Origin of the sequence: Pseudomonas sp. 18058 (assembly GCF_902706155.1) — a bacterium.
GTDB lineage: Bacteria > Pseudomonadota > Gammaproteobacteria > Pseudomonadales > Pseudomonadaceae > Aquipseudomonas > Aquipseudomonas rustica.
The window spans coordinates 57,672-113,463 of record NZ_CACSJY010000007.1; the positions used below are offsets into that span (position 1 = coordinate 57,672).

The following is a 55,792-nucleotide window of genomic DNA, read 5'->3' on the forward strand; positions in this document are numbered from 1 at the left end:
AACGGGGCCAGTAGAAAACTCTCAAAACACCACAAATCCATCGTGAGAGGGGGCTTGCTCCCGAAAGCGGTCGATCATTCAACAATGATGTCGCCTGACACCACGCCTTCGCGAGCAAGCCCGCTCCCACACTGGATCGCATAGGTCTGATAGATCAAAAGATCGCAGCCTTCGGCAGCTCCTACAGGGGGGCTGTGTGGTCACCCCTTCTGTTCTGGGGGTTTGGGTGACATTCGGGTGACATTTGCGGGTTTAAAATTCAGGGCATTCAGGCGTATAACCGTTACAGACTTTCAAATTGGTACGCGGGGTAGCGACATGAGCACAGCAAACATCCTTGGCAATCTGTTCCCTTCTGTCAGCGACATCCCGGAAAAATATCGCCTCGACGGCCAGATTGAGCAACGCGAATATCTGGTCGACGGCCAGTTGCGCCGCTGGGACGGCCCGCTCGCCACGGTGCGCAGCCCGGTGTATCTGCACGGTGACAATGGCGACGAACAAGTCATCCTCGGCAGCACGCCGTTGCTCGATGCCGAAACCGCCCTCACCGCCCTCGACGCCGCCGTGCGTGCCTACGATCGTGGCCAGGGCCTGTGGCCGACCATGCGCGTGGCCGAACGCATTCAGCATGTCGAAGCCTTCCTCGGGCGCATGCGCCAACAGCGCGACGCCGTGGTGAAACTGCTGATGTGGGAAATCGGCAAGAACCTCAAGGATTCGGAAAAAGAGTTCGACCGTACTTGCGATTACATCGTCGACACCATCAACGCGCTCAAGGAACTCGACCGCCGCTCCAGCCGTTTCGAGCTGGAACAGGACACCCTCGGCCAGATCCGCCGCGTACCACTCGGCGTCGCGCTGTGCATGGGCCCTTACAACTATCCGCTGAACGAGACTTTCACCACGCTGATCCCGGCGCTGATCATGGGCAACACCGTGGTGTTCAAACCGGCCAAGCTCGGCGTCCTGCTGATCCGCCCTCTGCTTGAAGCCTTCCGCGACAGCTTCCCGACCGGCGTGATCAACGTGATCTACGGCAGTGGCCGCGAAACTGTCAGCGCGCTGATGGCCAGCGGCAAGATCGATATTTTCGCCTTCATCGGCACCAACAAAGCCGCCAGCGACCTGAAAAAACTCCACCCAAAACCACACCGCTTGCGCGCCGCCCTGGGTCTGGACGCGAAGAACCCGGGCATCGTCTTGCCGGAGGTCGATCTGGACAATGCCGTCAGCGAAGCCGTCACCGGTTCGCTGTCGTTCAACGGCCAGCGCTGCACCGCACTGAAAATCCTCTTCGTCCATGAAGACGTGGTCGACAGCTTTATCGAAAAATTCAACGCCAAACTGGCCACGCTGAAACCGGGCATGCCGTGGGACAGCGGTGTGTCGCTGACGCCGTTGCCGGAGGCAGGCAAGGTCGATTATCTGCACGCTCTGGTGGCCGACGCGCAGAGCAAAGGCGCGCAAGTGGTCAACCCCAATGGCGGCGAATCCCGCGAGTCGTTCTTTTACCCGGCGGTGCTGTACCCGGTGAACCCGCAGATGCGCGTTTATCAGGAAGAGCAGTTCGGCCCGGTGGTGCCGATCGTGCCGTACCGTCACCTCGATACGGTGATCGATTACGTGCTGGAGTCGGATTTCGGCCAGCAGTTGAGCATCTTCGGCACCAACCCGGTGGCGGTCGGCCGACTGGTCGACACCTTTGCCAATCAGGTCGGGCGGATCAACCTCAACGCGCAATGCCAGCGTGGCCCGGACACTTATCCGTTCAACGGGCGCAAAAACTCCGCTGAAGGGACGTTGTCGGTGCACGACGCCTTGCGGGTGTTTTCGATCCGCACGCTGGTGGCGACCAAGTTCCAGGACAGCAACAAGGATCTGATCAGCGAAATCATTCGTGGGCGCGATTCGAGCTTCCTGACCACGGACTACATCTTCTAAGCGGATTGGGAAGTCATCAGCTTCTCGTCTAAATCCACAAAGCCCCCGGCATTTCAGTGTCTACACTGATTCCAGCGCTGCGCTGGATGCCGGGAGCTGGACATGCTTGATTACGTCGCGTTGGGTCTGTTGGTGTTTGTCGGTCTCGTGCTGTTCTACGGGATCATCGTGCTGCATGACATTCCGTACGAAATTGCCGTTCACCGTAATCACCCGCATCAGGATGCGATCCATGCCACGGGCTGGGTCAGCCTGTTCACCCTGCATGCGCTGTGGCCGTTTCTGTGGATCTGGGCGATGGCGTATCGCGAGGATCGCGGTTGGGGTTTCGGCGACGGCAAACCGGTGCAGAACCATGTGCTGCGGCTGGAACAGCAAGTCATAGAGCTGCAAGGTCGCATTGAGCGACTTGAGGCGCAGTCACCGCGCTCTGATAAAGAGGGGAACTGAGCATGGACCTGCTGCTCATCCTCACGTACGCCGCATTCTGTGTCGCGCTGTTCAAGATCTTCCGCATCCCGCTGAATAAATGGACGGTGCCCACCGCCGTTCTGGGCGGAATCCTGATCATCGGTGCGCTGATTTTCACCATGAACTACAACCACCCCTACTCCGAGGTGGCGCGTTCCTACTTCGTCTCTGTGCCAGTGATTCCCATCGTCAGCGGCCAGGTGATCGAAGTACCGGTGCACGGCAACGAGCCGCTGGAAAAAGGCGATGTGCTGTTTCGCATCGATCCGACGCCGTTTGAAAACCGGGTCAAATCGCTGAAGGCGCAACTGGTCGCGGCCAAGGGCGATCGTTATCGCATCACCGAATTGATCCGCCGTAACTTCGGCACTCAGCGCGAACTGGATGCCGCCATCTCACGCACCGATGACCTGCAGGCGCAACTCGACAACGCCCAGTTCGAGCTGGACAACACCACCGTTCGCGCGCCGAGCAAAGGTTTCGTCACCCACGTTTCGTTGCGTCCGGGGATGATGGCGAGCAAGTTGCCGCTGCGCCCGTCCATGGTATTTATCCCCGAAGAAGGCCAGTATTTTGCTGCGTGGATGCGTCAGAACAGCCTGCTGCGTCTGACCGTCGGCGACGAGGCAGAAGTCGCCTTCGACGGCATTCCCGGCAAGGTCTTCGAAGGTCGGGTGAAAAGCGTCATCGGCGTGATTGCCGAAGGACAGATTCAACCGTCCGGCACGTTGATCGGCTACACCGGTTCACCGCCGGCCGGGCGAGTGCCGGTGATCATTGAGATCACCGATCCGGACTACGCCCAGTACGCCAAACAGATGCCCGGCGGCGCTTACGGTCAGGCGGCGCTGTACAGTCAGCACTTTCATCACATCGGCGCGATGCGCAAAATTCTCCTGCGCATGGCGGCCTGGATGAATTACATTTTCCCTTTCCATTGATCTGAAAAACACTGACGAGAGGTTCGCACTGAGTACTCACAGCACCCATCGACTGCCACCGCTATTGCGCCGAATCCTGCGACCGTTGCTCGATCCGTACCGGCGCTACCGCCACGCCCGACTGATCCACGCCGTGCGGGTGGCCCTCGGTTTGCTGGCGACGATTCTGCTGACCACCGGCATCAATCTGCCCCACGGCGAGTGGGCTTCGGTGACCATGCTGGTGGTAATTGGCGGCTTGCAGCACCACGGCAACATCGGCAAAAAAGCCGCCGAACGCGCCACCGGCACGTTGATCGGCGCCGCCGTAGGCTTGGTTCTCGTGGCGCAACAGGCGTGGCTCGGCATGCCGTGGCTGACGTACTTTGCGATGGCGGTGGTCTGCGGATTCTTCTCCTATCACGCCATCGGCAAGGGGGGTTACACCGCTCTGCTCTCGGCGATCACTGTGTTTATCGTCGCCGGGCATGGTGACAACCCGATCACCGACGGCTTGTGGCGGGGCGTCGATATTCTGATCGGTATCGCCCTCGCCCTGGCCTTTTCCTTCGCGCTGCCGCTGTACGCCGTGTACTCGTGGCGCTACAACCTCGCCGATGCGCTGCGCGATTGCGCCACTGTGTATGGACGGATCATCAGCGGCCAACCGGTCAGCGCCGATGAGCATCTGAAACTGATGGGCCGTTTGGGCACGGTGATGGTGCAACTGCGCTCGCTGATGCCGTCGGTGTCCAAGGAAGTGAAGATTTCCATGACCGAACTGGATGCGATCCAGCGCAACCTGCGCATGTGCATCAGCACCCTGGAAATCCTCGGCAACACCCGCCCGGACGCTAACGACCCCGAGGCCATGGCGCATCTGCAATCAGCGCTGAAGGCTGAACACCGGCAGATTCGGGTGCAATTGATCGGCATGGCGCGGGCGTTGAAAACCGGCGCAAGCCAACGTCTCGATCGACCTGTGGAGTTGCCGGACGCCGGCCTGGACGCACCGGTTTACAGCGCGCTGGACGGTTATCGCTTATTGACCCGACAGCTCGCCGCGAATATCGGCGACATGCGTCAGCGGCTAGCGAAAACCGCGCCGCGCTGGAACATCTGACGCGCGGCGAATTTTCCCATGTAACAACGCAGACATGATCACTACAATGCGCCATCGCAAAGTACGTGAATGGATGCGCACATGCAGTTCAGGGAAAACATCAATGCTTTGAGGGCACTCGCCGTTTTGTCGGTGGTGCTCTTTCACTTCAACGTCCTCGGTTTCGATGGCGGCTTTGCCGGGGTCGACGTGTTTTTCGTGATCTCCGGTTTCCTCATGACCGGGATCATCTTCAGCGGTCTGCAACAACAAAAGTTTTCCCTGCTCGGCTTCTACGCCTCAAGGGCCCGGCGGATCATTCCGGCGCTGGCGACACTGTGCGTGGCGCTGTTGATTTTCGGTTACGTGTATTTGCCGCTAGATGACTTCCGCGAATCTATCCGCACGATCAAAAGCAGCCTCCTGTTCAGCTCGAATTTCCTGTTCGCCAAGGACGGCAATTACTTCGACGCACCGCTGCACGAGAACTGGCTGCTGCACACGTGGTCGCTCTCAGTCGAATGGCAGTTCTACATGCTCTACCCCGTGCTGGTGATGGGGCTGTACAAATTCTTCGGTTCGCAAAAGACCCGCTATGCGCTGCTCGCACTGGCCGTGGTTTCGCTCGCCGCATCCGTGGTTGTGACAGAAAAAAATCCAACCTTTGCCTTCTATATGCTGCCCACCCGCGCGTGGGAAATGATTGCCGGCGGACTGGTCTTTCTGTTTCCGCTGCGGCTCAGCCAGCGTAATGGCTTGCTCAGCGAAGCGCTTGGCTTGATCGCGATTTTGATCAGCGTTCTGGGCTTTTCCGAAAACGATCTCTGGCCAGGTTATCTGGCGCTGCTGCCGGTGCTGGGGACGATGCTGGTGATTTACGGCAACACGCATTCGCTGTTCAGCCGCAACAAGGCGCTGCAATTTACCGGAAGCATTTCCTACTCCGTTTACCTCTGGCACTGGCCGCTGGTGGTGCTGCTGTATCTGTGCGGTTTGCTCAGCAGTTGGCCGCATGTGCTGGGCGGCATTGTTCTGTCGTTCGTGCTCGGTGCGCTGTCCTTCCGATACGTGGAATCGAAAACCCGCAAGATCACCACGCCGCCGCGCACGCTGTTCAAGTTCGCCGCGCTGACGGTGGCGGTCATTGTCGTGGCGTCGGTGACCTCGTCGCTAGTGAAGAAGTATCCCGCTGCGCGGTTTGCATTCGTCGACCTCGGACAACCGCAATACGCCAGCAAACTCTACCCAAAAGCGTGCTACGCCAACGCCTACGACGCGGCGGACTGCAAACTGGGCACCGGGGATGTTTCGGTGATTCTGTTCGGCGACAGCCATGCCGAATCGACCGCCGCTGCGGTGCAGATAAACAATCCGCACGCCGCGCTATCGTGGTCACGCGGTGGCTGTCCTCAACTGCAGAACTTCGAAATGCACGACAAGGATCTGCAAGCCAAGTGCCAAGCCTTCAACCATGAAAAGCTGCAGATCTTGAAGGATTCATACAAGGGCGTTCCGGTGGTGCTGTTCAGTCGGGCCGCGCTGTACTCCGATCCCGGCCGGGGCAACAGCTATCGCATTCACTTCCCTGACAGCCCCAAAGGTGAATCGGCCTTCATCGACGAATACGTGGCCGAGTACAGCAAAACTGTGTGTGAGATCGCGCAAAACCATCCGGTGTATATCGTCCGGCCGATCCCGGAAATGCCCTTCAGCGTATATAAAGGACTGAACCTCAATCAGCGGATTTTCCAGCAGACCGCCGATATCTCAGTACCTTTGGTCGACTATCAAAAACGCAACAGGATCGCCAATTTCACCATCGAAGCCGCTGCCAAACAGTGCAACGCGACGGTGATCGACCCAACGCCATCGCTATGCCCCGACGGCAATTGCATGGGTTCGCTGAATGGCGAGCCGCTGTACTTTGATGACAATCATCTGGTCGATGCCGGCAATCAGCTGTTGAAAGGCGCGTTCAAAGATTTGATCAAAGCCATCTAAGGGCGTGCAGCGACACCGGCTCTGGGCTTGAAACCCCAGCCCTGCTGCATGCCCGCTGCCGCCAGCAGAATCGCCGCCACGCCCAGCCATTGCAGCGGTTGCAGTCGATGACCGAAGGCGAACCAATCGACGAAAATCGCCGCAATCGGATAGATGAACGACAGCGCACCGGTCAGTGCGGTCGGCAGTTTCTGGATCGCGCCGTAGAGCAACACGTACATCAGGCCGGTGTGGACGATGCCCAGCGTGATCAGGCTGGCCCACGCACTCGGCGCTTGCGGCAGCGCGGAGAAATGCGCGAATGGTGCGAGCAACAGTACGCCGGTGCAGACCTGGATCAGCGCGATCAAGTGCGGCGGTGTGCCGGTCAAACGCTTGATGATCAGCGCGGCTATCGCATAGAGAAACGCCGCGCCCAGCGCCAGGGCAATACCCATCAGGTAATCGTTTCCGCTCTCGCCCTGCGTACCGTGGGCGCTGACAATCGCCAGCATCCCCATAAATGAAATCGCCAGCCAGAACAGCTTCTGCAGGGTGATTTTTTCACCGAGAAACAGCGCCGCCAAACCCACCAGCATGAACGGCTGCACGTTGTACACCGCCGTGCCGATGGCAATTGAGGCTTTCGAATACGAGGCGAACAACAGCAGCCAGTTGCCAACAATCGCCACACCGCTGAGCACCGCCAGCAAGAATGTGGTGCGAGTGAGGATGCCCGGGCGCAGAAAGCCGAACGCAGCGCAAATCAGCAACAAGGTGCCAGCGCCGAACACGCAGCGCCAGAACACCACGTCCAGCACCGGTTGCCCGGAGACCAACACGAACCAGCCGATGGTTCCTGATATCAGCATGGCGGCGGTCATTTCAAATGAGCCGCGGCGGGTTGTTGTGTCCATCGTTTATCTCCTGTCTTTGTGACAAAAGTATGCCAAGCGGACAGCGGCTCTCTCCAGAGCAAAAGACAGGCTAAACTGCGAATCTGCCTTTTTTATCGCAGGTGATTTTCTGAAATCGCCTAATCCGGGAGGAGCTACATGACTGACGATATCGACCAGATTCTGATTAGCGCATTGATGGAAGACTCGCGCCGCTCGCTCAAGGCATTGGCGCAGTTCAGCGGATTGTCGTCACCCAGCGTGGCCGAGCGCTTGAAGCGTCTGGAAGAACGCGGCGTACTCAAGGGCTACACCGTCGAGATCGATCCGAAATGCTTCGGCTATCAACTGCAAGCCATCGTCCGCGTGCGGCCGTTGCCGGGGCAGTTGCAGGAAGTCGAGCGGCAAATCATGTCGATCCCCGAATTCACCGAATGCGACAAGGTGACGGGCGAAGACTGCTTTATCGCCCGCCTGCACGTGCGCTCGATGGAACAACTGGACACCCTCCTCGACCGCCTCAATACGCTGGCGGAAACCAACACCGCGATCGTCAAGAAGACCCCGGTCAAGCGCCGTCTGCCACCGATGGCGTGAGTGCTTTTCCAACAGGTTCGGCGTAGATTGAGTTTTTTCCGGCGAAGGATTGGCGGTAATGAAAACTCAGGTCATGTTGATTGCAGCGGTGATGCTCAGTGGTTGCGGGACGGTGCAAACGGTCGTGCGCAGCGATCAAGCCGCGGCCAAGAGCCTCACGGACGAAAAAACCTACTGCGGTGCGGTGCCCCGAATCTACAGCGGCGTGACCTACGACTTCTGCCTGATGCACGCGGAAGTGAAGGACGGTGTCGACACCTTCGACTACAACAATGCCAACCCCGGCGTGCTGATCGATGCAGCGGCGTCCGGCGTCCTCGATACGCTGTTGCTGCCTTACACCATCTATAAACAGCACACAGACGGCAGCATCATTATCAATTGATACCGTAAGCTTTCCTGCAGACAACAAAAAACCCGCCGAGGCGGGTTTTTCGTTTTCTATCGACAGCGATCAGTCGTCGCGGCTCATGATGCCGAAGATCTGCAACAAGCTGATGAACAGGTTGTAGATCGATACATACAGGCTGATGGTCGCCATGATGTAGTTACGCTCGCCGCCATGGATGATGGCGCTGGTCTGGAACAGAATGCAGACCGACGAGAACAGCACGAAACCTGCGCTGATCGCCAGTTGCAGGCCGCTGATCTGGAAGAAGAAGCTAGCCAGCGTTGCGCCCAGCAGGACGAAGAAACCAGCGGTGATGAAGCCACCGAGGAAGCTCATGTCTTTACGGGTGATCAGCACGTAAGCCGACAGACCACCGAAGACCAGTGCAGTCATGGCAAATGCCGAGCTGACCACTTCAGCGCCGCCCTGCATGCCCAGGTAACGGTTGAGGATCGGGCCGAGCAGGAAACCCATGAAACCGGTCAAGGCAAACGCCGACACCAGGCCCCACGCGGAGTCGCGGAGTTTGTTAGTGAGGAAGAACAGCCCGTAGAAGCCGATCAGCACCACGAAAATGTTCGGGTAGCCAACGCGCATCTGCTGCGCAACGAAAGCCATCACGCCGCTGAATGCGAGGGTCAGAGCCAGTAGGCCGTAAGTGTTGCGCAGGACGCGGCTAACCTCTAGCTGCTCAGCCTGCACGCCGTTATTAACTGCGTAATCCTGTTCGCGCATGGCGACACTCCTGTTGGTTTGAAACGTTCAGTCGCAAAGATCATAACAGACGCTCTGTAACAAGCCATGCAGAGAGTTTGACAGTGTGTTTCATTCAGGTATTATGGCGCCCGCAACGCAACGGAGGTGTGGCCGAGTGGTTTAAGGCAACGGTCTTGAAAACCGTCGACTGTAACAGGTCCATGAGTTCGAATCCCATCGCCTCCGCCATATTTGGTACCGACAAAGCCCTGATTATTCAGGGCTTTGTCGTTTCTGGCGTCTGAGAATTGCGCGCATTGCCTCACCTGCCGCGTGATGGCCGCAGGTGAGGCATGCACCCGCACGGCACGGTAAAACCGTTGCGTTAAAACACGCTCCCCAAGACTTCCTGATTGATTGCCTCCAGCGAAAACAAACGCTGAACGCAGGCATTTACCTGAGGCCTATCGCCTGAGTAGAATGCGAGTAATTATCAATCATGTACTTTCCGGGATGCCGATGAGCAGCGACGACACACTAGGCACTGCAGATCTAGCGCTGCTCTATCGCACCCACCACTCGTGGTTACATGGCTGGTTGAGCCGACGCATTGGTTGTCGCGATAACGCCGCAGACCTGGCGCAAGACACCTTTGTGCGTCTGCTCAAATCCCGGCAATCAAGCCCCTTGCGCGAACCCCGTGCTTATCTGAGCAGCATTGCCCGCGGGCTGATGATTGATCAGTATCGTCGTCGCGAACTCGAACGTGCTTACCTGGAAAGCGTCGCGTTGCTGCCTCAACACGAGGTGCCCTCGGAAGAAAGCCGACTGCTCATTCTGGATTCGCTCGAGCGAATCGACCGCATGCTCGACATGCTCAAACCGCGAGTTCGCCAGGCGTTTTTATTTGCCCGGCTCGACGGTTTGACCTGTGCGCAAATAGCCGAAAAACTCGGCGTTTCCCGGGCGACGGTGGAGCGCGACCTGGCCACCGCCCTGCAACACTGCTATCGGTTGCGTTATGTCGAGGCATGAGTCGCAGGCGCTGGATCCGGCCGTTGTAGACCAGGCCATCCACTGGCAGGTGCGCCTTCGCTTCAACAAGGCAGATGAGCAAACGCAGCGCACTTTTGAGCTTTGGCTGCAGCAGCGTCCGGAGCATCGATTGGCGTGGCAGCGTGTGGAATCGCTTGGAGATGAGTTCGCGAGCATGCCGCCGCAATTGGCCCGACAAACCCTTGATGGTTCCCGCCATGGCCTGCGCCGACGGGAAAGCCTGAAGCTGTTAGGCCTTTTGGCCACGGTTGGCGCCGCCGCCTGGCTCGGCCGGGATTACACACCCGTACCGGCCATGCTTGCGCAGCAACGCAGCAGCACCGGCGAGCAGCGCCGCGTGCAACTCGATGACGGCAGCCTTGTCCAGCTCAATAGCGACAGCGCTGTCGACAGTGATTTCGACGCCCAGCGACGTCTGCTCATTCTGCGGCGTGGTGAGGTCATCGTGAATGTCGGCGCGGATGAACACGCGGCGCACGCGCGTCCCTTTTGGGTACAAACACGCGACGGAATCATACGCGCGCAAAGTCCCCGCTTCCTGGCGCGGGAACGTGACGACGGCACCTTGCTCGCGGTTCAGGGAGGCACCGTCACGGTATTTCCTGGCGCCAGTCAAACCCTGGCCGCCAGCAGTAGCCGCAGTGCCCAGACCGCCAATCAGCTGCTGTTTACATCAAGTGGCGCCCGTGAGTACAGGGACAATGGCCTGGATGTCTGGGGCTGGAATGACGGGGTGATCAGCGCACGCAATATGCGCCTTGGCGATTTTGTCGCGGAGTTGTCGCGCTACCGCCCCGGCGTATTGCGCTGCGCCAAAGAGGTTGCCGACCTTCGGGTTTCCGGCACTTTTCAGCTCGCCGACAACGATCAGGTACTGACATTGGTCGCACAGTCGCTGCATTTGCGCGTTGATTATCGGACGCGTTATTGGGTGACGTTGACCGCTGCCAGTTGAATAAACTTCTTTTGTCTTATTTAGCAAAAATAATGAGGTAGTTTCTCATTCTCGTTCGACTTGTAAGGAAGGCCGACTTACAGGCCAATCTGTCGATACCCTTCCTTGGAGCGAGAAAATGAGTTCGTCCGCGGTCACACAGCGCCATCCACTGAGCCACGCCGTACACGGTGTGATTCTGGGTTTGATGGTCAGCAGCTACGCCCTGCCGTCGCTGGCGCAATCTTCGAGCGCCGAACAGCGCAAACAGGTTCAGCAGTGGAATATCGCTGCCGGCCCATTGGCGCCGGCGCTTGACCGCTTTGCGCGCGAGGCTGGCATCAGTCTTTCCTACGATGCCTCGAGCGTTGCGAATCGCACAACGGCAGGCGTGAACGGCACGCTGGATACGTCGACCGCACTGTCGACGTTGTTGCAGGGAAGCGAATTGCAGATCGAGCAGCAAGGCCCGACCGCTTACCTGCTGACACCTCAACCAGCGCCTGCCGGCCCACTTGAACTCGACGCAACGGGTATCGAGGACTACCGCCTCGCCCCCCTCATCATTAATGCCAAGGTCAGGGTCAGTGCCGACGACGACGCCAACTCGGTGGTCGCCAAGGAACTCTGGGTTGGCGGCAAAGTGGCCACCAGCATTCTCAATACACCGGCATCGGTATCGGTGGTCACCAACAAGGAAATGGAACAGCGCAGCGTCAGCACCACGGAAGAGGCGCTGCAATACACGCCGGGCGTAATCACTGACTTCTACGGTACGGATGACCGTAACGACTATTTCCAGATCCGCGGATTCCAGGCGACCACCTACCGTGACGGCTTGACCCTGAGTTCGATGCGCGGCGTGCGCGAAGATCCATTCGCTTATGAGCGCATCGAAATTCTGCGCGGCGCCAACTCCACCCTGTTCGGCCCGGCCGATCCCGGAGGCTCGGTAAACTTCGTGACCAAACAGCCGCGCTTCGAGCAGTTCGGCCAAGGCTATGTGACCTACGGCTCCTTTGACCATGTCGAGACAGGCATCGATGTCGGCGATGCGCTGAACGACGAGAAGACCCTGGCTGGCCGCTTTACTGCCAAAGGCCAGAACAGCGACCGCGAGTACGATCACTCGCAGGACGACAACCAGTTGTTTATGGGTGGCCTCACCTGGGCACCGACGGATTTCACGTCGGCGACGATGATTCTCGACTACCTGAAAACAGAAAGTTCGCCCAACAGTGGCGGCTATCCGCTGGACAAGGAATACGACCGCAGCAAGTTCTATGGCGAGCCCAGCTACAACTTTCACGATGTCGAGCGCACCAGCCTCAGCGGTAACATCACCCATGACTTCGACAATGGCTTCGTGCTGCGCAGCAACCTGCGTTACAGCAAGTTGACCGATGATTTTGGCTACGTTTACCTCAGCGACAGCGCCGCGCGAGTCGGTACTACCGTTGACCGCTATCAGTTTGGAACGGACACCGAAGCCGACCAGTTCAACGGCAATCTGATGCTGCAATACGATGCCCGTTTCGAGAACATCGACAGCAGCAGTCTGGTCGGCGTGGAGTACCTCGATTCGACCACCAAGGAAAGCTCGGTCTACGCCCCGACGACCTCGATTGACATTGCAAACCCCGTGTTTACTGGCGTTTCACGCTCAATCGCGCCGTATGCCGTGAACAAGCGAGACGCGACCACCAAAGCCGTATTCCTGCAGCAGAACCTGTCGTTCTACGAGCGTTTCATCGTCACCGGGGGCGTGCGCAACGACTCGATGGATCTGACCAGCAAAGGTCTGGAATCCACTGAGAAAGACACCTTCTCCGAAACCTCTTACCGAGGTGCATTGACCTACATCGTCAACGATGAGGTGTCGACCTATGTGAGCATGGTGGAGTCCGTCTCGCCGCCGCAGGTTGGCGTCACACCGCAGACCGGCAGGCAGTACGAAATAGGCGTGAAGTATGCGCCGATGGGGATGGACGCCCTGTTCTCCGCAGCTGTTTATGACCTGACCCAGGAAAACGTCACCATCGCCGTGGTGCTGCCGAGCGGCATCATTGAGCAACAGACAGTGGGCGAATCGCGTGCGCGCGGTCTCGACCTGGAGGCCAAGGCGCAGGTGACGCAGAACCTCAGCCTGATCGGTGGTTATTCCTATATGGAGTCCGAGGTACAGCGCGGTTCGTTGTATGACGGCAGCTCCCTGAAGGGCAATGAATTCGCCACGGCACCCAAGCATTCCGCTTCGCTCTGGAGTTATTACGACGTCCCCGCCACGGATGTCAGCGTTGGCTTGGGTGCGCGCTACGTCGGCTCGTATTACTTCGACGCCGCCAACTCAGGCAAAAGCGATGGCACCACGCTGTTCGACGCCGCGTTCAACTACAAAATCGCCAAGGGCACCGACCTTGCGGTGAACCTCAGCAACCTGCTGGATGAGCAGCACGTGGTCGGTTCCGGCACCGCGAACTTCTACAACCCGGGCCGTGAGATTACCGCCAAAGTGAGTTACAAGTGGTAAGCCGGTAGGCAGGCCTTCTCGCACATTGGAAGCGGTACCCGCTGTACGGCGGGTACCGTCAACCTCGATACACACTAGCTTGATGACCTGCATGATAATCCTCACCCGCCACCGCGCGCAGATAGGCTTCGTCTGCGTCCCTTCGCAGGTCGCACCATTCGGTCAGCGTTAACATGCCCAACCGATCCATCTCGTCGGACTGGCGCAACAGTTCGTCGTGCCAGGCATCGGGGCAGTCCATGCGCAGTGCTCGATTTTCCGACATCCGATGCCAGGCATCCAAGGCAAGCAGTCTTGCTTCTTGCTCAGTCGTCAGCTGATTTCTGAAAACATTCATCACATCCACCCCCGAACATTTCCCGGTTGAGCAGGCTGTTTTGAAATAGGTTCAAAAGGGCTGACGAAGCACCGTCTTGCGCAAAGTTCGAATCACTCGTGATGGCGCCTGACTGCCCTCTCGTTAGGGTTGGGTCAGCGCCGCTGCACTTGCTTTCGAGCGCCAGGTAAACGCCAGCACCATCAGCAGGCCCAGACTCGCCATCGCTGCACCGGCCAGGGAGATCGCCGGATAACCCAGCCCGGCATTGATCACCGCGCCGCCCAGCGCCGCACCAATCGCGTTACCAAAATTGAAGGCACCGATGTTGACCGCCGAGGCCAGATTGGGCGCGTCTTTGGCCGCTTCCATGACGCGCATCTGCAGCGGTGGTACCAGGGCGAAGCTGGCGATACCCCAGATCAAAATGGCCACAGCAGCCGGCAAAGGCCAGCGCATCAGGACAGTGAACGCCAGCAAGATCACAATCAGCACGCTCAGCGAAACGATCAGGGTGCGATCGATTGAACGATCCGCAGCCTTGCCGCCCCACATGTTGCCCAGCGTCAGGCCCACACCAAACAGCACCAGCATGGCGGTGATGAAAGCGGAGGACGCGTGGGTCTCGCTGCTGAGGATCGGTGCAATGTAGGTAAAGACAGTGAACATCGCACTTGAGCCGACGACGGTCAGGGCCAACGCGCCCAACACCGGGCCTCGGCCCAGCACGCGTATTTCGGCCAGTACGCCCACGCTTTGCGGTGCGCGCAGATTGGGCAGCGCGAACCACAACGCCGCCATCGTCACCACGCCAAGGCCGGTAATCCCCCAAAATGCAGTGCGCCAGCCGAACAACTCGCCAAACCACGCGGCCAGCGGCACACCGCCGATGGTCGCGAGAGTCAGGCCCATGAACATTGCCGCGACCGCCCCGGCGCGTTTCTCCGGCGCGACCACGCTGGCAGCGACGACGGAGCCAACGCCAAAGAACGCCCCGTGATTCAGTGAGGTCACCACCCGGGCGATCATGAGGCTGTAATAGTCGGTCGCCAGCGCTGACATCAGATTACCCAAGGTAAAAATCGCCATAAGACCGATCAGCAACGTTCGCCGCGGAATTTTGCCGGTGGTGAGGATCATCAACGGCGCGCCGAGCAGTACGCCCAACGCGTAAGCACTGACCAGCAGGCCTGCGGCGGGAATTGACACGCCGAGATCCGCAGCAATGCCCGGCAGCATGCCCATCGGGGCGAACTCGGTAACGCCGATGCCAAAGGCACCAATGGCGAGTGCAACAAGAGGTGGATTGATACGCATGGAAAGGCTCCTTATCTATGCCGCCAATGCTACGATCCAAGCGTTTGAGGCGGTAGATAGCGATTTCGGCAATCACCTTTGCGTAAGAGGCACAAATGGACGTCAATGGCAGGTCAGGTGAAATGAGCGTGTTCGTCACGGTGGCGCAGGAAGGCAGCCTTTCGGCGGCGGCGCGCGCATTGGGGCTCACGCCCTCGGCGGTCAGCCGGATCATCGCGCGCGCCGAACAGCGTCTGGGCACGCGCCTGCTGTTGCGAACCACGCGAGCGATTACGTTTACCGCCGAGGGCGAGGCATTCTTGCGGGGTGCCCGACGTATTCTGGCGGACATGGACGAGGTTGAAGACGCCATCGCCGATCAAGGCGTACCCAAGGGCCGATTGCGCGTCAGCGCGGCGCTTGGCCATGGTCGGCTGGCCATCGTGCCGTTGGTGGCCGCGTTCAGCGCGCAGTACCCGAATATCGTCGTCGACCTCACGCTCGGCGACGAAGTGGTCGACATTCTCGCTGGCCAGGCCGACGTGGCGGTGCGCTTTGGCCATCTGCCCGACAGCCCGCTCACCGCGCGCAGGATCGGCACAACCGGCCAAGTGGTGGTCGCATCGCCCGCCTATCTGCAGCGCCACGGCACCCCTCAAGAACCGCAAGACTTGCTCCGTCACAACTGCCTGCGCTTCAACTTTCGCCGTGCCGAACCCAACTGGCCATTTATGCGCGACGGCCGCGAGTTTTCCTTGAAAGTCAGTGGCAACATCGAATGCAGCAGTGGCGAAGCACTGGCACAACTCGCCCGAGTCGGTGCCGGCATTGCGCGCATCGGCGAGTTCAGCGTCAGCGAGGATCTGCAGCGCGGCGACCTCATACCGCTACTGGAAACCTGGAACCCCGGCGATCAGGAACCGATTCATGCGGTGTTCGTCGGTGGCTCGACAATGCCGGCGCGAGTGCGCTTGTTCGTCGACTTTTTGCTGGAGCATCACCGGATGTAGGCAGTGGCCATCGTTCGATGCTCAGGCGGCGGATCTGCCGTAACTCACCTGCGTCCTAACGTCGCAGCAAACAGCTATTGGCAAATCCTGCACAAGCCTTAGAATCCCGCGCTCTCAAACAGTCACCCAAGTCGGTGGCTGAAAGCTTCGCTGTTAAAAATCACGTACCAGAATGGCTGGCCACACTTGCTCAAGTGCGGCCGATTGAACTGCCCTGCCCGTTCGGCGGGCGCTTGCACAACACACTTCGGTTTGGCATTGCCCTGCGCAGAGACGCACGTTCCGCTGCCCGATCCCTTGAGGTTTCTATGTCTCCGCGTTTGCTGGCCATGGCGCTGGCGCCCCTGCTCGGGCTGTTCATTATTGCCTTGGGCAACGGATTTCTGTCTTCCCTGACCACCCTTCGCCTGGACGCCGCCGGTGCGTCGGCGACGATGATCGGTGTCGTGTCATCGGCCTATTTCATCGGTCTGACCTTGGGCGCCTTGTTCAACGACCGCCTGATTCTGCGCATCGGCCATATCCGTGCCTACGGCAGCTTTGCCTCTCTGATCGCCGTGACCATCCTCATGCAGGGTTTGTTTTATGACACGTGTGGCTGGTTCGCCCTGCGCCTGATCAATGGCTGGGCCACAGTCGGCGTGTTTCTGGTGATCGAGAGTTGGCTGCTGCTGGCGGGTGACGCGAAGATTCGCGGACGCTTGCTCGCGCTGTACATGATCGTCTTGTACGGCGCCGGTGTGCTGGGTCAGGCAACGCTGGGCAAGATCACGGGTTTGAGCGACAGCGCACCGTTCATGGTTGCCGGCATGCTCGCATCGCTGTCGGTGCTGCCGATCGTGATCCTGCCGCGCGTGTCGCCCCTGCTCGATCAGGTCGAGCCGCTCAAGCCACGGCAACTGCTGGGCGTGACGCCGACCGGGCTGGTCGGGTGTTTCGGCTCGGGCGTGAGCATCGCGGCGATTTACACGTTGCTGCCGCTGTACCTGCAACGCATGGGTCTGAACGTGGGGGAAGTCGGCAGCATGATGGCCTGGACGATCCTTGGCGCCATGCTTCTGCAATACCCGGTCGGACGCTGGTCTGACCGTCAGGATCGCCTTCAGGTGCTGACCCTTCTGACGGTGGCGTGCACGGTGTTGTCGCTGGTGATCGTGTGGCTGCCGTTGTCGTCGACGATGCTCGCGGTGATGCTGTTTTTACTCGGCGGCGGCGTGTTTGCGCTGTATCCGGTTGCCGTCAGTCATGCTGCCGACCGCGCCCCGGCGGAAGCGTTGGTGCCGATGATTCAGGGTTTGCTACTGATCAACTCTTTGGGCTCGGCGATCAGTCCGATGATGATCTCGCCGGTGATGAACTCGTTCGGCGCAAACGGTCTGTTCTGGGTCTTCGCTCTGGTCAATCTGTGCATGGTCACGTTCTTTTTCTGGCGGCGCGGCAAACGCCCGGTTCCGGCCAACCCCGCGCCTTTCGCAGCCGCAGCGACTTTCTCGCCGACAGGCGCGGAATTGCGCGTGACCGAAGATTTGCGCCAAGCGGTGCAAGAGCACCCGCCCATGGTCGATGCATTGAGCGGCGAGCCGGCGCCGCAGTGCGAAACGCGCTGAGTCCCACGCCAGTGCGGACGCTGGCGGCCCGCGCCTAAGCATCAATCCCCCAGATCATCCCAATAAGGCGGAGTGCCGATCGCTTTGATGAAGTACTCCCACACCACGCGAACCTTCTGGGAGCGCATGCGATTCTCCGGGGACAGCAGATGGATCGGGCTAGGCGTTGGCTCCACCGATCCTTGCCAATCCGGTAACAGCCGAATGAGCTGCTGGCTCACGAAACTCTCGCGGCTAAACAGCCAGGACGGAAAGAACACGATCCCCCTGCCCGCCAGCGCCGCTTCCACCAAGACCTGACCATTGTTACTTCGAAGCGGCCCCTGCACGTCGATGATGTCGGCCTTGTCGCTGCCAGGCTTTGTGAAATACCAGCGCTGCGCCCCGCCCGTGCCCTTGTAAACCAGACAGGCGTGATGCCGCAGATCCTCTGGCGACGCGGGTTTGCCGTGCTTCGCGATGTACTGCGTACTGGCGCAAAGGACGTATTGCTGATCGCAGATTTTGCGGCCGATCAACCCGGAGTCGCTCAGGTGTCCGACCCGGAAGATGATGTCGACGCCCTCCTGCACCGGGTCGATAAAGGCATCGGTGACGGTCAGCTCGACCGTCAATTCGGGATACAGGTCATACAGACCGTTCAACAGTTTGACGATGTGCAGGCTGCCGAACGCGACCGGTGCGTTAATCCGTACCAGTCCACGAACCTCGCCACCCTTGCCGGTGATTTCCTCATCAGCGGCATCGAGCAGTTCGAGCACTTCGCGGATTTGCTGGTAGTAGCGCTCGCCCGCGTCCGTCAGTTTCACCGCACGGGTGTTTCGATACAGAAGTTGCTGACCGACCTCTCGCTCCAACGCCGCGATGAAGCGAGAAACGGAGGACGCCGGTACGCGAAAGTGCCGAGCCGTCGCCGAGAAACTTCCAGTCACGGCGACCATGGCAAAGTACCGGTGCGCTTTGAGGTGCATAAAAAGTCCGATCATCAAGAACAGTTGATGGGCACTACAGCAGAACTTCGTCTGCTTGTCCCGCCGCGAGATCCTTTCAGGCCTGTTCGCACCGGACACGAAAAAGCAGCCGCCCCGAATTACGGTAGCGGCTGCCAATGTGTCAGCGGCTACTTAGCCTTTATAAGGCGGGTAATCGACATAACCCTCGGCGCCACCGCCATAGAAGGTTTCGCGCTTGGCCTCGCTCAGCGGCCAGTCGTTCTGCAGCCGCGCCACCAGATCAGGGTTGCTGATGTAAGCGGTGCCGAACGCGGCGAGGTCGATGATGCCGTCATTAATCAAGTCATCCGCACGCTGGCGCGACATGCCGCCCGCCAGAATCAACGCGGTGTCAGGCAGTTTCGACTGAATGGTCGACAGCAAATCGAGGAATGTTTCCTTCGGCCCGCCACCACCGCCCTCGGTACCCGGAGCCGGAAACCCGGACTGATCCATCACATGAACGTAGGCCAATTGCCGCGCGCCAATCTCGGCTGCCAACGCGGTGTAGGTTTCATCGATCTGCTCATACAACGGCATGTCGAACAGCTGACCATATGGCGAAATACGGATGCCCACCCGAGCCGCGCCAATGCGTGCGACCACGGCATCGATCACTTCCAGGGTGAAGCGCAGACGGTTCTCCAGGCGATCCGCCGAATACTGATCGGTTCGATCATTGACCAGCGGGTTCATGAACTGCTCGAACAGATAGCCATTGGCACCGTGAATTTCCACGCCATCAAAACCCGCCTCGATCGCGTTGTGCGCAGCCTGGGCGAACTCACCGATGATCCGCGCCACCTCGGCGGTTTCCAGTTGGCGTGGCGCCGGTGGCTGTACCAGCGCCGGCTTGCCGTCAGCGTCGTAACCAAACGCAGTCGCGCCGACTGCTTGCTTCGACGTGGCGCTCACTGGCAGTTTTCCACCTTCCTGGATCGACGGGTGCGAGACGCGACCGACATGCCAGAGCTGCGCAAACATCTTGCCGCCCACCGCATGCACCGAGTCGGTGGTGAGGCGCCATCCGGCGATCTGCTCGGCAGTGAAGATACCGGGGTTGAACAGATAGCCCTGCCCCTCACGGGAAATCGGCGTGCCTTCGCTGACGATCAACCCGGCGGTAGCGCGTTGTGCGTAATACAACGCGATGCGTTCATCGGCAGCATCATGGGGTGCGCGCGAGCGGGTCAGCGGCGCCATGACAATACGGTTTTTCAGCGTGGTGTCGCCCAGCGCGAATTCGTTGAAGAGTTTGGACATTGGAGTTTCCGAAGTAGATCGAATGTGGCGACGATCAGCGGGAGCGACAGGTTGACGGTGCGAACTGTCTCGAACTCGCGCCAAAGGCCCTGAGTTGCAACGATGGATCGATGCTAACTTCTGAGCCTGACGGCAACAATCCGCCGAAATCGCAAATGACTATTGCTTTTTCAGCAACGGGATTCGGCTTTTCTCTTCGGAATTTCTGGAGGGTTGTTGCTGGTGCGAGAGCGATAAAGCAAATGGGCGGCTACTTGAGCCGCCCATTTGAGGGTCACGCCTGAATCCATTTCAGGAAAGGCCTAGTTCTTCAACGCAACCTGTTTGGCCTCGATTTTCAGATCACTGAGGCGCTTGAGCATGGCGATGATGTTGACGCGAGCAGAGCCTTCATTCGCCAGGCGCAGACGTTTGACGCCGATAACGGAATCACCGAAACCCGCGGTAAAAGGCGTACGGATGATTTCACGCAGAACAACCTTGTTGGTCGCGGCTTCCACCAACGTGTATTCCACCTCGCTGGTGACCTCGAAATTCAGCCCGAACAGCGGCTGGTCAACGCGCAACAAATTCGCCCGCAGGGCATAAGCAGCGGATTCGCTGCCCAGCAAATCAGCGTTTGCGAGCGATTGCTTGAGCGCAGCGCCAAAGTCAGGGCTGTCGATTTCCGAAGTCCACAGAGGATTGGTTTTATCCCCGCCATTCACTTCCGAAACCCGTACGTTATTTTTCAGCTGTGCGTCATAGGTGCTTGCCTTATCTTGATCGGCCGCGACCGTCATGCCGGAAATTTGAGCGGACGTGGCACAGCCAGTGCAGAGGGCGATCAGGGCAGAAGCTAAAAGCAGGCGCAGATAAGTCATTCGAAAATCCTTGAGAGTGTAAAATCCAACGATGTCGCGAATGCTAGCACTTAGCCACTTTTTCAGCCACCTAGCGGTTCCTAGGTTCCTGGCAACTGATTGAAAAACTTGTCCTGCTTGTATCGCAATGGTTGGATAGGCCGGCAGGACGAGGAAACATGTTTGTCGTCGCCGCTCTATTCAGCGGCTGGACTCAGTGAACAGGTTGATGAATGTCGAAGAAAACGCCAGAAAACAAAGAAGCCGCCACCGCTACAGAGATCGAGCGATCGATTCAGGCCTTGAACAAAATGGCTGAACGGCTCTGGGGCGATGGTCGCGAAGCTGAGGCCAAAGCCCTGCTTGACGCTTTGGATGCGCTTAACCGCGCACTCGACCGGATCCGCATTGGCGAGAGTCGGCGGGTGATTACGCTGCATTGAAGATTGGCCGACGCTGGCTGCTTACATGCAGCGCATCGCCGCTCGACCGAGTGTCCTTGCAGCCCTCGCGGCTGAGGCGGCGACGCAGCCGGTCTGATCCCTAAGGTTTCACCGCAGCCGTTGCCGCCTCATCGATAAACGCCGCCACCTCAGCGGCACGCGAGGCCAACGACGCATGACTGGCATCCAGTGTGATGATCTTTTTCGCACCGAGTTTTGCCGACATCTGCCGCTGATTGTCGGGATGGATCATGTGATCTTCCGTGGAGATCTGATACCACGACGGCTTGTTCTTCCATGCCGGATTGCTGATCGTGTCGCCGAAGGTGCTGGCCAACGGGGCCTTCTGTGCGACGGCCATGACCAGTGCTTCATCGGCGCTGAGATCCTGGCAAAAACTTTCGTGGAATTTATCGGCTTTGAGCCAGAGGAAACCGTCGCTGTCCGGCGCAAGATTCGGCGCGGCGGCCGGCAGGTGTTGCTGGGTCAGACCGCCGGGGCTTTCGCCGGCATCCGGGGCGAACGCGGCGATGTACACCAGGCCGACGACGTTCGGCTGATTGCCCGCCTCGGTGATCACTGCGCCGCCGTAAGAGTGGCCGACCAGCAACACCGGGCCGCTTTGTTGCGCGATCATTTTGCGCGTGCGTTCGGCGTCGTCGGCGAGGGATGTCAGTGGCATTTCCACCGCGTGAAGATCGGTGTAACCCTTGCGCGCCAGTTCGAGGATGACTTTGCCCCAATGCGCGGCGCCGCCCCAGAATCCGTGAACCAGCACAATCGTCGGTTTGTTGCTCATGGCCCTGCTCCTGTCTGAGAAGAGAAGATCGTTTGCCAATACCGCGCGAAAGTATGGTGCCGAATGCCGAAACGGGCCATGTCGGTGACGAATCTGTAAACTGGCGCGATTCTTAGTCGCTCACACAAGGGATCACCCATGGCCAACCAAGACATCATCTTCACTCCCGATCCGGACGCGGACTCCATTTCCTCGGACGTGACCACGTTCAACGGGATCATGATGTCCACGCAGATTCCGACCCGTGCCGATGGCAGCCTGGAACTCGGCGACATCACTCTGCAAAGCGAATGCACCCTGCAAGCGCTGAAGGTTGCACTGGAACGTGCGGGCAGCTCGATGGATCGCGTGATGCACCTGACCATCTACCTCACCGACATGGCCGATCGCGCCGCGTTCAACGAAGTTTACAAACGCTACTTCGCCAAGCCATGGCCGGTACGTGCTGCGGTTGGCGTTGCGTCCCTGGCCGTCGAAGGCATGCGCGTAGAAGTCACCGCCATGGCCGCCAAGGCCTGATTTTCACCCCGGCCTTGCGCCGAACCAACTGACGCCTTCGCGAGCAAGCCCGCTCCCACAGGTTTCTATGTCGCCCACCTATTCGGCGACCACCGCTGGACCCTGTGGGAGCGGGCTTGCTCGCGAAGGCGTCTGGTCAGGCGAAATCTTTATTGAATGCACCACCGCTTTCGCGAGCAAGCTCACTCCCACAGGTTTTTGTTTCGCCCACCTATTCGGCGACCACCGCCCAACCCTGTGGGAGCGGGCTTGCTCGCGAAGGCGTCAGGTCAGGCGACATCTTTATTGAATGTGCCGACGCTTTCGCGAGCAGGCTCACTCCCACAGGTTTGTGTGTCGCCCACCTATTTGGTGACCACCGCTGGATCCTGTAGGAGCTGCGGCACGCTGCGATCTTTTGATCTTGATCTGAAAAGGTCAAAAGATCGCAGCGTGCCGTAGCTCCTGCAAGGGCCCGGTGCCATCGGGCAGCACGGGCGTGCCGGGCGCGCGTTTCGGGGGTAGAATGCGCGCCTAACCGTGACAGCCTGACTAAAAAAACTATGTCCTTGCCCAAGCATCATCTGGAATTGCTCAGCCCTGCCCGCGATGTCGCCATCGCCCGTGAGGCGATCCTGCACGGCGCCGATGCCGTGTACATCGGCGGCCCGAGCTTCGGTGCGCGCCACAACGCCTGCAACGAAGTCGGCGAAATCGCCGAGCTGGTCGAATTCGCCCGCCGTTACCACGCGCGCATTTTCACCACCATCAACACCATCCTGCACGACAACGAACTGGAACCGGCGCGCAAGCTGATCCATCAGTTGTACGACGCCGGTGTCGACGCGCTGATCGTTCAGGATCTGGGCGTGATGGAGCTGGACATTCCGCCGATCGAGCTGCACGCCTCGACCCAGACCGACATCCGCACCCTTGAGCGAGCGAAGTTCCTCGATCAGGCCGGTTTCTCGCAACTGGTATTGGCCCGTGAGCTGAACCTGCAAGAAATCCGCGCAATCGCCGACGAAACCGACGCTGCCATCGAATTCTTCATTCATGGCGCGTTGTGCGTAGCCTTCTCCGGCCAATGCAACATCTCCCACGCGCAAACCGGGCGCAGCGCCAACCGTGGCGACTGCTCGCAAGCCTGCCGTTTGCCGTACACCCTCAAAGATGAAAAGGGTGGCGTGATTGCCTACGAAAAACACCTGCTGTCGATGAAAGACAACAACCAGAGCGCCAACATCCGCGCGCTGGTCGAGGCCGGCGTGCGTTCGTTCAAGATCGAAGGTCGCTACAAGGACATGGGCTATGTGAAAAACATCACCGCCTACTACCGCCAGCGCCTCGACGACGTGCTCGAAGACCGCCCGGATCTGGCCCGCGCTTCCAGCGGCCGCACCGCGCACTTCTTCCTGCCTGACCCGGAAAAAACCTTCCACCGTGGCAGCACCGATTACTTCGTAACCGATCGCAAGATCGACATCGGCGCCTTCGACTCGCCGACCTTCACCGGCCTGCCGGTGGGCACCGTCGAGAAAGTCGGCAAACGCGACATGCAGGTCATCACCCACGAGCCACTGTCCAACGGCGACGGTTTGAACGTGCTGGTGAAACGCGAAGTGGTCGGTTTCCGCGCCAACATCGCTGAAGCCAAAGGCGAGTTCGAAGAAGACGGCGAGAAGCGCTACCGCTACCGCGTCGAGCCGAACGAAATGCCCGAAGGCCTGTTCAAGCTGCGTCCGAATCACCCGCTCAATCGCAACCTCGACCACAACTGGCAACAGGCGCTGCAAAAGACCTCGTCCGAACGTCGCGTCGCCCTGAGCTGGGTCGCACGTCTGCGTGAAGAACAGCTGGAGGTCACCGCCACCAGTGAAGAAGGCATCAGCGCCAGCGTGACCCTCAACGGCCCGTTCGGCGTCGCCAACAAGCCTGAGCAGGCGCTGGAACAGTTACGCGATCTGCTCGGCCAACTCGGCACCACGCAGTACCACGCCACCGACATCAAGCTGGATGCGCCACAGGCCTTCTTCATCCCCAACTCGCAGCTTAAAGCCCTGCGCCGTGAAGTGATCGAGAACCTGACTGCCGCGCGTGTCGCCGCTCACCCGCGTGGCGGCCGTAAAGCCGAAACCACTCCGCCGCCGGTGTACCCGGATTCGCACCTGACCTTTCTTGCCAACGTCTACAACCAGAAGGCGCGCGACTTCTACCACCGCCACGGCGTGAAGCTGATCGACGCGGCGTATGAAGCTCACGAAGAGCCGGGCGAAGTGCCGGTGATGATCACCAAGCACTGCCTGCGTTTCTCCTTCAACCTGTGCCCGAAACAGGCGAAAGGCGTGACCGGCGTGCGCACCAAAGTCGCGCCGATGCAGTTGATCCACGGCGATGAAGTGCTGACGCTGAAGTTCGATTGCAAGCCGTGCGAGATGCACATCATCGGCAAGATGAAAGGCCACATCCTCAACCTGCCGCAACCGGGCAGCGTGGTCGGCCACATCAGCCCCGAAGACCTGATGAAAACCATTCCGCGCGCACCGCACTGAGTGGACGGCGTACGCGGTGCTTCGGCGCCGCGCACGCCCGTATCACCAAGCCTGGCCAAATCGCAGGCATAAAAAAACGCCAACTTCTTGCGAAGTTGGCGTTTTTTTCGAATATGGCAGGGGCGGCTGGATTCGAACCAACGCATGGCAGGATCAAAACCTGCTGCCTTACCGCTTGGCGACGCCCCTACTGCTCTTTCCAGCTACTTCGTTAGGTTCGCTGTGAGAACGGGGCGCAATTTACCAAGGTTTGTGAGGTTTGGGAAGCACGAAGTGAAATATTTTTTGTTTTAAAACAGAGACTTCCAAAACGCGCCTATTTCACCAGACGCTTTTCCTTTGAAGGCCGGTAACCAAAGAACGCGCTGTAGCACTTGCTGAAATGGCTCGGCGAGACAAATCCGCAAGCCACCAACACTTCAACCTGCGACAGCTCAGTGTGTTGCAGCAAACGCCGCGCTTCGGTAATCCGCAGTTCCAGGTAATAGCGCTGCGGTGTGGTGCCCAGTTGTTCCTTGAACAATCGCTCCAGTTGCCGACGCGAGCGCCCGGCGTACACCGCCAGTTGTTCCAGCTCCAGCGGCTCTTCCAGATTGGCGTCCATCAGCTTCACCACTTCACGCAGCGGCGCACTGACGCAGATGTTCTCGTCAGGCTTGATCCGCCGGTAACGCGATTCCTCAAACGCCAGAATGTCTTCGATGCCTTCGACAAGCGCTTTGCCGTGCAGGCTTTTGATCCAGTCCAGCGCCATGTGGAATGCGCCGGACGGACTCGACGCCGTGAGTCGGTCGCGATCAATCACATACGGCTCGCTGCTGACGTGGGTGGCTTTGGCGATTTCGGTCAGTGCCGGACGATGCTCCGGATGAATCGCGCAACGATAGCCGTCGAGCAATCCGGCGCGGCCGAGAAACCACGAACCATTCCACAACCCGGCGAGACTGACGCCCCGCTCCGCCGCCACTTTGAGCAAGCCGATAAACTCATCACTCGCGCGCAGTTCGGTGCGATAACCGCCGCACACCACCAGCAGATCCAGCACTTCAAGCGCTGCCAAATCAAGACGTGCATCGGGCCGAATCACCAGCCCCAGATCACTGACCACTTCGCCGTCGCCCAAGCCGAACGTGCGCGAGGCAAACAGCCCCGGGCGCAGCAGATTGGTGGTCACCACCGTGTCCAGCGCCTGGGTAAACGCCGGCAGCGAAAAGTGTTCCAGCAGCAGAAAACCGGTACGGGTCAGGCGCGGGCTATCAGCGCTTTGCTCATTCAGATAGCGGAGGTTTTTCCCCTTCATGCCTCCGCTGAATTGGCGTCTTTCGATCAAGTTTTGTTCCATCGGTCATGTTGTTATGCGCCGATAGTTGGCTTGATCCGCGAAAGAGTCAATCACGCCCGTGGTTGATGGCTGGTTACGCAGTGAATCCCGCCGCCGCCGGCCGCGATGGCATCGATGTTCAGCTGCACGATGTCGCGATCCGGGTACAGCGCGGACAGCAGATCGAAGGCCTTCTTGTCCGCCGCTTTGTCGCCGAATTCCGGGGCGATGATCGCGCCGTTGATCACGAAGTAGTTGATGTAGCCGGCAGCGAAGTCCGGGTTGTTTTTGCTGAACTTGCTTTTGCGCGGATTGAGTGGCGGCGAAATCGTGTGGATCTGCAATTTGCGGCCGTCAGCATCGGTGGCGTTCTTGAGGATTTCCAGGTGCGCCAGCGTGACCTTGTGATCGTAGGATTCAGGATCGGTGTCGAGGTTGGCGATCACCACACCGGGCTCGATGAAGCGCGCGTAGAAATCGACGTGAGCGTCGGTGATGTCCTTGCCCTTGATCCCCGGCAGCCAGATGATTTTGCGCAGGCCCAGACGCTCTTTCAATTCCGCTTCGACGTCGGCCTTGCTCCAGTCGGGATTGCGATTGCGGTTGATCCAGCTGCTCTCGGTCATGATCCCGGTGCCGTGGCCATCAACTTCGATAGCACCGCCCTCGCCCGTCAACTCACTGCGGATATAGGTCGCTTGTGCGCCGTTGGACGCGAGCGCGGCGATTTTCGCGTCTTTGCTGTGCTGCTGTTTATCGCCCCAACCGTTGAAGTTGAAATCCACCGCGCCCAATCCGCCCTCGTCGTCGATGACAAAGTTGGCGCCGATGTCGCGCATCCAGATGTCGTCCAGCGCCGTGGTGACGTAGGTGATGTTGCGGGTGCCACAGAATTCTTCGGCAATGCTGCGCTCGTTCTGGCGGCGGAACACCGTGACCGGCTCATATTTGGCGATGGCACGGGCGATGCGACCGAGGGCTTCCTGGACGTCTTCGGTGAAGTCTTCCCAGATCGCGTCCTGCGCGCCGAAAGCGATGTAGGCGCGTTCGTGCTTGTCGCCTTCGTCGGGCATGAACCAGCGCCCCTGAGCGGCCGCAAGCACCTTGCCCGGCGACAGACCGAAGCCCATGAACGCAGCGCCCACACCGGCAGCAACGGTGACTTGTTTGATGAACTCACGACGAGTCGACATACAGTGTATTCCTGTAAAAACCAGGGCCGGCAATGCGCCGGCCGTGGATCATTGGCCAGTGGCAGTCTTGAATTTAGTCCAGGTACGCATGCGTGCGCGCATGTCGGCCTGAGGGATGTCTTTGCCCGGGATCAAACGCGCGTAGGTCGCTTCGTCGAGGTAGATGTCCGGGTTGTCGCGCATGCTTTCGTCGACACTCGCCCGCGCCTTGGCGTTGGACGTCGGGTAACCAGTGAAATTGCTGATCGCCGCCATGTTCGCCGGGCGCATGACAAAGTTGATGAACGCGTAAGCGTATTCCGGGTGTCTGGCGTCGACCGGAATGGCCATGGTGTCCATCCACACCGTGGTGCCCTCGCGTGGCACACGGTACTGAAACTTCGTGTGCTTGCCGGCGCTGTCCGAGGTGCGCTGGGTTTGTGTCATGTCGCCGCTGTAACCCAGCGACAGGCACAGGTTGCCGTTGACCAGATCGGTCACCGGTTGCGACTGGAATTTGCGGATGTACGGACGCAGCTTCATCAACAATTCACTGGCTGCAGCCAGATCCTCGGCTTTGCCGCTGCGCGGATCGCGACCGAGGTAATTGAGCACCACCGCCAGCGCTTCGTCCGGCGAATCGATCATCGAAATTCCGCAGTCGGCAAACTTCGCCGCCAGCTCCGGTTTGAACAACATGTCGAGGCTGTTGACCGGCGCATCAGCCATGCGCTTTTTGATCTCTTCCTCGTTGTAGGTCAGGCCGATGGTGCCCCAGGTATACGGCACCGTGGCTTTGCTGGAGTGCTCGTAATGGCTGCGCAGTTTCTGCAAACCGGGCTCGATGTCGGCCAGTTCCGTCAGCTTCGATTGATCCAGCGGCATCAGGCTGCCGGCGCGCATCAGGCGCTCGGCCACGGTGTCACCGGGGAAGATCAGGTCGTAACCGCTGCCGCCGGAGAGCATCTTCGCTTCGAGGGTTTCGCTGCCGTCCATGACGTCGTAAATCACCTTGATCCCGGTTTCGGCGGTGAAACGGCTCAGCGTGTCTTCGGCAAAATAATCGGCCCAGTTGTACAGCCGCAGGGTTTTGTCTTCGGCGTGCAGCGACGGCATCACGCAGATCAGGGCCAGGCCCATCGCGCCGAGCAATCGTTTGTGGTGGGTAACCATGTCAAACCCCTTGAGTGTTCCAGCGTGCATGAAGGTGGCGACCGTCCTGACTCAGCAGCGGCCCGTACATTTCCGGACGACGATCGCGGTAGATGCCCCAGTTCAAACGCTCTTCGCGCATGGCCGCCAGATCGACGCGTTGCAGTAAAAACCCAGTGCTGTCACGGTCGGCTGTGGCGAGTAACTGGCCCTTGTGATCGCTGATAAACGAGGAACCGTAGAAGCTCATTTGCAGGCTCGAATCAGTGGTCGCGGTTTCGCGCCCGACGCGGTTCGACGCCACCACTGGCAGCAGATTGGCAGCGGCGTGGCCACGCATGGTCATCTGCCAATGGTCGCGGGAATCCAGCGCCGCGCAGCCCGGTTCCGAACCAATGGCGGTCGGATACAGCAGCACTTCAGCGCCCATCAAGGCCAGACAACGCGCGGTTTCCGGGAACCACTGATCCCAGCAGATGCCGACACCGAGACGGCCGAACGCGGTGTCCCAGACTTTGAAACCGGTGTCGCCGGGGCTGAAATATTCCTTCTCCTGATAGCCGATGGCGTTGGGGATGTGCGTCTTGCGATACACGCCCAACAAGCGCCCGTCGGCATCGGCCACGCTCAACGAATTGAAGTACGCGTTGCCGGCCTTCTCGAACCAGCTCAGCGGCAACACCACGCCCAACTCGCGGGCCACTGCGGCGAAACGTGCGAGCACGCGGCTGTCGCGATACTCCTCGGCCAGCGCCATGTGTTTATGGCTTTGTTCGATGCAGAAGTACGGCGTGGCGAACAGTTCCTGCAAGAGGATCACTTGCGCGCCCTGCTTCGCCGCATCACGGACGAGTTGCTCGGCACGATCAAGGTTGCCCGGTAAATCCCAGGTGCACGGCATCTGGGTGGTGGCAATGGTCAGAATCGTCATGGTCTCAACCTCTAACCGGCCAGGCTGGCTGCTGCTGGGTGATGCAATGCACACCGCCACCGCCGTGCGCCAGATGGTTGATCTGCACCGGCACCACTTCGCGCCCGGGGAAGACTTTTTCCAGCACGTTCGCCGCGACGTTGTCCGCCTCGATGCCATAGGCCGGCATGATGATCGCGCCGTTGGCGATGTAGAAATTGGTGTACGAGGCGCAAAACACTTCGGCTTCGGTATCGACCGCGTCGGTGGCTTCGAACAGTTCGATCAGCGCGAATTTGCGTCCTTGCGCATCGGTGGCCAGCTCCAGCGCTCGACGATTTTCCCGCGCCACTTCGGCGTACACCGACGATTGATCGTGCGTCGCATCGACCAGCAACACACCGGGACGGGCGAAGGCGCAGACGCCGTCAACGTGGCCATCGGTCATGTCGCCGGTGACGTAATCCGGATCGCCCGGCAGCCAGATGGTTTTCTTCACGCCGAGCAGGCGGCTGAAGATCTCTTCCATCTCGGCTTTGCTCATGCCCGGGTTGCGATTGGGGTTGAGCAGCACCGATTCGGTGGTGATCAGCGTGCCTTCGCCATCGACATGAATCGCCCCGCCTTCGTTGCTCAGCGGCGTGCCGAAGCATTCCAGACCGAGGTGATTGAGCGCGCGGCGCGCCAGGCTTTCGTCCAGATCGTGCGCCGACTTGCCGCCCCAGGCGTTGAAGCGCCAGCTCACGCCAGCCAGGCCTTGCTGTGGGTGGTAGACAAACGTCGGGCCGGAGTCGCGGCACCAACTGTCATTCACCGCCAACGGAATCAGTTCGATGTTCGGCCCGCACAAGGCTTTGGCGCTGGCAATGGCCGATGGATCGACCACCAGTTTCACCGGTTCAAACCGGGCGATGGCATTGGCGACGCGAGCGAAATCTTCCTGCACCTGCGCCAGCGTCACGCGCCAACCGGATTCCCACAACGTCTGGTTGTGCGGCCAGACCATCCACGTCGCCGCATGGGTCACCCACTCTGCCGGCATCATCCAGGCGCTGTTTTTATTGTCGTTGTGCTGCATGATAAGCCTCGTTAGTTAAGCCGCTGTGTTCAATGCGCTTATGCTACGGGCCGTAAAATCGGCAAACAAACGATGGATTTAGCAGACAACTGATTAGCGGAGCTTATCGATATGCTTAAACACTGGCCGCCTCTCAGCTCCCTGCGCGGCTTCGAAGCGGCCGCTCGACTGGGCAGTTTTCACAAGGCCGCTGAAGAGCTGAGCCTGACGCAGTCGGCGATCAGCCAGCAGATCCGCAGCCTTGAGGCGTATCTGGAGCAGCCGCTGTTTTTTCGCAGCGGACGCAGCGTGGCGCTGACCGATGCCGGCCACGATTTGCTCAGCACCACCCAGGCCATGCTGCAGCAATTGGCGGTGGGGATTCGCCGTTTGGGCCAGTATCAAAAGCCCAATCAACTGGTGCTCAACACCACGCCGGCGTTTGCCCGGCACTGGTTGTTGCCGCGCCTGGCGGATTTCCGCGCGCTGCACCCTGAGGTTGATTTGTGGATCTACAGCACCGACGAAGTACCGGACATGGCCACGCAAACCATCGATCTGGCGGTGCGCGACGACATCAGTTCACAGGCTGAATGCAGCTTCAAAGTGCTGCACGCCGATCGCCTCTATCCGGCGTGTCATCCGAGCGTTTTGGCGCTGCCGGCGCCACAGCGCACCACATTGCATGGCGAGCGGGAAATGGATTGGAGCCATTGGGCGGTCGAGGCCGGAATCGATGTCGGCCAGCAGGATCAGGGGCTGAACTTCTCCGATCCGGGATTGCTGCTGGACGCCGCGTGTTCGGGGCTTGGCATCGCGCTGGTGAGCCAGTTGCTCAGCCGTCAGGCGCGGGCTGACGGCGTGTTGCAACCGCTGGTGGAAGACAGCATTCGGGGGCCGAACTGGGCGTTGCTGACCCACCGCGACAGTGAAAATGATCCCATGGCGAAAAGCTTTAGCGCGTGGCTATCGGTCAATTTGAACCCACACTCAGACGACGGAGAACACGCCGGCGCCTAATCGCCCCTCGAGACGACCACAGAGTACATAGTGCTGATAACCGCTGGAAAAGACACCGGTGGAAATCGCGAGCCTGACATCCTCGTTCAATTGAAGATACTGGGCTTCATCAAAGTTTTCGGCACTGACTTCACCGGCGCGCCCCAGTTGCTCGCTGTCCACGGTAAACCCTTGGCTGTTGCGATTTTCAAAATCAATGATGCGATTGACTGCATGTCGCTCCAGCACGCTCTGATTGGGGTACATCGAGTAGATGTGCAAGCCTTTTTTCGCACAGCGGTTGCACATATCGACGCAATTCTTCTCCGTCGATTTGCGCCGTGTGAGCTCATCAAGCGGCATGTCGAGGTACTTGCCGACCTGATATTCGGTCTGATTGAAAATTGTGCAGCACAGCACGGTAGTGCCATTGCAATCGATCACCAGCCAGTCATCTTTGAGCGTGCAAGCTTGTTGCGGAAATTGCTGGACAACGTTGATCAGATCGTCGTACGGCGGCAACGCAAGGCGTTCCAGGGTTTCATAATCGGTTGCTGTGACGGACGGATCGCGCTCGACGATAGCCAGCGTCTTCTCCAGCGGCATCATCACCGAATAACCCGTCGAGAAATCAAAACCCAGGGCTTCACTGAACTCGCGCATCAGTGATTCTTCTTCGATGTTATCCAGATAGCGATGATAGTAAACGTCGATACGGGTGCTTAAACCCAGTCGCTGCTTGATCTCAGACAGAGCAATCATGTTCTGTTTGACCACTTCGATATCGCCGCCTACATGACCCTTTTTGTAGGTGTCCTGGTAGAAGCCGGACAGCGATATACGAAAGTAACCTGGCTCGGCCGACAAGGCTTTTTCCATGTTTTTGGCCAGATTCAAATTGGTACTGATGCCACTCTCCATGCCGGCAGCGTTAATAACCTCGATAAACTCGCCAATTTTTGGATGAACCAAAGGCTCAGTCCAGTTGTAGAGAAAAATAGCGCCAACGCCCTCGCCCTTGGCCTTCTCGACAATCTGCTTGAACATGTCGAGCTGCATGGCTTTTTTGAAATTGAGATTTTCCGAGTTGCCCATCGGGCATGAAGGGCAGCTCAAATTGCAGGCGCCGACGATATCGATGTACATATTCATTATGAGTGTTGCTCCATGATTCGAAAGCTGTGCATCTCATCACTGCACACTTTCGATTCGCCGGTTGTGTTGGTTTTTTGACGACATTGACAACCTCACCTGCAAATACCGCACCAAGTGTCTCAGGCCATTAAACTCACCACCCAGTCGATGAACACGCGCAACTTGAGACTGATATGCCGGTTCGGCGGATAAGCCACATAGAGCGGCATGGGTTCGAGCTGCCAGTCTTCGAACAGGCGTACGAGTTCACCTTTAGCGACGTGGGCATCGGACATATAAGTCGGCAACCACAACACACCCATTCCGGCGAGACCGGCAGCCAGATAGGCATTGCCGTCATCGACCGCCAGCACATGCCGACCCTTGATTTGTAGCTTTTCACTGGCGTTGTGCAAGGCATACGGCACCGGTTTGCCGGTACGCGCCCACAGAAAACCAACTACGCGATGATGGGAATCCTCCAGATCGCGCGGGTGTTCGGGTACACCCGCGCGGGCAAGATAGGCCGGCGCCGCAAATACGCCCAACGGCAGATCGGCGACCTTACGCGCCATCAATGACTGATCGAGCAACTCGCCGCCACGCACCACGCAATCCACGTTTTCATCAATGATGTCGACGATCCGATCGCTGACGCCCATGTGGATTTGAATGTCAGGATACTGCCGGTGAAAGTCTGGCAGCGCAGGCATCAGAATGTGCCGGGCGAATGGGCTCGGGACGTCGACGCGCAAGCGGCCTGAGGGCACCACCGATACGCCAGGCAGATTACTTTCAGCGTCTTCCATATCCGCCAACAGCCTGACGACTTTTTCGTAATACGCAGCGCCATCGGCCGTAACATTGACCTTGCGTGTGGTGCGATTGAGCAGCTTCACCCGCAACCGCGCTTCCAATTGCTGCACCAGTTGCGTCACGGTGGTCTTGCTCATGTGCAGGGTTTCGGCGGCTTTGGTGAAACTCCCCGCCTCGACCACTCGGGCAAACGCCTGCATTGCGTCAAATCGATCCAAGGTTCGCGCCTCGATTGTTTGGGATTCACAAACAGTGAACGCCAAGCTTGCGCGTTTATCGCCCGCCTGCAAATACCTACAGTGGCTTCATCAACTCACCGATGGAGACACCCCCATGACTCAGCGCGATGTCGTTTTTCCGGCCGCACGCCGTACCCTTTATGAGCGCAATCGCTACTCGCCAGCGATTCGCTCCAACGGTTTTCTATTTATATCGGGGCAAGTCGGCAGCACCGAAGACGGTACGCCGGAGCCGGATCTGCAGAACCAGGTACGACAGGCTTTCAGCAACCTGAATGCGATCCTCAGCGAGGCCGGTTGCAGCTTCGACGATGTGGTCGACGTGACGATCTTCATCGTCGATCCGCACAGCAAATTCGAGACGATCTGGAATGTTGTGCTCACCGAATTCTGGGGCGATGCGCCGCATCCGACGGTCACCGCCGTGGGTGTGACGTGGCTGTATGGCTTTGATTTTGAGATCAAGGTGATTGCCAAACTGCCGTAAGCTGCTGGCCTTCATACCACTTTGTTGCGCCCACCCTGCTTGGCGATGTAAAGCCTCTCATCAGCGAGTTTCAACACGCTTGGGGATGTCGCAGTGTTTGCATCGCGGCACGCCACACCGATGGACATCGTCAACTTGCCCACCTGCGGCACCTCGGTTTCTTCGAGGTGCGCGCGGATTCTTTCGGCAATCATCCGCGCGGTGTCCAGCGGAGTATCCGGAAGAATCAGTGCGAACTCCTCACCACCGGAGCGGCACGCCCAGTCACCTGAGCGCGAGTTTTGTTTGAGGATGTCGGCCACGCTTCGCAGGGCCACGTCGCCGGCGTCATGTCCAAAGGTGTCGTTGACGCGTTTGAAATGATCGATATCCAGCGCCAGCACGGAATACCCCTGCCCGGACTGATCCAGCAGGTTCAGCGCAGCGTCCATGGCGCGACGATTGGCCAGGCCCGTGAGGGGATCACTTTGCGCTTCATGACTGAGCTGACCGAGTTTCTGATGGAGCAATTGCACCCCGGCCAGCATCGCCTGACGGATTGCAGCGGCGTCGCGGTACCAGGCATGCACCCGGTTCAAGCGCTCCGTGGTGTCGGGCGCGGCCAATTGGTCGGCGGCCGCCGACAATTGCCGCAAGGGTCGGGCGATCAGCGCGGTACCGATGAGGATCAGCACCAGCCCGAAAATGCCGGCGGGGATCATCCCCACGACCATATCGCGCATCAGTTGTGCCAACGGCGCCAGGCTGCGTTCGCGAGGTTGCTGAACCACCACGGCCCAATTGGCTTCCGGCACACGGGCATAGCCGGCCAGCATGGGCACACCTCGGTAGTTGTCGCCCTGCAAGGTGCCGTTTTCACCACGCAACGCGGCATCCACCGTCAGGCTCCAGCCCAGCACTTCGCCGATCCGCTTCGCGTCGGGGTGATACAACAGCCGCCGATTACCGTCAGCGACGAAAGCGAAGGTGCCGTCGTGATGAAAATGACGACTGATCACCGTGTGAAACGCGCTTTGCTCAAGCAAGTAAACAGAGCCGCCCACCACACCGAGAAACGCACCTGACGGGCTGAAAACCGGTTGCGAAACAAACACCACCAGATTGCCTGCCGAGGAGACGTACACCTCGCTGACCAAGGGCCGGCGCTCTTTGAGGGCTTGCTGGATACCCCGCGATTGCAGCGTGGCACCGACGATCTGCAAGCTGTCCGGATATGCCTGAAGCACTTGCCCGTTCGCATCGAGAATCGTCACCGAGTTGAAATCGGTGTCCTGCGCCTGCAAGCGCATGGCTTCTTTGCGCAATGCCCCAGGCTCATCCCAGTGATCGCCCAGCACCGTCGCGCTGTAACTCAAATGATTGTGTGCGGCGCCGAGAAACTCGCCGATGCTGGAAGCTACTTTCGCCGCGTAGGCGCCATTGGCTTCCAGCGTCGCGTGAATCAATGCGTCACGCTGTACGCGATAGGCGACATAGAGGCTGTTGCACAGCGTCGCGACGACCGACAGCAGGACAAAAAGCAGTATCAGTCCGCGCAGGTCGATTGGCAGCGGTCTGGAAAGCTTCATTCCGCCACCCGGAATGCGGATTTCAACTTCTGAGCAATGGACGATGGGGGGAACGGTTGAGCCATGAACAAGACTTTTGCTGAGGGGCGGACACAGGAAGCAGTCGCTGCCACGTTGGGAATGACATGGAGGATAGGCAGAGACTTTGCCTTTGTCACAGCCCGGAATAGTGCGGTAACAGTTTCTCGGGGGTGAGTAATAAACAACCCTGTGGTGAAGGGATTTATCCCCTCACCACAGGGAGTAGCGTTTATCGTCCATAAATATTCCGACACACCCATTCGTTTGCCATTTCCTAGGTCGTCTGTTTGCATGCTGTACGGAATCAGCACTTGGATCATGGAGACGATCGATGAATATTTTGGTGGTGGGTGCGAGTAAAGGTTTAGGCAGAGCTTTTATAGAGGGGTTGGGCAACGCGGGAGACACGTTGATCGGCGTTTCCCGCACACGCCCCCAAGGGTTGATGGCGGGTGCCGAGCGCTCTGTACGCTGGGTTGAAGCCGGCCTGATGAACCCAGCCAAGGCTGCTCAGGAGATCGAGCATGCGGTACAGGCCGACGGGCTGGATACGCTGATTTACAACCTCGGCATCTGGGAAGAGTTTGCCTTCGACAGCGCGTACGACTTTGTCGAAAGCGCAGACGACGAAGTGCAGGCCATCGTCAACTGCAACATCACCTCAACCATTTTGCTGATCAAACGTCTGCTGCCCCTTCTGCTAAAAAGTCCCCATCCCAGAATCATCCTCACCGGTTCGACCTCGGGTCTGCCACAGAGCGGGCGTCCGGAAGTCGCTTTCGGCGCATCCAAATTCGCCCTGCGCGGGATCGCCGAGACCCTGCGCGAAGGCTACAGAGAGCAGCGTCTGGCAGTGACCTGCCTGAATCTCGGCTATCTGAATACCGAAGATCTACTGAGCACACCGATTAACGTCGCGGCGCAGCGTGGTGAGGGACATTTGATTCCCGTACACGATGTCGTCGAGGTGGTGCGCATGATCCTTAGTTTGTCTTCGGCCAGCTACGTCAGGGAACTGACCTTGCCGGCGATCCTCGACGAACGTTTCTGAGCGCGTCACCCCCGATAGCACTGGCCTTTGCACGCGTGAGTACGTATAACCTCGCCGATTCGTCTACCCTCACGTAGCGCCCTCTTTCAGCTCTTCACATCTTTTTGCCGCTCATGAAACGGAGATTTCCATGCTCAAACGAACCCTGGCATTGACCGCCGGCCTGGCCCTGTCCCTTTCTAGTTTGATCGCTCAAGCCGCTGACGTTTTGCGCGTCAGCGCGATTCCCGACGAAGCACCGACCGAACTGCTGCGCAAGTTCGAACCGCTGGGTGCTTATCTGGAGCAGCAAATTGGCATGAAAGTGCAGTTTGTGCCGGTGGCCGATTACCCGGCTGTGGTTGAAGCGCTCGCTACCGATCGCCTCGATATGGCCTGGCTGGGCGGTTTCACCTTCGTTCAGGCACGTCTGAAGACCGACGCCACCACGCCGGTGATCCCGTTGGTGCAGCGTGAACAGGATGCGCAGTTCACCAGTAAATTCATCACCGCTGACCCTAACGTGCACAGCCTCGCCGACCTGAAAGGCAAGACCTTCGCCTTCGGTTCGGTGTCTTCGACCTCCGGCAGCCTGATGCCACGTTACTTCATGCTGAAAAACGACGGCATCAAGCCGGAAGCGTATTTCAGCCGCGTTGCCTACTCCGGCGCTCACGACGCCACCGTGGCCTGGGTGCAGGCCGGCAAGGTTGACGCCGGTGTGTTGAACGCCAGCGTCTGGCAAAAACTGGTAGACGCCGGCAAGGTCGACACCAACAAGGTAAAAGTCTTCGCCACCACCCCGACCTACTTCGATTACAACTGGACCGTGCGCGGCACCCTTGATCCAGCACTCGCGGCGAAGATCAAAAAAGCCTTCCTTGATCTCGACCCGGCCAACCCTGAGCAGAAGAAAATTCTGGATCTGCAAGCCGCCAGCCGCTTCATCGACACCAAGCTTGAAAACTACAAGGGCATCGAGGAAGCCGCCCGCGCCGCCGAACTGCTGAAATGACCTTAAGCCTCAAACAGGGCAGCCTGCGCCACGCCAATGGCGTCGATGCCCTGCGCGGTATCGACTTGCAGATTGGCGTTGGCGAACAGGTTGCGATCATCGGCCCGTCCGGGGCTGGCAAGTCGAGTCTGCTTAATCTGCTGGCCACCGCGTTGCGGCCCAGCAGCGGTGAAATCGAAGTACTTGGCGAGCGCGCCTGGCACTTGTCTGCCCGCCTGCGTCAACGCCTGCGTGCACGCATCGGCCTGGTGCATCAGGCACCGCCGTTGCCGCCGCGTCAGCGCGTGGTCACGGCGGTACTGGCCGGCAAGCTCGGTCAGTGGAGTCTGGGCAAAAGTCTGTTGAACCTGCTGCATCCGCTGGATGTAGCGGGCGCGCGCGCAGCATTGGCGCGACTGGATCTGGGCGACAAGCTGTTTGCCTATTGCCAACAATTGTCTGGCGGTCAGTTACAACGCGTCGGCATTGCTCGTGTGCTGTATCAAGCGCCAGAGATTTTGCTGGCCGATGAACCGGTGTCGGCGATGGATCCGGTGATGGCCGGGCATACCCTGTCGATCCTTTCGCGCCATGCCCGTGAGCACAACGTCACACTGATCGCGAGCCTGCATGCGGTCGATCTGGCGTTATCGCATTTCCCTCGGATAATCGGTTTGCGCGAAGGGCAGATTCTGTTCGACAGCCCGTCCGATCAAGTCAGCCCGGACATGCTCGACGCGCTGTACGCCAACGAAAAGCTGCAATCGCCGACCGCTGTAGCGGTGCCTTTGACTGTGCAGATTCCACGATGCTGAAAGCCGATTCACGCGATCCCGCTGCATGGCCACGGTTGCTACTGAGCTTGCTGGCCATTGCTTTGCTGTGGCCGGGGATTCAGTTGAGTGAACTGGATCTAAGTGTGCTGTTGCCCGGCAGCCAAAATGAAATGGGCCAGTTTGTCGCGCAATTCTGGCCGCCGGCGCACGACGAAGCCTTTCTGCAAATCTTGCTTAAAGCCACCCTGCAAACCCTGGCCATTGCCACTGCCGGTATGGCTTTGGCGTTGCTGCTGGCGGTACCTGCCGGTTTGATTGCCAGTCGCGCCCTGTCACTGTCCGCCGCCTCTCGCGGTGGCGTGCCGAGTCGTTTAGGACGTTTGCTGCGCTGGCCGGTTCGCGGGCTGCTGATTTTCCTGCGCAGCGTGCCGGAGATTGTCTGGGCACTGCTGTTCGTGCGTGCGGTCGGCCTCGGCCCGGCAGCGGGCGTGCTGGCGATTGCCATTACCTACAGCGGCATGCTCGGCAAGGTCTACGCGGAGATCTTCGAATCCACCGACCAACGCCCGGCGCATGCGTTGTTGCAGGCTGGCAGCGGCCGACTGGCGGCTTTCGCTTACGGCACGCTGCCCAATGTCGGCGCGGAATTGCTCTCGTACACCGTGTATCGCTGGGAATGCGCGATCCGTGCTTCGGTGGTGATGGGGTTCGTCGGCGCGGGGGGCCTGGGTCAGCAAATCGACCTGTCGATCCGCATGTTCGCTGGCGGTGAAGTCGCCAGCATGTTGCTGACGTTCCTGCTGCTGGTGCTGGCCGCCGATCAACTCAGCCGCTTGCTGCGCTGGAGGCTGGCATGAATCGCCTGATCAATTTGCTGCTGATCGCCGCTATCGGGGTTGCAGTGATTGCGTCCTTCGCCTATCTGGGTCTGGATCTCGGCGAACTGGGCAGCGCCACCAGCCTGAAGCAGATGGGCGCTTACGTGCAGCGTTTTCTCAGCCCGGATTTGAGCGCTGACTACCTGAAAGCGATCTTCCACGGTTCGATGGAAACCCTGGCCATGTCCGCTGTCGGCACGCTATTGGCGGCAGTTGTTGGCATTGTTCTGGCGCTGCCGGCGGCGGGACGTTTCGGCTGGCCGCTGCAAAGCGTTGCGCGCCTGCTGCTGAATGCCTTGCGGGCGATTCCGGAACTGGTCTGGGCGGCGCTGATGGTGCTCGCTGCCGGCCTTGGCCCGAATGCCGGCGCCCTCGCCCTCGCCTTACACACCACGGGAGTACTCGGCCGGTTGTTCGCCGAAGCGCTGGAAAACACGCCGCCGCAACCCGCCGAGGCCATCCGTTTGCAGGGCGGCAACCCGATTCTCGCCTTCTGCTACGGCACCCTGCCCAATCTGGCGCCGCAACTGCTCGCCTACATCCTCTATCGCTGGGAAAACAACATTCGCATGGCCAGTGTGCTGGGTTTTGTCGGTGCTGGCGGTCTCGGCCAGATGCTCTACGTGAGCCTCAGCCTGTTTCAGGAAGCGCAGGCCAGCACGGTGATTCTGGCGATGCTGGTACTGGTGTTCCTAGTGGACTGGTTGAGTGCCTGGAGTCGCCAGCGCTGGGTCAAGGCGTAAACGGCGATGCTGGCGAGTGGATATCTGCCAGAAGCTGATTATGCTTCAGGAAAGCGTGCACAACTGCCCGACGGCAAACTGTGCACGCTTTACGCATCAGCGCTTCAGGCATCTGCCACAAGGCCAGGGTGAGATAAGCGGTATTGGGGGACTCCGGCCTACAACAATAAGCACGACGGAGAACACCCATGGCCACGACTTACACAACATCCACCGGCAGTCCACCGCGCAGCGGCGGCATCACCAAGGAGGAACGCAAAGTCATCTTTGCCTCCTCACTGGGCACGGTTTTCGAGTGGTACGATTTTTACCTCTACGGTTCACTGGCGGCGATCATCGCCAAGCACTTCTTTGCCGGTGTCAACGAAACCACTGCGTTCATCTTTGCCCTGCTGGCGTTTGCGGCAGGCTTCGCGGTGCGGCCGTTCGGCGCGATTGTGTTCGGCCGGCTCGGCGACATGATCGGGCGCAAACATACGTTTCTGATCACCATCGTCATCATGGGCGTCTCGACTGCGATTGTCGGTTTGCTGCCCGGTTACGCAACCATTGGCGTCGCTGCACCGGTGATTCTGATTACCCTTCGACTGCTGCAAGGACTGGCACTGGGCGGTGAATACGGCGGCGCGGCGACTTACGTGGCCGAACACGCGCCACGCAATAGACGCGGTTTCTTCACCTCGTGGATTCAAACCACCGCGACCCTCGGCCTGTTTCTGTCGCTGCTGGTGATACTCGCCTGCCGCACCGCGCTGGGCACTGAAGCGTTCGAAGAGTGGGGCTGGCGGATTCCGTTTCTGCTGTCGATCCTGCTGCTGATCGTCTCGGTGTACATCCGCCTGCAACTGAGCGAGTCGCCGGTGTTCCAGAAAATGAAGGACGAAGGCAAAGCGTCGAAAGCGCCGCTGACTGAATCATTCGCCCGTTGGGACAACCTCAAAGTGGTGATCATGTCGTTGCTCGGCGGCACGGCCGGGCAAGCGGTGGTCTGGTACACCGGGCAATTTTATGCGCTGTTTTTTCTGTTGCAGACGCTGAAGATCGATCCGCAAACCGCCAACCTGCTGATCGCCGGTTCGCTGCTGATCGGTACGCCGTTTTTCGTGATTTTCGGCAGCCTGTCCGACCGCATCGGGCGCAAGCCGATCATCATGGTCGGCTGCATTCTGGCGGCGCTGACCTACTTTCCGATCTTTCATGCGCTGACCCAGTACGGCAACCCTGATGTGTTCATCGCTCAGGAGAAAAACCCGGTCAAGGTGATCGCCAACCCCGACCAGTGTTCGTTCCAGTTCGATCCGGTGGGCAAGGCCAAATTCACCAGTTCCTGTGACCTGGCCAAGACGCTGTTGGCAAAACGGGCGATTCCGTATGAGAACGTCACCGCCGAACCGGGCACCGTGGCGCAAGTGCGTATTGGCGACAAAGTCGTCGAGAGTTTCGACGGCAGCGCCCTGCCCGCCGCCGACTTCAAAACTCGCAATGATGCGTTCACCGCGACCCTTGGCGCTGCGCTGAAAGAAGCCGGTTATCCAGAGAAAGCCGACCCGGCAAAAACCAATTACCCGATGGTGCTACTGTTGCTGACCATTTTGGTGATCTACGTGACCATGGTTTACGGGCCGATCGCGGCGTGGCTGGTGGAGCTGTTCCCGACGCGCATTCGCTACACCTCGATGTCGCTGCCATATCACATCGGTAACGGCTGGTTTGGCGGGTTCCTGCCAACGGTGGCCTTCGCGATGGTCGCGGCCACCGGGGATATCTATTACGGCTTGTGGTACCCGATCGTGATTGCAGTGATGACGGCGATACTGGGTACGTTCTTCCTGCCGGAAACCAAGGATCGCGACATCCTCAAGGATTGAATCGGGTGTACTTGATTTGGGTGGTTGTCCGGTGACGGTGATGTTGACCGAACTGGCCATTTCGCGAGCAAGCCCGCTCCCACATTTGACCGTATTCGTGAGATCGAACTCGGTCAAATGTGGGAGCGGGCTTGCTCGCGAAAGGCTTTTCAGAACGGGCCCTGGGTGACCACGCGGGTGTCGATGATCTGCTGCAATGCTTGAATTCGCTGCTGATAAACGTCGGTGAGGCATTTCACATCAGCGGCGCATTTGCCACGGGTTTTCAGCCACGCCTGTTGCTCGTCAATCAAGGCACCACGGCCGCCCATCGGCAGAAACCGGCGATCCAGTTTGTAGAGCAGCGCCATGCTCACGTCCATGTCGTTAAGCGCACGGTTGGCGCACACCGCTTTTTCATCGGCAGCTTTGGCCCTTTCGCAGTCGAAACTGGCGGCGTAAGCAGCCTGGCCGATGATCAGGGCAGACAAGCCGAACACGGTTGAAAGTAGAGTTTTGTTGCGCATGGGTTGGGTCATCCAGACAGCGATTGATCCCTCTTGGGCTAATGCATGAGCGCAAAGTTTCTGAACGCCTGCCAAACCACCGCCTCCAATGTTTACACCACTGGAGGTCAACACCATGAACAGCAACGACGACAAAACCCCGAATGCCCCACCTACCGACACATCCGGCAAACCGGTGAACGTGGTCGAGCGTGATCTTGAAGACCACGATGACGACACCAAAGGTGTGGATGAGGTGATTACACCTTCGTCTACCCGGGTGAAAGAGCAGGATGCCGAGACGCTGCAGCGCAAGGTCGATGAGATTGAGCGCAAAGTGGCGGATGGCAACTGAGGTGGGTTGTCTGCGAGATTTACCCCCTCACCCCAGCCCTCTCCCCCAAGGGGTAGAGGGGGAAAGGGAGCCGAACTCTATGCCCTTCAAGACCCGAGTTCGGCTCGATATTTCAGGTCGACACAACTTGATCCAGCAGCTCGGTCAGTCCCCTCTCCCTCCGGGAGAGGGTTAGGGTGAGGGCTTTTTCGTCGTATTCAGCTTCACAGCCGCCCGAATCAACGCCATCAACCCTTTTTCATCAAGCTCATCACCCTCGTGAATATCAATCGCGCGCCGCACATTTCCTTCCAGGCTGGCGTTGAACAATCCCGCCGGATCTTCCAGCGCAGCGCCCTTGGCGAAGGTCATTTTCACCGCCGCTTTATACGTTTCACCCGTACAGATAATCCCGTCGTGATACCAAGTCGGCACACCGCGCCATTTCCACGCTTCGACCACGTCCGGATCAGCCTTGTGCATGATCGCGCGAACCTTCGCCAGGGTTTCGCCGCGCCAATCGTTCAGCTCCTGGATACGCTGATTGATCAGCACCGACGCTGCCTCTGCGCCCTCTTCTGGCTTGCCGTTCTTCATCTCCGACCCTCCGCGAATTTGCGTGGAAGGACTTTAGACGCCGTATTTCACCCTGGCCAGTTTCGTAAGCACTGACTGTGGCGAGGGGATTTATCCCCGTTGGAGTGCGCAGCGCTCCCAGCTTTTAAAAGAGGGGCCGCTGCGCGACCCAACGGGGATAAATCCCCTCGCCACAGAGTTCTCCATCAAATGCAAATACCCGCTTGAGCTACGGTTTTAACGAAATTTTCATACTCCCCCGCCTATCATTCCGCACCTCGTTGGGGAGTAGCCTGTTTCCGTGCACTGCGGAAGCGTTCGTATCAACATTCTCGGCAACATGCCGTGGTGCGAACACCTTTTGGTTGGTGAGACCGACGACACATCCATGCCTAAAGTCGGGCGTGTGGTTGTGTCGTTGACTCATAGCCCGACTGGAAGTATTCCCGTGAATCCTGTTTCCCTCATCTTCCTTGCGCTGGCCATGTCCACGGATGCGTTTGCAGCCGCCATCGGCAAGGGCTCCAGCCTGCATAAACCGCGTCTCACGGAAGCCCTGCGCACCGGTCTGATCTTCGGCGTGATCGAAGCCATCACCCCCATTATCGGCTGGCTGATCGGCCAGGCCGCGAGCCAATGGGTTGCCGAATGGGATCACTGGATCGCCTTCACCCTGCTGGTGGTTCTCGGCCTGCACATGATCTACAACGGTCTGAAGCATGAAGAAGAGGAAGATGAAAAACCGGGTTCGCACTCCTTCCTGATTCTCGCCGTCACCGCGTTTGCCACCAGCATCGACGCCCTCGCCGTGGGCGTTGGCCTGGCGTTTGTCGACGTAAACATCTGGGTGGCTGCGGCGGCGATCGGTCTGGCGACCATGACCATGGTGACCATCGGCGTCATGCTCGGCCGGGTGTTGGGCTCTATGGTTGGCAAACGTGCTGAAATCGTTGGCGGTGTGGTGCTGATGATCGTCGGTGCGACGATTTTGTATGAGCATCTCGCGGTCTGAGATTAGCCGTTAGACAGCGCCGTCAGTGCCAACGCGTTGCCTAGCGCGGCCCCGCTGGCGGTATTGTCGAAAATGCACCAGGTCGTCGCGCCATGCGCATCGGCGGCCTGCAATACGCTAGCGAGGCTCTCTAAACAGGAGTCATCGTAGGCACTGTGGTAAATGCGCGGCGAACCGTGCAGGCGCCAATACCGCGTCCCTTGCCAGCCAACCGCGGAAGAATCACTGCTGATGCGCGACGGATCGACCACAGCCTGAGCGATCCGGTAAGCGATCAACAATGATTCGGCAGCCACCCATGACTCATGACGCGGCTCCAGCACCACGTCGCCGTCGAAGCGCTGGCGCAACGCATTGAAAAACGCTTCGGCACTGACCGCATCAAATGCCAGTGACGGCGGCAATTGCAGCAACAAACATCCCAAGCGATCAGCCAAACCGCTGCACTGCGCCAGGAATTCCTCGAGTTCTTCGTCGCAATCCAACAATCGGCGTTCATGGCTGATCTGCTTGGGCATTTTTACCGAAAAGCGAAACCCTTCCGGCACCGAATCCGCCCAACGTTCATAGGTTGAGCGGCGATGTGGGCGGTAAAACGAGCTGTTGATTTCCGCACAGTTGAGCCGCGCCGCATAGCGTTGCAAATGCGTGCCCTCCTCCGCAAATGCCGGCCAATGCTCACGCCCGAGACTCCAGCCGGCACACCCAATGAAAATCAAACATCACCTCCTACCACGACACTCCAATGTAGGAGCTGCCGCAGGCTGCGATCTTTTGATCTTATAAACAACGTCAAAAGATCGCAGCCTTCGGCAGCTCCTACAGGGGGACGTTATTTTTTGCTGGGGAGAACTGAGCTCAAAACCTGCTTGGCGGTTTGCACAAGTATCCCCGCCTCGTCCGGATCGCCCTTGAGCAACGTCGTGGCGAATTTCTTCGCCTGTTCGAGTTTGATGTGCGGCGGCAGCGGCGCCACGTTCGGGTCGGTTTTGAACTCGATGAGCACCGGCACATCGGAAGCAAAAGCCTGTTCCCATGCGCCCGCTACGTCCTCTTCGCGATCAACGAAAATCCCTTTCAGGCCGATGGAAATCGCGAACAGGTGATACGGCACATCGGGAATGTTCTGCGACGCCTCGAACTTCGGATCGCCCTCCATCACCCGCTGTTCCCACGTCACCTGATTGAGATCTTCGTTGTTGAACACCGCGCAGATCCATTTCGGGCTCTTCCACTGCCGCCAGTATTTGGCGACGGTGATCAGCTCGGCCATGTTGTTCATCTGCATCGCACCGTCGCCCACCAGCGCAATCACCGAGCGTTCGGGATAGGCGAATTTAGCCGCAATCGCATAAGGCACAGCGGCGCCCATCGAGGCCAGCCCGCCGGACAACGAACACATCATGCCGCGACGGATTTTCAGGTCGCGCGCAAACCAATTGGCGCACGAACCGGAGTCGCTGGTGATGATCGCTTCATCCGGAACTCGCGGTGACAGCTCATAAACCACCCGCTGCGGATTGATCGGTTTGGCCTTGGCCATCGCGCGTTTTTCCAGGGTTTTCTCCCAACTGCCGCGCCAGCCTTCAACTTTCTTGCGCCACTTGCCCGAGGTTTTTTGTTCGAGCAACGGCAACAACGCCGCGAGGGTTTCCGCCGCGTCGCCGACCAGATTGACCTCCATCGGATAACGCAGGCTGAGCATGTCAGGCTGCAGATCGATCTGCACACCGCGCGCCTGCCCCTCTTTGGGCAGAAACTCCGAATACGGGAAACCCGAACCGATCATCAGCAAGGTGTCGCACTCGGTCATCAACTTGTAGCTGGGCTCCGTACCGAGCAAACCGATGCTGCCGGTCACCCAGGGCAAATCATCCGGAAGCACCGCTTTCCCGAGCAGCGCCTTGGCCACGCCGGCGCCAAGTTTTTCGGCGATAGCGATCACCTCATCGGTCGCCTGCAAAGCGCCGGCACCAACCAGAATCGCGACCTTCTCGCCTGCGTTCAAAACGTCTGCTGCACGCTGCAAATCTTCGTCATAGGGCAGCACTTTCGGCTTGGTGTAACCGACGCCGGAATGCGCGGTGCCGTGCGCGCGGGCCGGCGCCTGATATTCAAGATCCTGCAAATCATTGGGCAGGATCAGCGCGGTCACCCGACGTTCGCCAATCGCCGTACGCACCGCCCGGTCGAGCAAATGCCGCACCTGCGAAGGCGCCGAGGCCTGCTGCACAAACGCGCCGGCGACGTCCTTGAACATCGACACCAGATCCAGCTCTTGCTGATAGTGACTGCCCAACGCCGTGCGCGCCTGCTGCCCAACGATGGCCAGCACCGGCATGTGATCCATTCGCGCATCGTAAAGCCCGGTGATCAAATGCGAAGCCCCGGGGCCGGACGTGGCAATGCACACGCCCAGCTCGCCAGTAAATTTCGCGTGGGCCGAGGCCATGAACGCGGCCATTTCCTCATGCCGCGCCTGCACAAATTCAATCTTGCCTTTAGCTCGATCGAGCGCGCCGAACACGCCGTTGATGCCGTCGCCCGGATAACCAAAAATCCGCGTGACGCCCCATTGGCTGAGCCGCTCAACCAGAAAATCGCCTACTGTCGTTGTCATCTCGATCCTCGTCTTTTCGCCGGTGTAAGGGTCTGGACAGTCGCGCGGATGGCGAAGTTTCGATTGATTACCTTGAAACGGTTTCTCGTTTACGATCCAACCATTGATCCCGCAGGCCATTCGCGAGCAAGCCCGCTCCCACATTTACAATGCATTGCAAAGTGGGAGCGGCCTTGCTCGCGAAGAGGCCAGAGCCATTCACACAAAATTTCGGCAGAGGAACACAGCATGCAAACGCCCCCACAATCCCTGCTGCTCCAACCCAACGATTGGGTACCGAACAACCCGCGCTTGCCGGTTTTAATCTACCGCCAGGCGATTGCCATCGAAGGCAGCGACCCTGCCGAGCTGTTCGAGCAAACTTTCAACGCCAATGGCTGGCCACCGCAATGGCGCTACGGGATTTACGATTATCACCACTATCACACCGAGGGCCATGAAGTGCTCGGAGTTGCCGTTGGTCATGCGCGGTTGATGCTCGGCGGGCCCAACGGACATGTCGTTGAAGTCAGCGCGGGTGACGTGGTGCTGTTGCCCGCCGGCACCGGCCATTGCAACCTGGAATCAAGCGATGACTTCCTCGTGGTCGGCGCTTATCCGCCCGGGCAGCATGCCGATATCTGCCGCGAGGCGCCGACTTCGCAGCAGTTGGAGAAGATCAAGAATCTACCGTTTCCGCAAACGGATCCGGTGCAGGGATTGCACGGCGCGGTCAGCCAGCAGTGGTCGAAGTAACGGTCAACGATGCGGATGCACCGTCATCGAAACCAGTTTGATCACGATCGGCCGCACCACGAGGATGCACAGAAACGCCACCGGCATCGCCAGCTTGTAGGCGTGCAGCGCATTACTCAGGTAGTCGTTATCAATGCCTGAATTGGCGGCGGTAATCACCAGCGACATCAGAAAAGCCATGATGGTCGCCATGTACAACGCAAACACATACGGCGTCGCTCGCGCCGAGAGCTTGCGGCGACGGACATAAACGGCTTCAGCACTGCTTCGTTGATTCATAGGGCTTTCCATCCATTGACAGGGAGCGGGCACGTTAGCAAAGCCCTCGCCCCTAAACTAGACGGCCAAATGCAGGTGCTTTATAAAGCAGAACTTACGAATCAACCCCTTCCGGCAGACCATCGATGAATCTGTTAGCGGCGATTGCCAGTTTTATCAAAGTGGTGGAATCCGGCTCTATCGTCGGCGCCGCCAAGGCGTTAGGCGTCAGTGCCGCAGCGGTCAGCCAGACCATCAATCGCCTGGAAACACACCTCGGTGTGCGCCTGTTGCAACGCACTACCCGGCGCATGGCACTCACCGAAAACGGCGCGGTGTACTACGAAAAGGTCAAGCGGATTGCGGCGGATCTGGAGTCCGCGCAAAGTTCGATCAATCGCGAAGACAGCGAACTGCAAGGTCGATTGAGCATCGCCTCGACCTCGGCGTTCGGCCGGCATGTGCTGGCGCCGCTGATTGCCGGTTTCGCCGCGCAACATCCGCGCCTGCTGATCGAGCTGTCGACCACCGACGGCAAGATCAATCACATCCAGGACGGCATCGATCTGAGCTTGCGGATCAAGCCGCAACTGGAGGACGGCATCGTCGCGCGCAAGATCGTGTCCCTGCCCTTCATCATGTGCGCCGCGCCGGCTTATTTGCAGCGCGCCGGCTGGCCGCAATCGCCTGACGATCTGCAAAACCATGCGTGCCTGGCATTTCGTTACCCCTTGGACGGACGTTTTCTGCGCTGGAGTTTTATCCGCGATGGCCAGCGTTACGACGCTGATATCAACGCGACCGCGATCAGCGACGACATCGACGCGCTGACGCAAATGGCAATCCACGGCGCCGGCATCACCCGACTGGCGGAGTTCGTCGCGGCTCCGTATCTGCAAAACGGCCAACTGCTGCCGTTGTTTGCACAACGCGACGACGCAACTCATGCGGTTGTCGAGCCCATGGAGATTTTCGCCTGCGTGCAGGAGCGCGCGGCGATGACGGCTAAAGTCAGAGCGTTTATCGAGTATTTGACCGAGCACCTGAAACAGCGCTGGCCGATGGATTTTTGATACAAGTCGAACTCGCCGAAACGCGCGGAATCAGGCACAGTCGCGCCTCGGTGATCGCTGTACATCCTTCATGGAGAACCAAAACAATAATGCTCACACCTTCACCCCAAACCTTCCGCGGCAGTTGCCTCTGCGGGACCGTCAAATACCAGATCCGCTCACGGCCAAAAGCGCTTTCGCACTGCCATTGCAGCCAATGCCGCAAAAGCCACGGCGCAGCATTTGCCAGCTACGGCAGTGTGATGCGCGGCAACCTGGAACTGTTGCAGGGCGGTGAAGACCTCAAGTCCTACCAGTCTTCAGAATCGGTGGTGCGCCAGTTCTGCTCGCACTGCGGCTCGTCGATGTTCTGGTCGCGGGCACAGGGTGAATTTGCCGAGTGGGTTTCGGTGGCACTGGGCACGCTGGATACGCACTTCACCTCGGACAATCAGAAGCACGTCGAGCTGACGTCTAAGGCGTCGTGGTACGAGATGGCGGATCAGCGGCCGAAGAGCCGCGCGTGAAGAGGTTAAACGGTGGTCGGGTTGATGCGACGGTTTCAGACGCCCGACGATCTGCTTAACTGAGTGGTTGCAGTTCTTCATTAACGGAGGCCAGCCATGAAATTCAGTCATTCACTCACCGCACTGTTGGTAGTCGCCAGCCTGTTCGGTTGCGCCTCTTCATATAAACCCGGCGCAAACGTGACGCTCACCGCCACTCGCCAGAACAGCGGTCAGATCGGCAACGTCACGCTCGCCGACTGGGGCAAGGACACCGGTTTCAGCTTCTTCATCAGCGGCGCACCCAACGGGGCTTCCCTGCCCTTGCGCCTGTACACCTTCGTCAACAAAGGCAGCTGCGCACAGCCCGGGCCCGTGGCGTATGCGATGAACGACAAGGTCAATACAGAGCGCCAACCGGTGCGTGGCTGGGCCTTCTCAAGAAGCGCGCCGGTGCAGTTGTCGACGTTGCTGGCCGGTGAGTATTACGTGGTGGTGCGCACGGCCGCGACTGATGGGAATGTCGATATTTTCTGCGGGGATATCCGCCAGTAATCAGATCTCAGCGTCTGACAGATTGCTTTCGCGAGCAGGCTCGCTCCCACATTTGATTTGGGGTGTGACCGGGCTTTGTGTTCGACAGAAATCTGTAGGAGCAAAGCTTGCTCCCACATTTGAGTTGGGTGTACACGGGCTTTGTGTTCGACAGAATATCTGTAGGAGCAAAGCTTGCTCGCGAAGGCGTCGGCACAGACAACCTCTCCATCGCCTGACACACCGCTTTCGCGAGCAAGCTCGGCTCCTACAGTTATCGGGTGGTTTGATCGGGATTTTGGGTACGGCCGAGAACCCTGTGGGAGCCGGGCTTGCCCGCGAAGGCGGCGGCAAGGTCAACATGTTCATTGCCTGACACACCGCTTTCGCCAGCAGGCTCGCTCCCACATTTGATTTGGGGCGTACACGGGCCTTTGTGTTCGACAGAAATCTGTAGGAGCAAAGCTTGCTCGCGAAGGCGTCGGCACAGACAACCTCTCCATCGCCTGACACACCGCTTTCGCGAGCAAGCTCGGCTCCTACAGGATTTGGGATGTAACCGAGATTTTGGGTGCGGCCGAGAACCCTGTGGGAGCGAGCCTGCTCGCGAAGGCGGCGGCAGGGTCAACACTGTTTGGCAGGCAGTCCGGTTTTACATGGATCACCCTTGATTGGGTATATTCCTTGTCGTGCATTCATCGATGACGAGGTCTGTTTCATGAGCAAGTCGCCTTACGTTCCGCCCAAAGTCTGGAAACACGAAGCACCGTCCGGCGGCCAGTTCGCCAGTATCAATCGCCCGACGGCCGGGCCGACTCACGACAAAACCCTGCCGGTCGGCAAGCATCCTTTGCAGTTGTATTCCCTGGCCACGCCCAACGGCGTCAAGGTCACTATCCTGCTCGAAGAGCTGCTGGCATTGGGGCACACCGCTGCCGAATACGACGCCTGGCTAATCCGCATCAACGAGGGCGACCAGTTCTCCAGCGGTTTCGTCGAGATCAACCCCAACTCGAAAATCCCCGCCCTGCTCGATCACAGCACCGAACCGCCGACTCGCGTGTTCGAATCCGGTGCGATCCTGCTCTACCTCGCGGAGAAATTCGGCGCCTTCCTGCCCAAAGACCCGGCTGGGCGCACCGAAACCCTCAACTGGCTGTTCTGGCAAATGGGCGCAGCGCCCTATCTCGGCGGCGGCTTCGGCCATTTCTACGCCTATGCGCCGGAGAAGCTCGAATACCCGATCAACCGCTTCACCATGGAAGCCAAGCGTCAGCTCGACGTGCTCGATCGGCGTCTGGCGGAAAGTCCGTATCTGGCCGGCGACAGTTACACCATCGCCGACATCGCAGTGTGGCCGTGGTACGGCCAACTGGTGCGCAACAACGTTTATTCAGCGGCGGAGTTTCTCGCGGCGCAGGAATACACCCACGTGCAGCGCTGGGCCGAAGAGATCGCCAATCGTCCTGCGGTGATTCGTGGCCTGCGGGTCAACCGCACGTGGGGAGATGAGGCAACTCAGGTGCCTGAGCGCCATCAAGCCGAAGATTTAAGCTGACCCCCTCTCCCCCTCGCTGCCGATCATAATGTTCGTTGATGGGCAGCGACTCCCCGCTTCAGCCCCCGCGTTCTCAAACGCGCCAAATGTGAAAATTTCATTAACTAACTGACTCGTACGGGTTTCTTCGAGCGATTCGATCTGCCAGACTAATGCGAATAATTCCTACACGCAGTCGCAACAGATTCGTTTTTGTATTACTTGGGGAAGCAGATTGATGTCGTTTCACACCAAAAGCCGTCGTGCAAACCGTTCACCTAACCTGTTGGCACTCGCCATCTGCATGGCCAGCATCACCAGCGTTTCAGCGGATGAAACGCCTGAAACCAAGCCGAAAGATGACGCCCCAGCCACCGTTCTGGAGCTCGGCGCCACCGAAATCGGCGCCACGCAAATGAGCAGCACCACCGAAGGTTCGGGCTCCTACACCACCGGCCCGATGCAGACCGCGACCAAATTGCCACTGACCATGCGCGAAACACCGCAAGCGGTAACCGTCATCACCCGCCAGCGCATGGACGATCAGGCCATGACCAGCGTCAACGACGTGGTCAAAGCGACGCCGGGGTTGTTCCTCAGTCAATCCAGCGGCCCGGGCCGGCAGACTTACAGCTCGCGCGGTTTTGACATCGACAACATCATGTACGACGGCCTGCCAAGTTCGTACCAACCGTTCTCGATGGCCGTGCAACCGAATCTGGCGATGTTCGACCGCGTGGAAATCATTCGCGGCGCCACCGGTCTCGTCACCGGCGCCGGCAACCCTTCGGCCGCGATCAACATGGTGCGCAAACGCCCGACGGCCGAGCAGCAAGTCACCCTCACCGGCGCCGCTGGCAGTTGGGATGATTATCGCGGCGAGATCGACGCCTCCAGCCCGTTGAACGAGAGCGCCACATTGCGCGGCCGCGTGGTGGGTTCCTATCAGGGCGCCGACAGTTTCCGCGACGAAGAACAAAACGATCACGGCTTGTTCTACGCCATCGGTGAAGCCGACCTGAGCGACAGCACCACCGCATCCCTGGGCTTCTCGCGTCAGAACGAGCAGACCAACTACTTCTGGGGCGGCTTGCCGCTGGGCACCGACGGACACCACCTCGACCTGCCCCGCTCGACCTATCCCGGCACCGACTGGGAAAACAAGAAGCTGCAGATCGACACCGTTTTCGGCGATATCGAGCACCGCTTCAACAACGATTGGCGCCTGCACGTCGCGGGTTCCGCCTCGACGCTGAACGGCGAATTCTCCGGCACCTATCTGTCGCGCTACAGCGGCCCGCTGGAAACCACCGCCTACCAGTCGCACAACACCGACAAACAAAGATCGATCGATGCGTTTGCCAGCGGTCCGTTTGAAGCCTTCGGCCGCACCCACGAACTGGTCGTCGGTGCGAGCAATCGCGTCTACGATGCGACCTCCAAAGAATACGACCCATACACCACCGCCTGGCCGATCGGCGCGCCGAAGCCTGATTTCGTGCGCGACAGCAAAACCCGCACCGTCACCACGCAGGACGCGGTTTACCTGACCACGCGCCTGAGCCTCGCCGACCCGCTGACGTTGATCCTCGGCAGTCGCCTCGACTGGTATGACTACGACGACCGCAGCGGCGATGGCGACTTTAAAGTCACCCGCAACCTGACCCGCTACGCCGGCCTGATCTACAAACTCGACGATCATCACTCGCTGTACGCCAGCTACACCGACATCTTCAGCCCGCAATCGTCGAAAGACCTGTCCGGCAAAGTGCTCGATCCAATTGTTGGCGAAAACTACGAAGTCGGCATCAAGGGCGAATACTTCAACGGTGCGCTCAACGCCAGCCTGGCGGTGTTCCAGATCGACCAGACCAACCGCGCCACCACCGCCGAAACGCAGTTGGGTTGCCCGGTCATGACCTGTTATCAGGCCTCGGGCAAGGTTCGCAGCCAGGGCGTCGACATGGAATTGCAAGGTGCGCTGACCGAAAACTGGCAAGTGGGCGCCGGCTACACCTACACCCGCGCTCACTACATCAAAGACGAAAACCCGGCCAACGATAATCAGCAGTTCGACACCGACACGCCGGAGCACCTGTTCAAGGTTTCGACGATGTATCGCCTGCAAGGCCCGCTGGAAAAACTCCGCGTCGGCGGCACCGTCTACTGGCAGAGCCGCATGTACAACGACGTGCCAGTCGCCAACGGCACCTATCGCGTCGAACAGGGCAGCTATGCCACCGCCGACCTGATGGCCGGTTACGAAGTCAACCAGCACCTCGATCTGCAAGTTAACGCCAACAACATCTTCGACCGCGTCTACTACTCCGCCATCGGCTCCAACACCACGTGGGGCTCCAACGACAACTACGGCGATCCGCGCAGCTACATGCTGACCGCCAAATACAAGTTCTAAAACGACCAACGGCGCCGGGATTTTCTCGGTGCCGTTGCATTTGTTGCGCTGGAGCAATTAGTCATGTCGGCTAATAAGAGATAGTCTTTGACAGATATCTTTTCGAAGCGCCCGCCATGACCGACCCGCAATTCTCAGCTGACATCGACGCGATCAGCAGCATAGACGCCGTGCCGGTAATTCTGAGCATGGTCAAACACCTCACTGGCATGCGCTTCGCGGCGGTTGCCCGCGTCACTGAGCGCAACTGGGTGGCCTGCGCTGTCGATGACTCGATCGATTTCGGCCTGAAACCCGGCGGCGAACTGGTGCTGGAATCAACCATCTGTCATGAAATCCGCCAACACCAGCAACCGGTGATCTTCGGCCACGCCAGCACCCACCCGATCTTTTCCACGCACCACACACCGATAACCTATGGCCTGGAAAGCTACATTTCCATTCCAATCGTCAAAGCCAATGGCGATTTTTTCGGCACGCTGTGCGCCATCGACTCAGTCCCGGCCAATCTCGACGAACCGGCCATCGCGAAAACCCTGACCCTGTTCGCTCAACTGATCGCCATGAGCCTCGACACGCAAAGTCATCTGGCGGCCACCAAGGTTGAATTGGCCGATGCCAATGAACTTGGCCGATTGCGCGAGCAGTTCATCGCGGTGCTTGGGCATGATTTGCGCACGCCGTTGAGCGCGATTCGCATGAGTGCCGATCTGCTGGAAACCAAGACCGAGGAAAAACGTTCGCTGAATCTGATTTCGGCGATCCGCAACAGCTCGTTGCGCATGGGCGTGCTGATTGAAAACATCCTCGACTTTGCTCGTGGGCGGCTGGGTGGCGGGATTCCGATCCAGCGCAAACTGGTCGATGACCTGCAACAGACGCTGCAACTGACCCTTGAAGAAGTGCAGGCGTCACACCCGCGAGCGACGTTCACGCATACCCTGAATGTGCCGAGCGGCGTGTATTGCGATGCGCTGCGCATCAGCCAGTTACTGTCCAATCTTCTGGGTAATGCGGCCACTCACGGTTCGGTTCACGCGCCGATTGTCTTGAACGCCTACGCCGAGAACGATGAAATCGTGATCTCGCTGACTAACCAGGGCACTCCGATTTCGGCGCAATTGATGCCGCTGCTGTTCGAACCGTTTTCCCGTTCGGAAGCCGGCCATCGCAAAGAAGGTTTGGGGTTGGGGCTGTATATCGCGGCGCAGATTGCCTCGGCGCACAACGGCACGTTGAGCGTGACCTCAGACGCCGAGTCGGGAACACACTTTGTGGCGCGGTTCCCGGCTCAGTTCAAGTGGGTTTGAGGCGATGGCTGCTTAAGACTGGCCGGCTGTCAGGCCGCCATCGCTGGCAAGCCAGCTTCCCCAGTGTTTTCGGTATGACCGGGATTTTGGATACACCCCAGAAACCCGTGGGAGCGG

53 protein-coding genes, 2 tRNA genes and 1 riboswitch are annotated in these 55,792 nt (G+C 59.1%); of the genes, 33 read left to right on the top strand and 22 right to left on the bottom strand.

What is annotated here, in order from left to right:
* Positions 1–318 precede the first annotated feature (318 nt).
* The 5 genes from GVL50_RS05700 (at position 319) to GVL50_RS05720 (ending at position 6,438) form a co-directional block, all read left to right on the top strand.
* Entirely contained in the window at positions 319–1,944 is a 1,626-nt protein-coding gene (locus tag GVL50_RS05700) for an NADP-dependent glyceraldehyde-3-phosphate dehydrogenase (protein ID WP_159812064.1), read from the top strand.
* A 102-nt stretch (positions 1,945–2,046) separates the two neighbouring features.
* Positions 2,047–2,394: a DUF3302 domain-containing protein gene (locus GVL50_RS05705; RefSeq protein ID WP_053120668.1), complete on the top strand. Its 348-nt coding sequence runs from the start codon at positions 2,047–2,049 to the stop codon at positions 2,392–2,394.
* Positions 2,395–2,396: 2 nt separating this feature from the next.
* Positions 2,397–3,356, top strand: coding sequence for an HlyD family secretion protein (locus GVL50_RS05710; protein ID WP_053120670.1), 960 nt, complete (start codon positions 2,397–2,399; stop codon positions 3,354–3,356).
* A 52-nt stretch (positions 3,357–3,408) separates the two neighbouring features.
* Positions 3,409–4,458, top strand: a complete 1,050-nt coding sequence (locus GVL50_RS05715; RefSeq protein WP_172680118.1) for an FUSC family protein — start codon at positions 3,409–3,411, stop codon at positions 4,456–4,458.
* An 81-nt stretch (positions 4,459–4,539) separates the two neighbouring features.
* On the top strand, positions 4,540–6,438 hold the full coding sequence (locus tag GVL50_RS05720) for an acyltransferase family protein (protein ID WP_159812065.1): 1,899 nt from the start codon (positions 4,540–4,542) through the stop codon (positions 6,436–6,438).
* Here GVL50_RS05720 and GVL50_RS05725 read toward each other — a convergent pair.
* Positions 6,435–7,334, bottom strand: a complete 900-nt coding sequence (locus GVL50_RS05725; RefSeq protein ID WP_159812066.1) for a DMT family transporter — start codon at positions 7,332–7,334, stop codon at positions 6,435–6,437. The genes GVL50_RS05720 and GVL50_RS05725 overlap by 4 nt on opposite strands.
* A gap of 138 nt (positions 7,335–7,472) precedes the next feature.
* Between GVL50_RS05725 and GVL50_RS05730 the strand changes: the two genes are divergently transcribed.
* Complete coding sequence (locus tag GVL50_RS05730; protein WP_159812067.1) at positions 7,473–7,910, top strand: Lrp/AsnC family transcriptional regulator; 438 nt, start codon at positions 7,473–7,475, stop codon at positions 7,908–7,910.
* A gap of 58 nt (positions 7,911–7,968) precedes the next feature.
* Entirely contained in the window at positions 7,969–8,295 is a 327-nt protein-coding gene (locus GVL50_RS05735; protein WP_159812068.1) for a YceK/YidQ family lipoprotein, read from the top strand.
* A 69-nt stretch (positions 8,296–8,364) separates the two neighbouring features.
* Here the strand turns inward: GVL50_RS05735 and GVL50_RS05740 are convergent, their stop codons facing one another.
* Positions 8,365–9,036, bottom strand: a complete 672-nt coding sequence (locus GVL50_RS05740) for a Bax inhibitor-1/YccA family protein (protein ID WP_053120677.1) — start codon at positions 9,034–9,036, stop codon at positions 8,365–8,367.
* Positions 9,037–9,158: 122 nt separating this feature from the next.
* On the opposite strand from GVL50_RS05740, the gene GVL50_RS05745 reads away from it, so the two are divergent.
* From GVL50_RS05745 to GVL50_RS05760, 4 genes are all read left to right on the top strand, one after another.
* A tRNA-Ser gene (locus tag GVL50_RS05745) sits at positions 9,159–9,246 on the top strand.
* Positions 9,247–9,516: 270 nt separating this feature from the next.
* Positions 9,517–10,032: a sigma-70 family RNA polymerase sigma factor gene (locus GVL50_RS05750; RefSeq protein ID WP_053120679.1), complete on the top strand. Its 516-nt coding sequence runs from the start codon at positions 9,517–9,519 to the stop codon at positions 10,030–10,032.
* Positions 10,019–11,008 (top strand): FecR domain-containing protein, encoded by a 990-nt coding sequence (locus GVL50_RS05755; RefSeq protein WP_159812069.1) that lies wholly within the window; start codon positions 10,019–10,021, stop codon positions 11,006–11,008. The genes GVL50_RS05750 and GVL50_RS05755 overlap by 14 nt, the downstream gene beginning before the upstream one ends.
* A 118-nt stretch (positions 11,009–11,126) precedes the next feature.
* Positions 11,127–13,517, top strand: coding sequence for a TonB-dependent siderophore receptor (locus GVL50_RS05760; RefSeq protein WP_159812070.1), 2,391 nt, complete (start codon positions 11,127–11,129; stop codon positions 13,515–13,517).
* A 58-nt stretch (positions 13,518–13,575) separates the two neighbouring features.
* On the opposite strand, the gene GVL50_RS05765 is transcribed toward GVL50_RS05760, so the two are convergent.
* Together GVL50_RS05765 and GVL50_RS05770 are read right to left on the bottom strand one after the other, a co-directional pair.
* Positions 13,576–13,854: a hypothetical protein gene (locus tag GVL50_RS05765; RefSeq protein ID WP_159812071.1), complete on the bottom strand. Its 279-nt coding sequence runs from the start codon at positions 13,852–13,854 to the stop codon at positions 13,576–13,578.
* 123 nt (positions 13,855–13,977) lie between these two features.
* Positions 13,978–15,150, bottom strand: coding sequence for an MFS transporter (locus GVL50_RS05770; protein WP_053120689.1), 1,173 nt, complete (start codon positions 15,148–15,150; stop codon positions 13,978–13,980).
* Positions 15,151–15,245: 95 nt separating this feature from the next.
* On the opposite strand from GVL50_RS05770, the gene GVL50_RS05775 reads away from it, so the two are divergent.
* Positions 15,246–16,139, top strand: coding sequence for a LysR family transcriptional regulator (locus GVL50_RS05775; RefSeq protein WP_178124156.1), 894 nt, complete (start codon positions 15,246–15,248; stop codon positions 16,137–16,139).
* Between the two features lie 308 nt (positions 16,140–16,447).
* Complete coding sequence (locus tag GVL50_RS05780) at positions 16,448–17,746, top strand: MFS transporter (RefSeq protein WP_159812073.1); 1,299 nt, start codon at positions 16,448–16,450, stop codon at positions 17,744–17,746.
* A 41-nt stretch (positions 17,747–17,787) separates the two neighbouring features.
* On the opposite strand, the gene GVL50_RS05785 is transcribed toward GVL50_RS05780, so the two are convergent.
* From GVL50_RS05785 to GVL50_RS05795, 3 genes are all read right to left on the bottom strand, one after another.
* Complete coding sequence (locus tag GVL50_RS05785; RefSeq protein ID WP_306109859.1) at positions 17,788–18,732, bottom strand: LysR family transcriptional regulator; 945 nt, start codon at positions 18,730–18,732, stop codon at positions 17,788–17,790.
* A gap of 138 nt (positions 18,733–18,870) precedes the next feature.
* Complete coding sequence (locus GVL50_RS05790; RefSeq protein ID WP_159812075.1) at positions 18,871–20,001, bottom strand: alkene reductase; 1,131 nt, start codon at positions 19,999–20,001, stop codon at positions 18,871–18,873.
* A 302-nt stretch (positions 20,002–20,303) separates the two neighbouring features.
* Positions 20,304–20,864 (bottom strand): hypothetical protein, encoded by a 561-nt coding sequence (locus tag GVL50_RS05795; protein ID WP_256218860.1) that lies wholly within the window; start codon positions 20,862–20,864, stop codon positions 20,304–20,306.
* A 212-nt stretch (positions 20,865–21,076) separates the two neighbouring features.
* Here GVL50_RS05795 and GVL50_RS05800 point away from each other — a divergent pair, with 212 nt between their 5' ends.
* Positions 21,077–21,286 (top strand): hypothetical protein, encoded by a 210-nt coding sequence (locus GVL50_RS05800; RefSeq protein ID WP_159812076.1) that lies wholly within the window; start codon positions 21,077–21,079, stop codon positions 21,284–21,286.
* 100 nt (positions 21,287–21,386) lie between these two features.
* Here GVL50_RS05800 and GVL50_RS05805 read toward each other — a convergent pair whose 3' ends face one another.
* On the bottom strand, positions 21,387–22,085 hold the full coding sequence (locus GVL50_RS05805; protein WP_159812077.1) for an alpha/beta hydrolase: 699 nt from the start codon (positions 22,083–22,085) through the stop codon (positions 21,387–21,389).
* 138 nt (positions 22,086–22,223) lie between these two features.
* Here GVL50_RS05805 and GVL50_RS05810 point away from each other — a divergent pair, with 138 nt between their 5' ends.
* The gene (locus tag GVL50_RS05810; RefSeq protein WP_053120702.1) at positions 22,224–22,604 is read left to right on the top strand and encodes a RidA family protein; all 381 of its coding nucleotides are present in this window, start codon (positions 22,224–22,226) and stop codon (positions 22,602–22,604) included.
* 542 nt (positions 22,605–23,146) lie between these two features.
* A complete protein-coding gene (locus tag GVL50_RS05815; RefSeq protein ID WP_159812078.1) occupies positions 23,147–25,135 on the top strand; it encodes a U32 family peptidase in 1,989 nt (662 codons plus the stop codon).
* A gap of 114 nt (positions 25,136–25,249) precedes the next feature.
* Here the strand turns inward: GVL50_RS05815 and GVL50_RS05820 are convergent.
* The 6 genes from GVL50_RS05820 to GVL50_RS05845 form a co-directional block, all read right to left on the bottom strand.
* A tRNA-Gln gene (locus tag GVL50_RS05820) sits at positions 25,250–25,324 on the bottom strand.
* A gap of 127 nt (positions 25,325–25,451) precedes the next feature.
* A complete protein-coding gene (locus tag GVL50_RS05825; RefSeq protein WP_159812079.1) occupies positions 25,452–26,477 on the bottom strand; it encodes a GlxA family transcriptional regulator in 1,026 nt (341 codons plus the stop codon).
* Positions 26,478–26,527: 50 nt separating this feature from the next.
* Positions 26,528–27,649, bottom strand: coding sequence for an agmatine/peptidylarginine deiminase (locus tag GVL50_RS05830; protein ID WP_159812080.1), 1,122 nt, complete (start codon positions 27,647–27,649; stop codon positions 26,528–26,530).
* A 48-nt stretch (positions 27,650–27,697) separates the two neighbouring features.
* Entirely contained in the window at positions 27,698–28,801 is a 1,104-nt protein-coding gene (locus tag GVL50_RS05835) for an extracellular solute-binding protein (protein WP_159812081.1), read from the bottom strand.
* Position 28,802: 1 nt separating this feature from the next.
* On the bottom strand, positions 28,803–29,711 hold the full coding sequence (gene aguB / locus GVL50_RS05840) for an N-carbamoylputrescine amidase (RefSeq protein ID WP_159812082.1): 909 nt from the start codon (positions 29,709–29,711) through the stop codon (positions 28,803–28,805).
* A 4-nt stretch (positions 29,712–29,715) separates the two neighbouring features.
* Positions 29,716–30,768: an agmatine/peptidylarginine deiminase gene (locus GVL50_RS05845; RefSeq protein WP_159812083.1), complete on the bottom strand. Its 1,053-nt coding sequence runs from the start codon at positions 30,766–30,768 to the stop codon at positions 29,716–29,718.
* Positions 30,769–30,879: 111 nt separating this feature from the next.
* Here GVL50_RS05845 and GVL50_RS05850 point away from each other — a divergent pair, with 111 nt between their 5' ends.
* Entirely contained in the window at positions 30,880–31,767 is an 888-nt protein-coding gene (locus GVL50_RS05850) for a LysR substrate-binding domain-containing protein (protein WP_159812084.1), read from the top strand.
* On the opposite strand, the gene GVL50_RS05855 is transcribed toward GVL50_RS05850, so the two are convergent.
* Together GVL50_RS05855 and GVL50_RS05860 are read right to left on the bottom strand one after the other, a co-directional pair.
* Positions 31,738–32,892, bottom strand: a complete 1,155-nt coding sequence (locus GVL50_RS05855; RefSeq protein ID WP_246541740.1) for a radical SAM/SPASM domain-containing protein — start codon at positions 32,890–32,892, stop codon at positions 31,738–31,740. The two genes, GVL50_RS05850 and GVL50_RS05855, sit on opposite strands and share 30 nt — an antisense overlap.
* A gap of 128 nt (positions 32,893–33,020) precedes the next feature.
* Positions 33,021–33,914 carry a LysR family transcriptional regulator gene (locus tag GVL50_RS05860; protein WP_159812086.1) on the bottom strand — a complete coding sequence of 298 codons (894 nt, stop codon included), beginning with the start codon at positions 33,912–33,914 and terminating at the stop codon, positions 33,021–33,023.
* Between the two features lie 115 nt (positions 33,915–34,029).
* Between GVL50_RS05860 and GVL50_RS05865 the strand changes: the two genes are divergently transcribed.
* On the top strand, positions 34,030–34,422 hold the full coding sequence (locus GVL50_RS05865; RefSeq protein WP_159812087.1) for a RidA family protein: 393 nt from the start codon (positions 34,030–34,032) through the stop codon (positions 34,420–34,422).
* Positions 34,423–34,433: 11 nt separating this feature from the next.
* Here GVL50_RS05865 and GVL50_RS05870 read toward each other — a convergent pair whose 3' ends face one another.
* Positions 34,434–35,990, bottom strand: a complete 1,557-nt coding sequence (locus tag GVL50_RS05870) for a diguanylate cyclase (protein ID WP_159812088.1) — start codon at positions 35,988–35,990, stop codon at positions 34,434–34,436.
* Positions 35,991–36,342: 352 nt separating this feature from the next.
* Between GVL50_RS05870 and GVL50_RS05875 the strand changes: the two genes are divergently transcribed.
* The 6 genes from GVL50_RS05875 to GVL50_RS05900 all read left to right on the top strand — a co-directional run bounded on the left by GVL50_RS05875 (position 36,343) and on the right by GVL50_RS05900 (position 42,300).
* Positions 36,343–37,062, top strand: a complete 720-nt coding sequence (locus tag GVL50_RS05875) for an SDR family oxidoreductase (protein WP_159812089.1) — start codon at positions 36,343–36,345, stop codon at positions 37,060–37,062.
* A 130-nt stretch (positions 37,063–37,192) separates the two neighbouring features.
* A complete protein-coding gene (locus tag GVL50_RS05880; RefSeq protein ID WP_159812090.1) occupies positions 37,193–38,056 on the top strand; it encodes a putative selenate ABC transporter substrate-binding protein in 864 nt (287 codons plus the stop codon).
* Positions 38,053–38,850 (top strand): phosphonate ABC transporter ATP-binding protein, encoded by a 798-nt coding sequence (locus GVL50_RS05885; RefSeq protein ID WP_159812091.1) that lies wholly within the window; start codon positions 38,053–38,055, stop codon positions 38,848–38,850. Before GVL50_RS05880 ends, GVL50_RS05885 begins: the two co-directional genes overlap by 4 nt.
* On the top strand, positions 38,844–39,668 hold the full coding sequence (locus GVL50_RS05890) for an ABC transporter permease (RefSeq protein WP_053120731.1): 825 nt from the start codon (positions 38,844–38,846) through the stop codon (positions 39,666–39,668). Before GVL50_RS05885 ends, GVL50_RS05890 begins: the two co-directional genes overlap by 7 nt.
* Positions 39,665–40,432 carry a phosphonate ABC transporter, permease protein PhnE gene (gene phnE, locus GVL50_RS05895; protein ID WP_159812092.1) on the top strand — a complete coding sequence of 256 codons (768 nt, stop codon included), beginning with the start codon at positions 39,665–39,667 and terminating at the stop codon, positions 40,430–40,432. The genes GVL50_RS05890 and phnE overlap by 4 nt, the downstream gene beginning before the upstream one ends.
* Before the next feature lie 188 nt (positions 40,433–40,620).
* Complete coding sequence (locus tag GVL50_RS05900) at positions 40,621–42,300, top strand: MFS transporter (RefSeq protein ID WP_159812093.1); 1,680 nt, start codon at positions 40,621–40,623, stop codon at positions 42,298–42,300.
* A 149-nt stretch (positions 42,301–42,449) separates the two neighbouring features.
* Here GVL50_RS05900 and GVL50_RS05905 read toward each other — a convergent pair whose 3' ends face one another.
* A complete protein-coding gene (locus GVL50_RS05905) occupies positions 42,450–42,806 on the bottom strand; it encodes a lysozyme inhibitor LprI family protein (RefSeq protein ID WP_159812094.1) in 357 nt (118 codons plus the stop codon).
* A 115-nt stretch (positions 42,807–42,921) separates the two neighbouring features.
* Here GVL50_RS05905 and GVL50_RS05910 point away from each other — a divergent pair, with 115 nt between their 5' ends.
* On the top strand, positions 42,922–43,140 hold the full coding sequence (locus GVL50_RS05910) for a hypothetical protein (RefSeq protein ID WP_159812095.1): 219 nt from the start codon (positions 42,922–42,924) through the stop codon (positions 43,138–43,140).
* Positions 43,141–43,311: 171 nt separating this feature from the next.
* Here GVL50_RS05910 and GVL50_RS05915 read toward each other — a convergent pair whose 3' ends face one another.
* A complete protein-coding gene (locus tag GVL50_RS05915; RefSeq protein ID WP_159812096.1) occupies positions 43,312–43,716 on the bottom strand; it encodes a DUF1801 domain-containing protein in 405 nt (134 codons plus the stop codon).
* A gap of 250 nt (positions 43,717–43,966) precedes the next feature.
* A riboswitch (yybP-ykoY riboswitch) is annotated at positions 43,967–44,136 on the top strand.
* A 7-nt stretch (positions 44,137–44,143) separates the two neighbouring features.
* Here GVL50_RS05915 and mntP point away from each other — a divergent pair.
* Entirely contained in the window at positions 44,144–44,707 is a 564-nt protein-coding gene (mntP, locus tag GVL50_RS05920) for a manganese efflux pump MntP (protein WP_159812097.1), read from the top strand.
* Between the two features lie 2 nt (positions 44,708–44,709).
* On the opposite strand, the gene GVL50_RS05925 is transcribed toward mntP, so the two are convergent.
* Together GVL50_RS05925 and GVL50_RS05930 are read right to left on the bottom strand one after the other, a co-directional pair.
* Positions 44,710–45,426: a DUF72 domain-containing protein gene (locus GVL50_RS05925; RefSeq protein WP_159812098.1), complete on the bottom strand. Its 717-nt coding sequence runs from the start codon at positions 45,424–45,426 to the stop codon at positions 44,710–44,712.
* A gap of 113 nt (positions 45,427–45,539) precedes the next feature.
* Entirely contained in the window at positions 45,540–47,327 is a 1,788-nt protein-coding gene (locus GVL50_RS05930; protein WP_159812099.1) for a thiamine pyrophosphate-requiring protein, read from the bottom strand.
* A gap of 228 nt (positions 47,328–47,555) precedes the next feature.
* Here GVL50_RS05930 and GVL50_RS05935 point away from each other — a divergent pair, with 228 nt between their 5' ends.
* Positions 47,556–48,062, top strand: a complete 507-nt coding sequence (locus GVL50_RS05935; RefSeq protein WP_159812100.1) for a cupin — start codon at positions 47,556–47,558, stop codon at positions 48,060–48,062.
* A gap of 3 nt (positions 48,063–48,065) precedes the next feature.
* On the opposite strand, the gene GVL50_RS05940 is transcribed toward GVL50_RS05935, so the two are convergent.
* Complete coding sequence (locus GVL50_RS05940; RefSeq protein WP_159812101.1) at positions 48,066–48,341, bottom strand: DUF2798 domain-containing protein; 276 nt, start codon at positions 48,339–48,341, stop codon at positions 48,066–48,068.
* Between the two features lie 125 nt (positions 48,342–48,466).
* Here GVL50_RS05940 and GVL50_RS05945 point away from each other — a divergent pair, with 125 nt between their 5' ends.
* From GVL50_RS05945 to GVL50_RS05970, 6 genes are all read left to right on the top strand, one after another.
* Positions 48,467–49,393, top strand: coding sequence for a LysR family transcriptional regulator (locus GVL50_RS05945; RefSeq protein ID WP_159812102.1), 927 nt, complete (start codon positions 48,467–48,469; stop codon positions 49,391–49,393).
* An 89-nt stretch (positions 49,394–49,482) separates the two neighbouring features.
* A complete protein-coding gene (locus GVL50_RS05950) occupies positions 49,483–49,899 on the top strand; it encodes a GFA family protein (RefSeq protein ID WP_053120758.1) in 417 nt (138 codons plus the stop codon).
* Positions 49,900–49,995: 96 nt separating this feature from the next.
* Positions 49,996–50,433, top strand: a complete 438-nt coding sequence (locus tag GVL50_RS05955) for a hypothetical protein (protein ID WP_159812103.1) — start codon at positions 49,996–49,998, stop codon at positions 50,431–50,433.
* 697 nt (positions 50,434–51,130) lie between these two features.
* Positions 51,131–51,970: a glutathione-dependent disulfide-bond oxidoreductase gene (gene yghU, locus GVL50_RS05960; protein ID WP_159812104.1), complete on the top strand. Its 840-nt coding sequence runs from the start codon at positions 51,131–51,133 to the stop codon at positions 51,968–51,970.
* Positions 51,971–52,187: 217 nt separating this feature from the next.
* Positions 52,188–54,365, top strand: coding sequence for a TonB-dependent siderophore receptor (locus GVL50_RS05965; protein WP_159812105.1), 2,178 nt, complete (start codon positions 52,188–52,190; stop codon positions 54,363–54,365).
* Positions 54,366–54,481: 116 nt separating this feature from the next.
* On the top strand, positions 54,482–55,675 hold the full coding sequence (locus GVL50_RS05970) for a GAF domain-containing sensor histidine kinase (protein WP_159812106.1): 1,194 nt from the start codon (positions 54,482–54,484) through the stop codon (positions 55,673–55,675).
* Positions 55,676–55,792 lie beyond the last annotated feature (117 nt).

What these genes read in the sequence shown, in the direction of transcription:
- GVL50_RS05700 (WP_159812064.1), top strand. Translation starts at nt 319, where the DNA reads ATGAGCACAGCAAACATCCTTGGCAATCTGTTCCCTTCTGTCAGCGAC.
- GVL50_RS05705 (WP_053120668.1), top strand. Translation starts at nt 2,047, where the DNA reads ATGCTTGATTACGTCGCGTTGGGTCTGTTGGTGTTTGTCGGTCTCGTG.
- GVL50_RS05710 (WP_053120670.1), top strand. Translation starts at nt 2,397, where the DNA reads ATGGACCTGCTGCTCATCCTCACGTACGCCGCATTCTGTGTCGCGCTG.
- GVL50_RS05720 (WP_159812065.1), top strand. Translation starts at nt 4,540, where the DNA reads ATGCAGTTCAGGGAAAACATCAATGCTTTGAGGGCACTCGCCGTTTTG.
- GVL50_RS05725 (WP_159812066.1), bottom strand. Translation starts at nt 7,334, where the DNA reads ATGGACACAACAACCCGCCGCGGCTCATTTGAAATGACCGCCGCCATG.
- GVL50_RS05730 (WP_159812067.1), top strand. Translation starts at nt 7,473, where the DNA reads ATGACTGACGATATCGACCAGATTCTGATTAGCGCATTGATGGAAGAC.
- GVL50_RS05735 (WP_159812068.1), top strand. Translation starts at nt 7,969, where the DNA reads ATGAAAACTCAGGTCATGTTGATTGCAGCGGTGATGCTCAGTGGTTGC.
- GVL50_RS05740 (WP_053120677.1), bottom strand. Translation starts at nt 9,036, where the DNA reads ATGCGCGAACAGGATTACGCAGTTAATAACGGCGTGCAGGCTGAGCAG.
- GVL50_RS05750 (WP_053120679.1), top strand. Translation starts at nt 9,517, where the DNA reads ATGAGCAGCGACGACACACTAGGCACTGCAGATCTAGCGCTGCTCTAT.
- GVL50_RS05755 (WP_159812069.1), top strand. Translation starts at nt 10,019, where the DNA reads ATGTCGAGGCATGAGTCGCAGGCGCTGGATCCGGCCGTTGTAGACCAG.
- GVL50_RS05760 (WP_159812070.1), top strand. Translation starts at nt 11,127, where the DNA reads ATGAGTTCGTCCGCGGTCACACAGCGCCATCCACTGAGCCACGCCGTA.
- GVL50_RS05765 (WP_159812071.1), bottom strand. Translation starts at nt 13,854, where the DNA reads ATGAATGTTTTCAGAAATCAGCTGACGACTGAGCAAGAAGCAAGACTG.
- GVL50_RS05770 (WP_053120689.1), bottom strand. Translation starts at nt 15,150, where the DNA reads ATGCGTATCAATCCACCTCTTGTTGCACTCGCCATTGGTGCCTTTGGC.
- GVL50_RS05775 (WP_178124156.1), top strand. Translation starts at nt 15,246, where the DNA reads ATGGACGTCAATGGCAGGTCAGGTGAAATGAGCGTGTTCGTCACGGTG.
- GVL50_RS05780 (WP_159812073.1), top strand. Translation starts at nt 16,448, where the DNA reads ATGTCTCCGCGTTTGCTGGCCATGGCGCTGGCGCCCCTGCTCGGGCTG.
- GVL50_RS05785 (WP_306109859.1), bottom strand. Translation starts at nt 18,732, where the DNA reads ATGATCGGACTTTTTATGCACCTCAAAGCGCACCGGTACTTTGCCATG.
- GVL50_RS05790 (WP_159812075.1), bottom strand. Translation starts at nt 20,001, where the DNA reads ATGTCCAAACTCTTCAACGAATTCGCGCTGGGCGACACCACGCTGAAA.
- GVL50_RS05795 (WP_256218860.1), bottom strand. Translation starts at nt 20,864, where the DNA reads ATGACTTATCTGCGCCTGCTTTTAGCTTCTGCCCTGATCGCCCTCTGC.
- GVL50_RS05800 (WP_159812076.1), top strand. Translation starts at nt 21,077, where the DNA reads ATGTCGAAGAAAACGCCAGAAAACAAAGAAGCCGCCACCGCTACAGAG.
- GVL50_RS05805 (WP_159812077.1), bottom strand. Translation starts at nt 22,085, where the DNA reads ATGAGCAACAAACCGACGATTGTGCTGGTTCACGGATTCTGGGGCGGC.
- GVL50_RS05810 (WP_053120702.1), top strand. Translation starts at nt 22,224, where the DNA reads ATGGCCAACCAAGACATCATCTTCACTCCCGATCCGGACGCGGACTCC.
- GVL50_RS05815 (WP_159812078.1), top strand. Translation starts at nt 23,147, where the DNA reads ATGTCCTTGCCCAAGCATCATCTGGAATTGCTCAGCCCTGCCCGCGAT.
- GVL50_RS05825 (WP_159812079.1), bottom strand. Translation starts at nt 26,477, where the DNA reads ATGGAACAAAACTTGATCGAAAGACGCCAATTCAGCGGAGGCATGAAG.
- GVL50_RS05830 (WP_159812080.1), bottom strand. Translation starts at nt 27,649, where the DNA reads ATGTCGACTCGTCGTGAGTTCATCAAACAAGTCACCGTTGCTGCCGGT.
- GVL50_RS05835 (WP_159812081.1), bottom strand. Translation starts at nt 28,801, where the DNA reads ATGGTTACCCACCACAAACGATTGCTCGGCGCGATGGGCCTGGCCCTG.
- aguB (WP_159812082.1), bottom strand. Translation starts at nt 29,711, where the DNA reads ATGACGATTCTGACCATTGCCACCACCCAGATGCCGTGCACCTGGGAT.
- GVL50_RS05845 (WP_159812083.1), bottom strand. Translation starts at nt 30,768, where the DNA reads ATGCAGCACAACGACAATAAAAACAGCGCCTGGATGATGCCGGCAGAG.
- GVL50_RS05850 (WP_159812084.1), top strand. Translation starts at nt 30,880, where the DNA reads ATGCTTAAACACTGGCCGCCTCTCAGCTCCCTGCGCGGCTTCGAAGCG.
- GVL50_RS05855 (WP_246541740.1), bottom strand. Translation starts at nt 32,892, where the DNA reads ATGTACATCGATATCGTCGGCGCCTGCAATTTGAGCTGCCCTTCATGC.
- GVL50_RS05865 (WP_159812087.1), top strand. Translation starts at nt 34,030, where the DNA reads ATGACTCAGCGCGATGTCGTTTTTCCGGCCGCACGCCGTACCCTTTAT.
- GVL50_RS05870 (WP_159812088.1), bottom strand. Translation starts at nt 35,990, where the DNA reads ATGAAGCTTTCCAGACCGCTGCCAATCGACCTGCGCGGACTGATACTG.
- GVL50_RS05875 (WP_159812089.1), top strand. Translation starts at nt 36,343, where the DNA reads ATGAATATTTTGGTGGTGGGTGCGAGTAAAGGTTTAGGCAGAGCTTTT.
- GVL50_RS05880 (WP_159812090.1), top strand. Translation starts at nt 37,193, where the DNA reads ATGCTCAAACGAACCCTGGCATTGACCGCCGGCCTGGCCCTGTCCCTT.
- GVL50_RS05885 (WP_159812091.1), top strand. Translation starts at nt 38,053, where the DNA reads ATGACCTTAAGCCTCAAACAGGGCAGCCTGCGCCACGCCAATGGCGTC.
- GVL50_RS05890 (WP_053120731.1), top strand. Translation starts at nt 38,844, where the DNA reads ATGCTGAAAGCCGATTCACGCGATCCCGCTGCATGGCCACGGTTGCTA.
- phnE (WP_159812092.1), top strand. Translation starts at nt 39,665, where the DNA reads ATGAATCGCCTGATCAATTTGCTGCTGATCGCCGCTATCGGGGTTGCA.
- GVL50_RS05900 (WP_159812093.1), top strand. Translation starts at nt 40,621, where the DNA reads ATGGCCACGACTTACACAACATCCACCGGCAGTCCACCGCGCAGCGGC.
- GVL50_RS05905 (WP_159812094.1), bottom strand. Translation starts at nt 42,806, where the DNA reads ATGCGCAACAAAACTCTACTTTCAACCGTGTTCGGCTTGTCTGCCCTG.
- GVL50_RS05910 (WP_159812095.1), top strand. Translation starts at nt 42,922, where the DNA reads ATGAACAGCAACGACGACAAAACCCCGAATGCCCCACCTACCGACACA.
- GVL50_RS05915 (WP_159812096.1), bottom strand. Translation starts at nt 43,716, where the DNA reads ATGAAGAACGGCAAGCCAGAAGAGGGCGCAGAGGCAGCGTCGGTGCTG.
- GVL50_RS05930 (WP_159812099.1), bottom strand. Translation starts at nt 47,327, where the DNA reads ATGACAACGACAGTAGGCGATTTTCTGGTTGAGCGGCTCAGCCAATGG.
- GVL50_RS05935 (WP_159812100.1), top strand. Translation starts at nt 47,556, where the DNA reads ATGCAAACGCCCCCACAATCCCTGCTGCTCCAACCCAACGATTGGGTA.
- GVL50_RS05940 (WP_159812101.1), bottom strand. Translation starts at nt 48,341, where the DNA reads ATGAATCAACGAAGCAGTGCTGAAGCCGTTTATGTCCGTCGCCGCAAG.
- GVL50_RS05945 (WP_159812102.1), top strand. Translation starts at nt 48,467, where the DNA reads ATGAATCTGTTAGCGGCGATTGCCAGTTTTATCAAAGTGGTGGAATCC.
- GVL50_RS05950 (WP_053120758.1), top strand. Translation starts at nt 49,483, where the DNA reads ATGCTCACACCTTCACCCCAAACCTTCCGCGGCAGTTGCCTCTGCGGG.
- GVL50_RS05955 (WP_159812103.1), top strand. Translation starts at nt 49,996, where the DNA reads ATGAAATTCAGTCATTCACTCACCGCACTGTTGGTAGTCGCCAGCCTG.
- yghU (WP_159812104.1), top strand. Translation starts at nt 51,131, where the DNA reads ATGAGCAAGTCGCCTTACGTTCCGCCCAAAGTCTGGAAACACGAAGCA.
- GVL50_RS05965 (WP_159812105.1), top strand. Translation starts at nt 52,188, where the DNA reads ATGTCGTTTCACACCAAAAGCCGTCGTGCAAACCGTTCACCTAACCTG.
- GVL50_RS05970 (WP_159812106.1), top strand. Translation starts at nt 54,482, where the DNA reads ATGACCGACCCGCAATTCTCAGCTGACATCGACGCGATCAGCAGCATA.